At 33.0% G+C, this 43,548-nt stretch carries 22 protein-coding genes; 11 read left to right on the forward strand and 11 right to left on the reverse strand.

The window, feature by feature from the left end; translation table 11 throughout:
• The 3 genes from HN894_05995 to HN894_06005 form a co-directional block, all read left to right on the forward strand.
• A partial coding sequence (locus tag HN894_05995) for a hypothetical protein (GenBank protein MBT7142870.1) occupies positions 1-205 on the forward strand: 205 nt, incomplete at its 5' end.
• 76 nt (positions 206-281) lie between these two features.
• Positions 282-1,595, forward strand: a complete 1,314-nt coding sequence (locus tag HN894_06000; protein ID MBT7142871.1) for an ATP-binding protein — start codon at positions 282-284, stop codon at positions 1,593-1,595.
• A gap of 311 nt (positions 1,596-1,906) precedes the next feature.
• Positions 1,907-2,941 carry a sugar transferase gene (locus tag HN894_06005; protein ID MBT7142872.1) on the forward strand — a complete coding sequence of 345 codons (1,035 nt, stop codon included), beginning with the start codon at positions 1,907-1,909 and terminating at the stop codon, positions 2,939-2,941.
• 58 nt (positions 2,942-2,999) lie between these two features.
• Here the strand turns inward: HN894_06005 and lipB are convergent, their stop codons facing one another.
• Positions 3,000-3,713 carry a lipoyl(octanoyl) transferase LipB gene (lipB, locus tag HN894_06010; protein MBT7142873.1) on the reverse strand — a complete coding sequence of 238 codons (714 nt, stop codon included), beginning with the start codon at positions 3,711-3,713 and terminating at the stop codon, positions 3,000-3,002.
• 166 nt (positions 3,714-3,879) lie between these two features.
• Between lipB and HN894_06015 the strand changes: the two genes are divergently transcribed.
• Together HN894_06015 and HN894_06020 are read left to right on the forward strand one after the other, a co-directional pair.
• On the forward strand, positions 3,880-5,172 hold the full coding sequence (locus tag HN894_06015) for an ATP-binding protein (GenBank protein ID MBT7142874.1): 1,293 nt from the start codon (positions 3,880-3,882) through the stop codon (positions 5,170-5,172).
• Between the two features lie 101 nt (positions 5,173-5,273).
• A complete protein-coding gene (locus HN894_06020) occupies positions 5,274-8,123 on the forward strand; it encodes a tetratricopeptide repeat protein (protein MBT7142875.1) in 2,850 nt (949 codons plus the stop codon).
• Between the two features lie 218 nt (positions 8,124-8,341).
• On the opposite strand, the gene HN894_06025 is transcribed toward HN894_06020, so the two are convergent.
• Positions 8,342-9,706, reverse strand: coding sequence for a histidine--tRNA ligase (locus HN894_06025; protein ID MBT7142876.1), 1,365 nt, complete (start codon positions 9,704-9,706; stop codon positions 8,342-8,344).
• A gap of 81 nt (positions 9,707-9,787) precedes the next feature.
• Positions 9,788-19,279, reverse strand: coding sequence for a T9SS type A sorting domain-containing protein (locus tag HN894_06030; GenBank protein MBT7142877.1), 9,492 nt, complete (start codon positions 19,277-19,279; stop codon positions 9,788-9,790).
• Between the two features lie 539 nt (positions 19,280-19,818).
• Here HN894_06030 and HN894_06035 point away from each other — a divergent pair.
• The 4 genes from HN894_06035 to HN894_06050 all read left to right on the forward strand — a co-directional run bounded on the left by HN894_06035 (position 19,819) and on the right by HN894_06050 (position 25,362).
• On the forward strand, positions 19,819-21,690 hold the full coding sequence (locus HN894_06035) for an ABC-F family ATP-binding cassette domain-containing protein (protein ID MBT7142878.1): 1,872 nt from the start codon (positions 19,819-19,821) through the stop codon (positions 21,688-21,690).
• A gap of 118 nt (positions 21,691-21,808) precedes the next feature.
• Positions 21,809-23,809: an NAD-dependent DNA ligase LigA gene (gene ligA / locus HN894_06040; GenBank protein ID MBT7142879.1), complete on the forward strand. Its 2,001-nt coding sequence runs from the start codon at positions 21,809-21,811 to the stop codon at positions 23,807-23,809.
• A gap of 73 nt (positions 23,810-23,882) precedes the next feature.
• Positions 23,883-24,374 (forward strand): hypothetical protein, encoded by a 492-nt coding sequence (locus HN894_06045; GenBank protein ID MBT7142880.1) that lies wholly within the window; start codon positions 23,883-23,885, stop codon positions 24,372-24,374.
• A gap of 82 nt (positions 24,375-24,456) precedes the next feature.
• A complete protein-coding gene (locus HN894_06050) occupies positions 24,457-25,362 on the forward strand; it encodes a 4-hydroxy-tetrahydrodipicolinate synthase (GenBank protein MBT7142881.1) in 906 nt (301 codons plus the stop codon).
• 286 nt (positions 25,363-25,648) lie between these two features.
• Here HN894_06050 and HN894_06055 read toward each other — a convergent pair whose 3' ends face one another.
• From HN894_06055 to HN894_06080, 6 genes are all read right to left on the reverse strand, one after another.
• The gene (locus HN894_06055) at positions 25,649-31,645 is read right to left on the reverse strand and encodes a T9SS type A sorting domain-containing protein (GenBank protein MBT7142882.1); all 5,997 of its coding nucleotides are present in this window, start codon (positions 31,643-31,645) and stop codon (positions 25,649-25,651) included.
• Positions 31,646-31,979: 334 nt separating this feature from the next.
• Positions 31,980-32,999 (reverse strand): FKBP-type peptidyl-prolyl cis-trans isomerase, encoded by a 1,020-nt coding sequence (locus HN894_06060; GenBank protein ID MBT7142883.1) that lies wholly within the window; start codon positions 32,997-32,999, stop codon positions 31,980-31,982.
• Positions 33,000-33,112: 113 nt separating this feature from the next.
• Positions 33,113-33,610: an FKBP-type peptidyl-prolyl cis-trans isomerase gene (locus tag HN894_06065; protein MBT7142884.1), complete on the reverse strand. Its 498-nt coding sequence runs from the start codon at positions 33,608-33,610 to the stop codon at positions 33,113-33,115.
• A gap of 116 nt (positions 33,611-33,726) precedes the next feature.
• Complete coding sequence (locus HN894_06070; protein MBT7142885.1) at positions 33,727-34,665, reverse strand: hypothetical protein; 939 nt, start codon at positions 34,663-34,665, stop codon at positions 33,727-33,729.
• A 74-nt stretch (positions 34,666-34,739) separates the two neighbouring features.
• The gene (locus tag HN894_06075; GenBank protein ID MBT7142886.1) at positions 34,740-35,537 is read right to left on the reverse strand and encodes a DUF2797 domain-containing protein; all 798 of its coding nucleotides are present in this window, start codon (positions 35,535-35,537) and stop codon (positions 34,740-34,742) included.
• A gap of 427 nt (positions 35,538-35,964) precedes the next feature.
• Positions 35,965-39,402: a T9SS type A sorting domain-containing protein gene (locus HN894_06080; protein ID MBT7142887.1), complete on the reverse strand. Its 3,438-nt coding sequence runs from the start codon at positions 39,400-39,402 to the stop codon at positions 35,965-35,967.
• Between the two features lie 295 nt (positions 39,403-39,697).
• Between HN894_06080 and HN894_06085 the strand changes: the two genes are divergently transcribed.
• On the forward strand, positions 39,698-41,167 hold the full coding sequence (locus tag HN894_06085) for a lamin tail domain-containing protein (protein MBT7142888.1): 1,470 nt from the start codon (positions 39,698-39,700) through the stop codon (positions 41,165-41,167).
• Between the two features lie 220 nt (positions 41,168-41,387).
• Here HN894_06085 and gap read toward each other — a convergent pair whose 3' ends face one another.
• Positions 41,388-42,383, reverse strand: a complete 996-nt coding sequence (gene gap / locus HN894_06090) for a type I glyceraldehyde-3-phosphate dehydrogenase (protein MBT7142889.1) — start codon at positions 42,381-42,383, stop codon at positions 41,388-41,390.
• Between the two features lie 247 nt (positions 42,384-42,630).
• On the opposite strand from gap, the gene HN894_06095 reads away from it, so the two are divergent.
• Positions 42,631-43,248, forward strand: a complete 618-nt coding sequence (locus HN894_06095) for a hypothetical protein (GenBank protein ID MBT7142890.1) — start codon at positions 42,631-42,633, stop codon at positions 43,246-43,248.
• A gap of 194 nt (positions 43,249-43,442) precedes the next feature.
• On the opposite strand, the gene HN894_06100 is transcribed toward HN894_06095, so the two are convergent.
• Positions 43,443-43,548: hypothetical protein (locus HN894_06100; protein MBT7142891.1), on the reverse strand; the 106-nt coding region annotated here is incomplete at its 5' end.

A 43,548-nucleotide genomic window follows, 5' to 3' on the forward strand; every position in this document is an offset into this window, starting at 1 on the left:
AAGATTGAATAACCAGGGTTTAAGCTTTCATTCTACTAAAGATATCATCAATGCTGTCGAAAGAGGAAAACTCCCTAATAAGATTATGATGACTTTCCATCCGCAACGTTGGCACGATTCATTTTTTCCATGGACAAAAGAGTTTGTACTTCAAAATATTAAGAATATTGTTAAACGATTCTTTTTTGTGAAATATATTACATAAAGTTGTTTGAAAAAGTGTGTTGATATACATAATGTTGTTTGAAAAAATGTTTGTATATTTGTGCCAAAAATGAAACATGAAAAGGTTTGAGTTACAAAATTTAATAAACTGGAAGAATTCTTCTACACGTAAGCCATTGATAATAAAGGGTGCAAGACAGGTTGGTAAAACATGGCTTATGAAAGAGTTTGGAAATAAACACTACGCACAAACTGTTTATATCAACTTTGAAAAAAGCAATAGACTAAAACCTCTATTTATTGATGATTTTGATATTCGGAGAGTAATAGTTGCATTAGAAATAGAAACTGGATTAACAATAAAATCAAATAATACCCTGTTAATTTTTGATGAAATTCAAGCTTTACCTGAGGCAATAACTGCACTAAAATATTTTTACGAAGAAGCTCCGCAATACCACATTCTTGCTGCCGGTTCATTGCTTGGCGTTGCCTTGCATACACATGTTTCCTTTCCTGTAGGTAAGGTTGATTTTTTGTACCTCTTTCCTCTTAGTTTTATTGAATTTCTTGATGCACTCAACGAATCTGTCCTGATTAAAATATTACAAGAACAAGATTGGAAACTTATTACAACTTTTAAAAATAAGTATATTGAACGATTACGGCAATACTATTTTGTTGGAGGTATGCCGGAAGCTGTTTTAAGTTTTAGTAATAATAATAATTATTCGGAAGTCAGATATATTCAAAAGCAAATTTTAACAGCTTATGAATACGACTTTTCAAAACATGCTCCAAATGAAATTGTACATCGAATACGTATGTTGTGGAATTCTATACCCGCTCAGTTGGCAAAAGAAAATCGTAAATTTATTTATGGTATAATAAAAAGCGGAGCAAGAGCAAAAGATTATGAATTAGCACTTTCGTGGCTATCCGACTGTGGTTTGATACACAAAATATATCTTGCAAATAAACCTGCAATTCCCATTAAAGCTTATGAAGAAAGGAGTGCTTTCAAACTGTTCTTGGTTGACATCGGGCTTCTTGCAGCTATGGGAAATATTGATAAAAAAACACTTCTTGAAGGTAATACCATTTTTACCGAATTTAAGGGTGCAATAACCGAACAATATGTATTACAACAACTTATTAGTAACGATTTTACAACTTACTATTGGTCAGCAAAACATGCTTCCTCTGAAATTGATTTTTTAATTCAATTTTCTGGCGAGATTTATCCTATTGAAGTAAAAGCCAATGAAAATTTGCAAGCAAAAAGTTTAAAAGTTTACAATAAAAAATTTGGTCCCTCTATTTGTATTCGTACTTCGCTATCAAATTACAGAGTGCAAGATTGGATGATAAATTTGCCTTTGTATGCTGTAAACGAATTGCAACGATTATTAGTTAGTATCTGCCCATAAAGTCATATGTTTTGTTCATAATGAGATTAATTTTTTATTTGTGAAATAAATTGCAAAGAAATGTTCTGTTTCTGTAATTTGGATTAGCTTTTAATACGGCATCTCCCTTTCAGGGCTTATTTGGTTTTGGTTGCTTACACAGGGTTTTGTTGCACTCCACCCTATGCTAATATATATCGGAGCTTTGCCCCTCAAAAACAAAATGCCAGAATCTCAAAATATTTTTTAGCCAATTCCTGAAAGAAACAATTGTTTATTCCATTTAATATATACTTTTGTGCAGTTTATTGTTTTAATAATTTAAAAATTAAATGAGAGAAACAATAATTAAAGAAGTAGGTGAGGAGGTTTTTGATTATTTATCAAAATTCACTAAAGTTGTTGATGGTGAGACTCTTGTGGTTTTTACAAGTTCAGTTTTTAATATAGAGAATCAAGAATTTAATAAATATAAAAACATTGTTAATCTACGAAGGATTAATGATATTATCAGAATTAATAAATTTTTTGAAGCTGTAAATGTTAAAATTCCAAACAATGGAGTTTTTATTGGGCATGTAGAAACTAAAAATCAGAGGCGAGAAAGATATTTTAGAAAATTTCCGGCAGTAATAAATCACTTTTTCTATTTTCTTGATTTTATCATTAAAAGAATTTTCCCAAAATTTTTATTAACAAAAAAAATATATTTTTACATTACCGGTGGAAAAAATCGTGTAATAACTAAAACAGAAACTCTTGGTCGTTTGTTTTCCTGTGGGTTCGAGGTTATCAATGAAAAAGAAATAAACAATCATTTATATTTTGTTGCCAAAAAAGTAAAAGAACCGGTTTTCGACAATAACCCAACCTACGGACCATTAGTTCGATTGAAAAGGGTGGCAAAAGACGGAAAAATAATTAATGTGTATAAGATGAGGACAATGCACCCTTATGCTGAATATTTGCAGGCTTACCTTTTTGATACGAATAATTTAAAACCCGGTGGAAAGTTTAAGGATGATTATCGTGTTTCAACAATTGGTAAAATTATGCGAAAATTTTGGATTGACGAACTTCCAATGTTAATAAATCTACTTAAAGGAAATATGAAATTGGTTGGTGTTCGGCCGCTTAGTAAACATTATTTTAGTTTGTATAGTAAAGAACTACAAGATAGAAGAATAAAATATAAACCCGGATTAGTACCTCCATTTTATGTTGATTTGCCAGAAACTTTAGATGAAATTATGGCTTCGGAGAAAAAGTATTTAGATGCTTATGAGAAAAATCCTTTTTTGACAGATGTAAAATACTTTTTTGCAGCTTTTTATAATATCATGATTAAAAGAGCCCGTAGCAATTAATCATATTTTCTAAAGAATATAAACAAAGAATCCCTCCCAACAAGAGGGATTTTTTGTTTTATACGATTAGATGATCTATACCGAAAACCTGAACAAATTTTTCGATAAGAACTTTTTGCACCTCCTTTATAGGAACTTCTTCGCCTAAATATTCCTTCATTGATGTAACTCCTTTGTCTGTGAAGCCACATGGATTTATATAATTGTAATAATTTAAATCAGTATTCACATTAAATGCCAATCCGTGCATTGTAATATATCTGCTTGAACGAACACCTATTGCACATATTTTTCTTGGCTTGGTAATATTTCCGTGAAAAACCCAAACACCAGTAGCTTCATCAATTCGCTGAGCTTCGATTCCATAGTTTGCCAAAGTAAGAATAACCACTTCTTCTAAAAGAATAATGTATTTTTTTAAACCTATGCCGAAATTCTCTAAATCGAAAATGGGATATATTACAATTTGTCCAAGTCCATGATAGGTAATATCTCCTCCTCTATTTATCTTATAAAAGTTAGCACCAATTTTAGTAAGGTATTCTTCATTAATAAGGAGATTTTGAACTTTCCCACTTTTACCAAGAGTGTAAACATGCGAATGCTCACAAATCAATAAATGATTTTTTGTGGAATCAACTTCTTTATTCTTTGATTTATTTTTGATTTCAATATTTCTATTGAATAATTCTTCCTGAATATCCCATGCTTTTTTAAAATCAATTCTTCCAAGATCTTTATAAAATACTGTCTTTGACACTCTATTTTTTATTAATTCAATTTGCTGCAAAACTCCGATTTTTTTTAAAATAATATCCAGTTTTGTGTATTTTTTTTGGAATGTGTTTGAATAAATTTTGATACTAATTGCGTAACTTCTGAATAATGTATTATCTTTACATTATTTAGAACTTATTAATGTACTGATACAACATTATATGGAACGTAAAATTGAAAAGAATTTGTTAGAATGGAAAGATTCTCCAAATTCATTGCCATTAATTATTCATGGAGCAAGGCAAGTTGGCAAAACTTATTCGATATTGGAATTTGGCAAAAAGTACTTCAAAAATGTGCTGTATTTCAATTTTGAAAGCAACAGCGAACTAACAAAAATATTCGACAAAGACTTGAAACCTGAGCGCATTCTAAACGAACTGTCTGTTTTTAGCGGAAAGTCGATCTTAGAACATGAAAGTCTAATTTTCTTTGATGAGATACAAGCATCGGAAAAAACACTTACATCTTTAAAATATTTTGCAGAACAATCTTCTCAATTTCATATAATTGCCGCAGGAAGTCTTCTTGGCGTGGCGATTAATCACGAAAATTATTCATTTCCTGTCGGGAAAGTTGAGATGCAAACTTTGTATCCAATGGATTTTGAGGAGTTTCTGTGGGCAATACAGGAAAAAAATGCAGTAGAAATAATTAGAGAATCTTATCGCAACAATTCTGAATGCTCTCTTCATCAGCACTTTATTGATCTTTACAAAATATATCTCTGTACGGGTGGATTGCCACAAGTCGTGAAAGAGTATATGGATAAAGGAGATTTTGATTTTGTATCTATAATTCAAAAAAATATAAACGATGCGTATATTGCTGATATGACAAAGTATGTTTCTCCTACCGAAACAATCAGAATAATGGCTGCTTACAATAGCATTCCTGCACAATTGGCAAAAATTAACAAAAAGTTTCAATACAAAATAATTAAATCCGGAGCGAGAGCAAATCAATATGAGCTTTCATTGCACTGGTTGAATGCTTCCGGAATAGTTGTTAAATGCTTGAAAACTACCGCAGGGAAATTCCCGTTGAGTCTGCATGCCGAAAACAACTCGTTTAAAATATATATGAACGACAGTGGTCTTCTGTTGTCGAAATTTGGAGTTTCTGCAAATGCAATAATGTCAGGAAATGAAGGATTTAATAACATAAAAGGAATATTGGCAGAAAATTATGTTGCCAATTCATTAGTAATAAATGGATATGTGCCACATTATTGGGAATCTAAAGGAAAGGCAGAGCTCGACTTTGTTATCCAAACTAAAAATGGAGAAGTAATTCCTATTGAAGTAAAATCTTCTGAGAATGTACGTTCAAAAAGCTTGCAGCAATTTGTACTGCAGTATAAACCTCTCTTTTCGATAAGAATCTCATTAAGGAACTTTGGGTTTGAAAACAATATTAAATCGATTCCACTTTACGCATGTTTCTGTATTTGACAAGTAACTAAGAATTATTTATTAACTCAAAGTCTAAGCAAACATTTGAAAAATGCCATTTATTTCCTAATTTTGAATAAATTAAAATACTGACAAAACAGATGCGATTATTACTGGCTTTTTTGATATTTCCTTGCTTTTTGTTTTCACAGAATAGGGCAGAAAGCCTTATTGATGAATACAACAAAATTCCTGTAGAAGACCGAACATCAAAATCGGCAATAGACTTATTGAATGAAATTTCGAAAGCTTACTTGAAAATTGATAGCAAACAGTCACTTGAGTTTGGAAAAAGTGCCCTTAAATACTCAAACAGCATTAGTTATAAAAAAGGTTGTGCTGCTGCAGAAAAACAAATTGGTTCTGCCTATTATTATCAAGGAAATTATAACAATGCTTTAAAATACTTTCAGCAAGCGATTGAAAAATTTGAAATGCTTGAAAATAAGGATGGTATAAAGCATGCTTCAAACTTGCTGGGGAATTCTTGTTTGAATTTAGGAAAATATAACAAAGCATTAAACTATTATTTGAAGGTTTTAAAACTAAATAAAGAAGAAAACAATCATTCAGGAGTTGCAAAAACTTTAAGCAATATTGGTAATGTATATAATTATTCGGGCAATTTATCAGGAGCATTAGAATATTACAACAATGCACTTGAAATTGCAGAGGAGATAGAGGAAAAACTTTTGATAGCGAATTTACTTAACAATATTGGGGCTATTTACGATTCAGACAAAAATTACAAATTAGCATTAGAAACCCATCAAAAATCATTGAAAATTCAGGAAGAAATTGGTGATAAAAGCAGTACATCAAAATCTTTGCACAATATTGGAAGTGCCTATGAAAGTCTTGGTGATAAGAAAAAAGCTGAAGAATATTATTTAAAATCACTTGAAATTGAGAAATTGCTTAATAATAAATTGGAAATAGCTACTTCATTAATTCGTATAGGTAGTTTTTATACAGAAATTGGAAGCTATAAAAATGCCGAGCAGTTTTTAAACGAAGGCTTGAAGCTTGCTCAAGAAATGGGCAATAAATATTTAGTGAATTCTGCTAGTCTATCATTGTCAAATCTGTATGTTAAAATAGGAAACTACAAATCTGCTTTGGTTTTCAATCAGTTATATCATGCTGTAAAAGACACTATGTTTAACGAAAGGAGTGTAGCTGAGATGGCAGAAATGAATGCAAAATATCAAGTTGAAAAAGAAGAAAAAAAGAACGAGATTCTTACTAAAAATAATGAAATCAATAATTTAATAATTAGCCGAAAAAAAACGGTTCAAAAATATTTATACATATCTCTCGGATTGGTAATAGTTTTACTATTAGTGATTTTCAGCAGATATTATTCAAAACAAAAAGCAAATGTTGCATTAGAAGAAAAAAATGCTCAAATAGAAAAACAAAAAGCTAAACTTTCAGAAACTTTGGAAAAACTTAAGTTAGCTAAAGAGCAGGCAGAGAAAGCAAATAAAACTAAAAGCGAGTTTCTGGCAAACATGAGTCATGAAATTCGGACTCCTTTAAATGCGATTCTTGGGTTTACCGATTTGCTTAATTCTCTTATTACAAGTAAAAAACAAAAATCGTATCTCGAATCGATAAAAGCAGGCGGAAAAAATCTTTTGACTTTAATAAACGACATTTTAGATTTATCTAAAGTTGAAGCAGGGAAAATGGAAATCAATTATTCGCATGTAAATCCCTTAAATATTTTCAAAGAAATTGAGCAAATATTTTCGCTTAAAATATCACAAAAGAAAATTGATTTTATTATTGAATATGTTGGAAATATCCCAAAAGGAATGATGCTTAGCGAGACACGATTGCGTCAGGTTTTATTCAATTTGATTGGCAATGCAATTAAATTTACAAGCGAAGGATTTATTAAAGTGATTGTGAGTACAAAGAATTTCGAAAAAGATAAAAATACATTGACCTTAGTTATTTCTATAGAAGATACAGGGATAGGAATTCCTGTTGAACAACAAGAGCTTATCTTTTTCGCTTTCAAGCAAATGAAAGGACAAAATATGAAGGAGTATGGTGGTACAGGTTTAGGCTTAACCATTTCGAAACGTTTGGTGGAAATGATGGATGGAAATATCATGCTTGAAAGTGAGGTGAATAAAGGCTCAATCTTTACAGTAAATTTGAATAATGTTGAAATCGTTCTTCCTGATGAAATGGAAGAAAGTATTTTAGATGAAAAATTCCAGGCAATTGAATTTGAAAATGCTAAAATTCTTGTCGTTGATGATGTAGAATCGAATAGAAATTTAATTCGTGAAATATTTGAAAATGCAAATATTACGGTTTTTGAAGCAAAAAATGGAAAAGAGGCAGTTGAAATTGCAAAATCTGAAATGCCAGAATTGATTATTATGGATATTAGAATGCCTGTAATGGATGGTTTTCAAGCGAATAAAATTATTAAGTCGGATGAAAAAATTGGGCATATCCCAATAATTGCTTTCACGGCTTCTGTTATGAAAGAAGATATAAAGAATATTTTTGATGGAAAATTCGATGGTTTCCTTATGAAGCCAATTCAAATTGAAACTCTTTTTCAGGAAGTGTCAAAATTTCTGAAACACAAAAAAACTAAAGAATCAAAATCAGTTTTGGTTTCGCAAGATGCAGAAATTCTGGAAAGTGTTAAAAGTTTGAATAAAGACAGCCTTGAAAAAGTAATTTATATATTTGAAAATGAATTGATACCAGTTTGGAAAAATGTTCATAAAAATCACTTTATTCACGAAGTAATTAGTTTTGCTGAAAATATAAAGCGCATTGGCATTGAAAATGAATTTAAAATTGTTGAGAGATATGGAGACGATTTGATTTTTTACGCCAACAGTTTCGATATTGAAAATATGGCTGCCACATTAAATCAGTTTCCCGATTTTGTGGAAAGCATCAAACAAATTGTGTAGCTGCAGGATATCAAAACTGGATAGAGAATTCTATATTGATTTGCTATTTCTCCTTTTTATAATTGGGCAAATATTTGTAAAGGGAACATCTAAAAATGCAAATTTCTTCGTTGTTTCAAAATTTTAAAATCCTCATTTACAATGGTAAACTGCGTTTTTAAAATCTCTTACGTCTTGAAATTTGCTATTTTTAGAAGTCCCCTAAAAAAACCCTGTTTTTATTTTTGCAAAATATTTAATAAATCTTCAAAATTAACTTTATGTTGATCACCGGTTTTCATATTTTTAAGAGAAATTAAATTGTTTGCAATTTCATCTTGTCCAAGCATAGCAATGTACTCAACATTTCGTTTGTTTGCGTAATTTAGTTGCTTCTTTACTTTTATAGAATCCGGATATAATTCTGCTTTTATATTTTCCTTCCTTAATTTTTCTAATAGTTGCAAAGAATTCAACAACACCTCATCCCCAAAATTCACAATCATTAATTTGATGTTCTTTTCTAAATATTTCGGATAAAGTTCCAATTGATTCAGAACATCAAAAATTCTATCTGCACCGAAAGATATTCCCACTCCGGAAACATTTGGCAATCCAAATATCGAAGTCAAATCGTCGTATCTTCCTCCACCACAAATACTTCCAATATTCATGTCTGTCGCTACGATTTCGAATATTGCTCCGGTATAATAGTTCAATCCACGAGCTAAAGTAAGATCCAAAACTACTTCAGAATTCATTGAGAAAGATTGAATTAAAGTCAGAATCTGTTCAACTTCAATTATTCCTTGATTTCCAATTTCAGAATTCTTAAGTATATTTTTTAGTTGAATAATTCTTTCTGAATTTGTACCGGAAAGTTTTAAAATCGGAATAAGTTTTTCGATGGAAGTTTCAGAAATACCTTTCTCGGAAAGTTCGGAAATTACTTTGTCAAGACCAATTTTTTCTATTTTATCAATAGCAATAGTTATGTCGATAATTTTTTCGGATTCACCAATATGCTCGGCAATTCCACTTAATATTTTTCTGTTGTTTAATTTTATGATACAGCCTATTTTTAAATTTGCAAAAATTTCATCGGCAATTTGAATTAGTTCTATTTCATTCAATAAAGAATTGCTCCCGATTACATCAACATCGCATTGAAAAAATTCTCTGTATCTGCCTCTTTGTGGCCGGTCTGCCCTCCATACAGTTTGGATTTGATATCTTTTGAATGGAAAGTTTATATCATTTCTATTTTGGGAAACATATCTTGCAAAGGGTACTGTTAGGTCGTACCTAAGACCTTTTTCAGAAATTTTTAAAGCCAGAGCGTTCAGATTTTTTTCGTCAATATCTTCAGTGTTTACTTGTTTAAGGAAATTTCCTGAGTTCAGTATTTTAAATAAAAGTTTATCGCCTTCAGCTCCATATTTTCCCAGAAGTGTAGTTAAATTTTCCATTGCTGGAGTTTCAATTGGCAAATAGCAATATTTTTCAAATACTCTTTTTATTGTATCAAAGAGATAGTTCCTTTTCAGCATTTCACTTTGAGAAAAGTCCCTTGTTCCTTTCGGAATTTGTGTTTTTTGTGCCATTAAATAATTTAAATATTTAAAAATAAAAAAAACCCGCAAATCATAAAGAATTGCGGGTTAGAATAAAAAAATCAATTACTACTATTTAATAATGTTCATAGCTTTAGTCGCTACGAACGCATCTGTTGAAATTTTATAATAATATGTTCCTGCAGAAAGATTTTTACCATCAATTTTAATTTTGTGGTTTCCTGCTTCGAAATCATTATTAACAACTTCTTCTAATTTATCTCCAATTAGATTGTATATTGAAATTGTAACAAATTTACTTTCAGGTAAATAAAATTCAATTTCTGAATAATCTGAAAATGGGTTTGGAACATTTTGGCTTATAGAGAAATGACTATTTCCTACAAGTGAAACTTTTTCGGCAATGCTAATGCCATTTGTTGAATAAGTTTCTTCTCCTTTTTCCCATGATTCCACAAAAAATACTTCTTCAATATTTGTAGAGCTATTCCACAATTTGAATGTCATATTTTCATTGTCCATTAATCCTTCTATAGATTCGGTTGTTTCGTCGTTTCCCCAAACGGAAACCGCTAAGTTAGTATTTGAAAATACTGTAGATCCAACCAAAACCCCATTAGCGTTGAAAACACCTAATTCATCTCCGCTATTTGGAACAACATTCCATGCAGATTTTGGAAAACCTATTGTCATATTCGTACCAGTGTTTTTAACATTTTTAAAATGAACTGGTACTTGGTTAATTATTGTTGATTTAGACAAATAACCATTAGGAGGATAAGAGAAATTGACGGCACCGCCAAGTGTATTAATCTTAATTTGATATCCTTGACCAGGAACCATATTTCCAATTAGGTTTAGGTTAATTTCTGGCCAATATACTTGACCCATAGAGTTTTTAACCAGTGAAATACGATTTGTTACGTTGTTCATTCCTCCATTATAAGTATCCATAAAGATATAATCTATTGAAGCTTCAGAGAATCGTAGATATCCTAACATACTCCAACCGACTGGTACTGAAAGTACTATATTTTCAGGGATAATTTCTTGACCTACTACGGCGAGAGTTGCAGTATTAGCCATTTTAACTTGATATCCTTCTCCTATAGCAATTGTTCCAATTCCGTCAATAATAAATGGTCCGAATAATCCATATGGTGCAAAAATATTTCCATATCCATCTTTAATTATTATTAAATCGCTCATAATATTTGCAAATACGTTAACAACGCTATCACTTGGAGCAAGAACATCAATATATGTTGATATAATATTCCAATTTTGATTTAATGCGATGTATTGAGTATCAACACTTGATGGGTCGAAACCAATTGATAATAAGCCGCTAATACCATTTTCTTCATATGCATCTATGTTTTGGTAGCTTACATCGTAAGTAGCAACAGCTGGATATGTATATCCATTTGTAACATCCCAAATTCTCCAAGTAAATGTTTCAAGATCGTCAAAACCATCTTTCTCAATAGTTAATCCATCGTCTCCCCATGCACTTAGGGCTGTGTTGCTTCCTTCCCATCGAACATATCCTCCACAAGCTGGAACACCTGATGAATCGTAAAATACTCCTAAATAATCTCCAATTCCTATATCTAATCCAACTGCATTTATTGGAATATGTATAGTATGATTATTACCAGTAAATGGAGCATACCAATGAGGAGCTTCTAATGAGTAAATTGAATATGAAGAGCTAACTTGACATCCATTGTTATCTGTAACAGTAACTGTGTAAGTTCCAGATCCGATATTAGCTAAATCTTCAGTAACATCATTTGTGTTCCACAAGTATATGTAAGGATAGGTACCACAACATACATAATTGTCAATCATTCCTGAAATGCCTGTAATAGAATCAGTTCCATAAAGGGTAGATGATAATTCACATGGTTGGTTCAGCACAATAGATGTAGTTTCAAAACAACCAAGGCTATCTTCAATTATAACACTGTACATACCGGCAGTAATATTTGTCAAATCTTCTAAGTTTGAAGAGAATCCATTATCACCGGTCCAGGTAGCATTGAATGGGAATACTCCACCACTAATAAATAAATTTATAGAACCATTAGCATCACCATAACAAAGAGGTTCGCTTATTTGAGAATTTATCAATATTTCATCATGTCCGTGAATAGTAAGTGAGAATATTAATTGACAAGAATTAATATCTGTAACAGTAACAGTATAATCACCTTGTACTAAATCGCTTCGAGGATTAATTAAAGATCCATCCATCCATTGGTATGTATAAGGTGCTGCTCCTCCGAAAGGATCAATATCAACATAGCCTGTTGCATCACCAGCACATAATACATTAAATACTGATGTTGAATCGAAAGAATATGTCATTGGTGCAGGATCAATCAATGTTATTGGCAATTGAGCTGATGAGGAAACATTACATCCGTTTGCATCAGTAACAGTAACATCATATACGAAATTTCCAGGAATTCCTACAAGGTCTTGAGTTACTGCTCCATTTGTCCATAAATAAGAATATGGGCTAGTTCCGCCACCTACACTAATATCAATTGCTCCATCGCTTGAATTATTACAAGAAATTTGGGTTTCATCTATAACTAATACAGACATTGGATTAGGTTGATCTACTGTAAAGCTACCTGTTGTCGTACAGCCTCTTGCATCACTTGTGATAGTTACGCTATATATTCCTGCACCTACTGTTACATCTTGAGTTGTCATTAAATTCGACCAAGTGTATGAGTATGTCTGAATTGCATCAAATCCTGGGTAGAAACCTCCGGCAACATTTGATAAATCAATTATTCCATCTGTAAATGTAAAACAACTAACATTAAAAATGTTACTGTTAAAAGACATTTGGTCCGGTTCATAAATAGTAATACTATAAACTGAAGCACAGCCATTTGCATCCCACATTGACAATGGATATACACCGGCTGAAATATTGGCATATTGTGCTACATTAGCTGTGTAATTAGTTGTGTCATAATCGAATGAGTACATATATGGCGGAGTTCCACCCATTGCTTCGATTGATACAGTTGAGGATTCACCAAAACATTGGATAATATCTCCTGTTAAGTTTCCTAATGTAATTGGGTCTGGTGGAGGACTGATTTGAGCACTTGCACTGTTTGTACATCCCCAGCTATCTTCTATAGATATTGTATAGGTTCCATAGTTCAAATTGAAAATAGAATCAACAGTACCAGTACCTGATACAAATGTCCCACCTGAAGTTTGTCCTGTTGACCAAGTAATAAGGTATGGACTTTCGCCTCCGTTTAAAATTAATGAAATTTCGCCGGTTGTATTTAATATACATGGAGGATCGAAAGCTGTAAGTATTGGAGTAATTGCATTGGCTGATTGTATAATTCCTTGTGAACTCACTTTTTCGCAACCAAGAGCATCAGTAACAGTAATTAAATATGTTCCTGCACCAATATTTGTTACATTTACATCGGTAGAACCATCAAACCAAAGGTAAGTATATGGCGCAGTACCACCCATACCTTGTGCTATTAAATTACCATTTGTTTCACCGAAGCAGACATAATATTCGAAATTAGTTGTTATTGGAAGTGCAGAATTAAATGATACATTTACTGCAGAAGGTTCTGATAAGGTTGCACTAATTGTAGCAGTACAAAGATTATCATCAGTAACAGTAACAGTGTATGTATCGGCAGTTAATAATATTAAATCCTCAAAACTTGATATGTAGGTTCCATTAGAGGTTTCCCAGTGATATGTGAAAGGGCTTGTTCCACCAGATACACCAAGATTTATTGCTCCTGTACTTTCACCATTACAACTAACATTCGTTGTGTTCTGAATTAGTAAAGCTAATGTATTTGGCTGATCAATCGTATAATTAGCTGTAATAGAACAACCGTATAAGTCAGAAACTACTACACTATAGTTTCCAGCAGGGAGATTTGATATATCTTGATCTGTACTACTGTTATTCCATAGATATGTATATTGGTTCCAACCGCCGAATGGAGTAATATCAATAGCTCCATTACTTTCACCGTAGCATTGAACATCTACTGTAGCTGAGTTTGTGATAATTAAATCGTTTGCAGGTTGAAGTATTGTTGCTGATTCAATATCAGTACAAGCATTGTCGTCAAATACAGTAACTGTATATGTTCCTGCAATCAAAGCATTATTGATAAAGGATGTTTCACCATCTGACCAAGTATATGTATAATCTGAAGGAATACCTGTTCCTGAAATTGTACCACCAATTGGAATAGCTGTGATACTTCCCGTGTTTGCTCCATAACATATATTTGGAATCAAATTTAACTGAACCGATACACTTGTTGCAGGTTCTGTTAAAGTTCCATTAACTGAGGTAACACAATTATTGTTATCCGTTACGGTAACTTCATAGGCATTTGCAATTAAATTATTTATATCCTCTGTTGTTTCTCCATTTGACCATAAATAAGAATATGGAGTTGTTCCACCAATAACTCCTAAATTTATTTCTCCTGTGTTGTCTCCATGACAAAGGATATCAGTAATAGAAACAAAATTTGCTTCTAATAAATTTGGTTCATCAACAATAAATGAACCGGAAACGGTACAACCATATAAATCTGAAACAACAACATCATAAGTATTTGCATTTAATCCTGAAATATTCTGAGTAGTTGATGAATTACTCCATAAATAAGTGTATGCTCCCCAACCACCATCTACTGTGATATTAATAGCACCATTGCTTTCTCCAAAACAATTTGCATTAGTAACAAAGTCGTTCAAAATCATTAAATCACTTGCAGGTTCTTGTATTGTTGCACTTTGAGTAACAGTACAAGCATTATCGTCTGAAACAGTTACAGAGTAAGTATTTGCAGGTAATCCGAGAATTTGGAAATCGGTACTACCATTTGACCATGCATAAGTATAATTTCCTACAACTGTTCCGCCATTAGGTAATGCAGTGATTTGACCTGAATTAGCATTGTAGCAAATATATGGGAAGTAATTTAGTTGAAGTGATATTGATGTTGTAGGTTCGGTTAAAGCCGTTGTGCTGATATCAGTACAACCATGTGAATCGGTTACTGTTACAGAATAATTCCCGGCAGGTACAGAACTTAGGTCTTCAGTTATTTCAAAGTTTGACCAAAAGAAGGTGTAGCCTGGAGAACCTCCAGTTACGCTATGCTCAATTTCGCCTGTGTTTTCTCCATTACAAAGAATATCAGTTACAGAAGTAATGCTTGATACTAATTCTGTAGGTTCATCTACAAAATAAGTTCCAGTTGCAAAACATCCTATTAATCCATCAGAAACTGTTACTAAATAAGTCCCTGTAGTTAGATTTATTAAATCTTCTGCATTAGAACCATTATCCCATACGAAAACATTTGATCCCCAACCACCATTAGTTGAGATATTGATTGATCCAGTATTTTCGCCAAAACAGTTTGCATCAATAACTGTTGAATTACTTATTTCCAATAGAGCCAAAGGTTGATTAATTGTTGCTTGTTGCGTAACACTACAACCATTATCGTCAGAAACAGTTACCTCATATGTTCCAGCAACTAAACCTGAAATTTGGAATGTATTGCTGCCATTAGACCAAATATAGTTATAATCTGTTGGAGTCCCAGCTCCTGGAACAGTACCACCGGATGGAATTGCAGTAATACTTCCGGTATTCGCACCATAACAAATATTTGCCATATAATTTAGTTGTACTGAAATAGCGGCAGCAGGCTCAGTAATAGATGTACTAATAATATCTGAACATCCATGTGAATCAGAGACTGTTACACTGTAGTTTCCAGCAGGGAGAGTATTGATATCTTCTGTTATTTCGCCGTTCGACCATAAATAACTATAGTTTGGAGAACCTCCATTAACTCCCAAATCAATTGAACCTGTATTATTTCCATTACAAAGAATATTTGTTGTTGAATTAAAATTCAATTGTAAATCTGTTGGTTCATCAACGAAATAGCTTCCAACTACAAAACATCCTACTATATCTGTAACAGTAACAGAGTAATTTCCAGTAGGAATATTAATTAGGTCTTCAGTTGTTGCAGCATTACTCCATAAATAGGAATTTAATCCCCAACCACCAAAGCTCGTTATATTTATTGAGCCATTGCTTTCTCCAAAACAGTTTGCATCAGTTACTGATTGGTTATTTATTACTAATAAATCTGTAGGTTGATTAATTGTTGCTTGTTGGGTAACAGTACATCCATTATCATCAGAAACTGTTACTTCATAAGTTCCTGCAGTTAAACCAGAAATTTGGAAAGTATTTCCACCATTAGACCAAATATAGCTATAATCCAATGGGATTCCAGTTCCTGAAATTGTTCCACCTGAAGGAATTGCAGTAATACTTCCAGAGCTTGCACCATAGCAAATATTTGCTACATAGTTCAACTGAACAGATACCTCAGATGCAGGCTCTGTTAGAGTTGTGCTAATTGTTTCACTACAACCATTTGCATCTGAAACAGTTACTTCGTAAGTATCAGCAATCAGATTAGTAATATCTTCTGTTGTTGAGTTATTTGACCATAAATAATTATATGGAAATGTTCCTCCTGCAACGCCAATATAAATATCACCACTGTTATCGCCATTACAAAGAATATCTGTTGAAGAATCTATATTCAAATTCAAAACTGAAGGTTGACCAACAGTATAAGTTGCAATAGCAGTACATCCTATTACACCATCGGTAATAGTTACTGTATAATTGCCTGAAATTAAGTTTATTAAATCTTCAGAAACAGCACCATTACTCCACAAAAATGAATATGAACCCCAACCACCAAAAGGTGTAATGTCAATTGCTCCGTCAGAATTACCAAAACAATCTGCATCATCAATTGTTGAACTACTTATTTGTAATAAATCTGTAGGCTGATTAATTGTTGCTTGCTGAGAAACAGTACATCCATTATCATCAGAAACTGTTACTTCATATGTGCCGGCAGTTAAGCTAGAAATTTGAAATGTATTTCCACCATTAGACCATAAATAATTATAATCGGTAGGTGTACCTGAACCGGAATATGTTCCACCAGTAGGAATTGCAGTAACATTTCCTGTACTTGCCCCAAAACAAATATTTGGAAAATAATTTAATTGAACTGATACTGCACTTGCAGGTTCAGATAAAGTTGCATTTATAGTTGAACTACAACCATGGGCATCTGTAACAGTAACATCATAAGTATTAGCAATTAGATTTGCAATATTTTGTGTCGTTTCAGTATTCGACCATAGATAATCGTAAGGCGTTGTTCCTCCAACAACACTAAGATCAATTGCTCCTGTATTTTCCCCGAAACATAAAATATTCGTTGTGGATGGTATGCCAAGAGTTAAGGCATTTGGCTGATCAACAAAATAACTTGATGTTGCAATGCAATTATTAGCATCTGTTATGGTTACACTGTAGGTTCCGCTTTGCAAATTTTGAATATCTTCTACAATTTGTCCATTGCTCCATAAGTAAGTATAAGATCCCCAACCTCCTTGAGGAGTAATATCTAATGCTCCATTACTTTCACCAAAACAATTTACATCAGTAGTTATTGTTCCATTAATATATAAAGTGTCTAATGGTTGAACAATTGTTGCCGATTGGCTAACTTCGCAACCATTATCGTCAGAAACAGTAACTCCATATGTGCCGGCAGTTAATCCAAGATTTTGGAAAGTATTGTTACCATTTGACCATTGATATGTGTATGCCGTAGTTCCACTACCGGCTACTGTTCCTCCTGAAGCTACAGCTGTTATTTGTCCTGTATTTACTCCATAACAAATATTTGGGAAATAGTTTAATTGTACAGCTGTTGAAGTTGCAGGCTCTGTAATTGTCAAAGAAACTGTATCAGTACAATTTTGAGAATCTGAAATAATTACAGTAAAAGTTCCAGCATTAAGATTACTGTTTGTTGAGCTTGTTACTGCATTGTTCCATAAGTATGAATATGGTGGTGTTCCACTAACTACTGAAGTAGTTATTTCACCTGTTGGAATATTTTTACATAACAAGTCTGTTCCAGACAAAGAGGCAACAGGCATAACAGGTGGATTAATAGTAGCTGAAGCAGTTGCCTGACATCCGTTAAAATCGGTTACAGTAACAGAATAAGTACCTACAGAAAGTCCGCCAACATAAGCAGATATTGGATTTCCCGGAGCATCCCAAAAATATGAATATGCCGGAGTACCACCGCTTGGGATTGCATTTACTGAGCCAACAAAATTTATACAATCTTCATCTGTTTTATTAATTACAGTTGATAGAACATCTGGTTCATTTACAATAAAACTTTCACTTTCCTGGCATCCCGAAGTATTATGAGTTACATTCAAAGTATAGGTTCCGGCTACTAAGCCAGAAATATCTTCAGAAACTCCTCCATTTGACCAAAAATACATAAAGTTTGTTGAGGGACCGAAGTTAATATTTACTGTAGGATTAATTGCACCATCTGAAAGACCATTACATGAAACACCTGTTATAATTGAACTAAAGGTAATCTCAGAATTTTCTTCTATTACAGTAACGCTTTCAGTATGTGTACATGAATTTGCATCAGAAATCGTTACAGTATATGTTCCGGCAGATAAGCCTGGTACAGAATATGTTGTGGGATTTCCAGGGGCATTCCAGCTGTAAGTATATAGTGGAGTACCGCCATTAGCAACTATGGAAACTTCACCATTTGAACCTTGAAAACAAGTAACATCAGTTTTAGAAATCGTTCCTGCAAGCTCAGTTGGTTGAGTTATCTCAAAGGTTGAATCTTTTAAACAACCATTTCCGTCAATAATTTGAACTGAATATTGACCTGCACTTTGATTTGATATAAATTCTACTGTTGAAATAGTTGTGCCACCTGAAGTCCATGTACCACCTTCTTGCCAATCATATGTAAATGGAGTGGTTCCGTTAAGTATTAATTGTAATCCTCCATTGCTTCCTCCAAAGCAGCTAACTTCTGTTTCTGAGACTGTAATATTAAATGTTGCTTGCTGAACCATATCCGAAGTTACCGCATTACACATATTTGCATCAGTAACAAGTACAGTATAGACTTGTCCTCCTACAAGGTTGCTAATGTCTTCTGTTGTCGCTCCATTGTTCCAGAAATAAAAATATGGAGGTGTTCCTCCTGAAACTGTCAAATCAATACTACCTGATGAATTACATGTTTCATCAGTAATATTAAGCTGTAATTGCAAACTAGGTGGTTGCGAAATGCTTACAGTACTCATGGCAGTACTACCTCCTTGGCCTGTAACAGTTACTGAATAAGTTGTGGGATATAGAAATGAAATATCCTCAGTTGCATATGTAAAACCATAACCACTTTGCCAGAAATATGAATATGGACCTGGAAATGCGACTTGATCAACTGTAAGGTTTATTGCACCTTGAGGTTCATAGGCACAGGCCGCATTAGTAATAGCAAAGGTTAATGGTCCGTCAATAATCGTTGTATCCTGAGCCAAAGTAGTTGAGCTATGTAGTAAAAAGCTCAGGAATACACTGAAAATTAAAAAGTAATAGATTTTTTTCATAATTTTAAAATTTAGTTCATTATTAAACAGTATATATTAATTAATATTTATTTAAAAGAATTCAAAACACTACATATCAAAATATAATAAATTACACAGAATAACTAATTTTTCACATTCCATACAACTTCTTCTTACTGCCAATTTTTTTAAAAAAAACAATAGAGAGCAAATGTATAATTTAATGTAGAAATAACAAAAACAATTTTGCTTTTTCATAAACATATTTTTTTTTGAAGTGAATTTGTTTGTAGTACAATAAGATAGATGGAAATATTTATTTTAAGTAAAAATTAACAAAATTATTTATGGAATAAAAATATTAAATATTTTCAGTTTGCATTTTCTATAGATTATTCTGGATGAAGATTTAGAAGAACTTTAGAGGAAAAGACAATATGAAGGCAACTCCTGTTTTTTAAGTCATTAGTTGTCATTGTTATATATGATATTTAAACAACAAAATGAACTAAGAAAAAAAAATGAGCTAAATCAAAATCAAAAATTCCTATTTTTGAACAAAATTAATATAAGTAAAGTTGAACACAGTAATTAGTTATTTGCAGATTGAAAATATTTCTAAATCATATGGCGATTTATTGCTATTCGAAAACGTGTCATTAGGAATAAATAAAGACGATAAAATTGCTCTTATTGCAAAAAATGGAGCAGGAAAAACCTCATTGCTTAATGTTATTGCTGGAATTGAAAGTGCTGATTCTGGCAATATTTCTATTCGCAATAATGTAAATATTGAATATCTTGATCAAGATCCATTGCTTGACGAAAATTGTACAATCATTGAACAAGTTTATAATTCATCAAATGAAATTGCTGCAACAGTTAAGGAATACGAAGAAGCAATAGTTTCAACAAACAAAAAGTTGATACAATCGGCAATGGAAAAGATGGATGCCCTAAATGCCTGGCAATACGAAGTTAAGGTAAAACAAATTCTTAGCCGACTGAAAATTGACAATTTTTATCAACCCATAAAAGAACTTTCTGGAGGACAGCGAAAAAGGCTTGCATTAGCTAAAGTTTTGATAAATGAACCAGATTTTCTAATTCTTGATGAGCCTACAAATCATCTTGATCTTGATATGATTGAATGGTTGGAATCCTATTTAAAAAAGTCTAAAAGTACTTTATTGATGGTTACTCACGACAGGTATTTCTTAGATAGAGTTTGTACAGAAATTGTTGAATTAGACGAAAAGCAAATTTTCTTATATAAAGGGAATTATTCATATTTTCTTGAAAAAAGAGAGCAAAGAGTAAAAAATACAAATGCCAATATAGAAAAAGCCAGAAATCTACTTCGGACAGAATTAGATTGGATGAGACGTTCGCCTCAGGCAAGAACCACAAAATCTAAATCGAGAATTGAAGCATTCTATGATCTTCAGGATGTTGCATCTCAAAAGACGAACGACAAGCAAATAAAAATTGATATTAAAACTTCGAGATTAGGAAAAAAAATAATAGACATATATTATTTGAACAAAAATTTTGGAGACATAGAAATCCTAAAAGATTTCTCATATAAATTTGTAAAAGGCGAAAAAATTGGAATAATTGGAAAAAATGGTTCCGGGAAAACAACTTTTGTGAATTTGATTACAGGAAATGAAAAAGCAAGTTCCGGAAAAATTGACATTGGTGAAACCGTAAAATTTGGTTATTTCAAGCAAGATGGAATTAAATTCAAAGAAAGCCAACGAGTAATTGATATAGTTCGAGAAATAGCAGAGCTTGTAAGTTTCGGTGTAGGAAAAAAAATGTCGGTAACTCAGTTCCTAAATTATTTTCTTTTCCCATCAGAAATGCACTACAATCGAGTATCGAAACTCAGTGGGGGCGAAAAACGGCGATTATACCTTCTCACTGTTTTGATGAAAAATCCTAATTTTTTGATACTCGATGAACCAACCAACGATTTGGATATTTTAACTTTAAATGTCCTTGAAGAATATTTGCAAAACTTTCCGGGCTGCGTACTAATTGTTTCGCACGACAGATATTTTATGGATAAAATAATAGATAGAATGTTTGTTTTCGAAGGCAATGGGGCACTGAAAGATTTTCCCGGAGACTATTCAAACTATCTTGACTATAAAATTGCAAAAGAAAAACGAGAAAAAAAGTCGATACCAAAAACTACAAAAGAAAAAGTTAAGAAGCAAAATCCTAACAAACTGTCCTACAATGAGCAGAGAGAATTAGGAACACTCGAAAAAGAAATTCAAGAACTTGAAACCGAAAAATCGGAGCTGGAAATTGCTCTGAATGCTGGAAATCTTAATGCCAATCAATTGAATGAAAATTCAAAACGATTAAACAAAATAATTGAATTGATTGATAAAAAGGATAATAGGTGGTTAGAGCTTAGTATGATTGAAGAATCATAAATTTTGAGTATAAATTTGAAAGCACTGCAACATTTGTTTTGAAATATGAAAATGCTCGAAACTGAAATTTCAAAATTTATTAGTCGAAAAATATACCTTATATATAAGCACATTTTTTATGAAAAAGGAGAATGTTAAAAGTCGGATTGAAAAGCTAAGAAATCAGCTTGAATTGCACAATCATAAATATTATGTTTTATCAGAACCATCAATTAGCGATTTCGAATACGATGTATTAATGAATGATCTGATTTTTCTTGAAAAATCTAATCCGGAATTTTTAAGTTTAAGCTCTCCAACACAAAGAGTTGGCAACTACATAAATAAAGAATTTGCACAAATTGAGCATAAATATCCAATGCTATCGCTTGGAAATACTTATTCGCAACAAGAACTTTTAGATTTTGACAACAGAATAAAAAAGAATATCGACATAGATTATGAATACGTTTGCGAACTAAAATTTGATGGTGTAGCCATCGGTTTGAATTACGAAAATGGAAATTTAAAACATGCAGTTACACGTGGCGATGGAAATAGAGGAGACGATGTTACAGACAATGTAAAAACAATTCGGAGTATTCCACTAAAATTGCATGGCGAAGATTTTCCCGAAAAATTTGAAATCAGAGGTGAGATTTTTATTTCTCATGAAGGATTTGAAAAATTTAATGCCGAACGGATAAAATTAGGAAAATCTTCGTTTGCAAATCCTAGAAATGCAGCTTCGGGTACTTTGAAAATGCAAAATTCTGCTCTTGTTGCCAAACGACCTCTCGATTGTTTTTTATATCACTTGATGAGTGAAAACCTTCCTGGCGATTCTCATTTCGAGAACCTACGAAAAGCAAAAGAGTGGGGATTTAAAATACCGGAATACAATAAAAAATGTAAAAAAATTGAGGAAGTTTTTGAATTTGTGAATTTCTGGAATTCCGAAAGAAAGAATCTCCCATTCGATATTGATGGAATTGTTATAAAAATTGATTCTCTGCTACAACAGGAAGATTTAGGATTTACTGCAAAATCGCCTCGTTGGGCAATTTCCTACAAATTCAAAGCCGAGCAACAACTCACAAAACTGTTGTCGGTAAGTTTTCAGGTCGGACGAACAGGTTCAATCACACCAGTTGCAAATTTAGAACCCATTCAGCTTGCAGGAACTACTGTCAAAAGGGCTTCTTTGCATAATGCCGACCAGATTGAATTGCTCGATATTCGATTAAACGATTATGTTTTTGTAGAAAAAGGGGGCGAAATTATACCTAAAATTGTTGGTGTTGACCAAACAAAAAGAATCGAACAAAGTAGTCAATTAGAATTTATAAAAATGTGCCCTGAGTGCAATACCGAATTAGTTAGAAAAGAAGACGAGGCAAATCATTTTTGTTTGAACGAAAACGGATGCCCTCCACAAATTAAAGGGAAAATAGAACATTTTGTCAGCAGAAAAGCTATGAATATTGGATTGGCTGAAGCTACCATAGATTTACTATTTAAAAATTCTTTGCTGAAAAATGTTGCTGATTTATATGAGCTAAAATTCGAGCAGCTATTGTTGCTCGATAGATTTGCCGAAAAATCGGCTCAAAAATTAATCGACAGTATTCACGATTCTATAAAGGTTGAATATCATCGTGTTTTATATGCTCTCGGAATTAGATTTGTTGGCGAAACTATTGCAAAAATTCTTGCATCATCAACAAAATCGATTGATGAACTGGCTAATACAAACTTTGAAGAACTAATTGAAATAGAAGAAATTGGGGATAAAATTGCTGAAAGTTTGCAAAAATATTTTGCCGATGAGAAAAATGTTCAACTTATCGAACGACTAAAGAAATTTGGGCTGCAAATGTCTGCAAAAACTAATCGGGCAAACATCACTGATATTTTAAAAGGATTGACATTTGTTATTTCAGGAAAATTTCAAAAACATTCTCGAGACGATTTGAAATTAATGATTAGTGAGAATGGAGGTAAAAATATTAGTTCAATTTCGAAAAATACAAGCTATCTTTTGGCAGGCGAAAAAATTGGACCATCGAAAATGACTAAAGCCGAAAAATTGTCAATAAAAATTATTAACGAGGACGAATTTCTTGAAATGTTAAATTAATTTCTAATTTTCTAAGTAATATTGTAAAGTGAAATATTTCGAAAAAATAAGACAATTTGTTGCCGAAATTTTAATGAAAAAGCAAATTTCTAAACAAGGCAGAAAAAAAAGTACCTCTAATTTCGATCTGTCGAAAAATATTGGTGTAGTTTTTAATTCTACCAAAAATGAGAATCTTATTTCATCCAAAAAATTTATTGATTCTTTGGTTGATATGAATATTGAAGTTACGGGATTAGCTTTATATGAATCAAAAAAAATACCTGATCATTTAGTTCAAGACGAAAAATGTATTTTTTTCAATAATCAAGATTTTAACTTTTTTTATCAAGCAAAGACAAATGAAATAAAATCTTTTATCAAAAAAGATTTCGATATTTTAATTGACCTTTGCATTGAAGATAATTTTTTAATAAATTGTGTAGTCGAATTGTCGGCTTCGAAATTTAAAGTCGGCAAATATGACAAAAAGAAAAATTATGATTTTATGATTAATATTAAAGATGGAGATTTAGATTTTTACATCGAACAAATTATTCTGTATGTATCCAGTTTAAAAGTTTAGTTTATGTAAGTGATTGAAATATCAAAATTCAAGTTCTTAAAAATTAATAATTTCGTGTTATAAATTTTATAAAAAATGTATTATGGACACTGCAAAATTTAAAGGTACTGGCGTTGCACTTGTAACTCCTTTCGATTTCAATAAAAATATTGATTTCGATTCGCTCGGAAAACTTATTGACTATCAGCTATTGAATAATATCGACTATTTTGTGGTGCTTGGCACAACTGGCGAATCTGTTACATTGTCGAAGGAAGAGAAAAAATTGCTTGTGGAATTTGTTATTGAAAAAGTAGATGGTCGAAAGCCAATAGTTGTAGGAATCGGAGGCAATAATACGGACGAAGTACTCAAAAATATTTATGAATTTGATTTTCAGGGAATTGATACAATTTTGTCTGTTGCACCTTATTATAATAAACCTAATCAGAAAGGATTATACGAACATTATTCGAAAATAGCAGAAATATGTCCTGTTCCAATTATTTTATATAATGTTCCGGGTAGGACAGGAGCAAATATGGATTATCGGACATGCCTGAGACTTGCAAGAGATTTTGAAAATATTATTGCTGTTAAGGAAGCTTCCGGAGATATTTTGCAAATAATGAATATTATAAAAGAAAAACCAAGAGATTTTATGGTAATCTCTGGCGATGATGCACTTACCTTGCCTTTAATTGTTATAGGTGTAGAAGGAGTAATTTCGGTAACAGCAAATGCTTTTCCACAGGTTTTTGTTAAAATGATGGAGAACAGTTTAAAGGGCAATTTTTATACGGCCAGAAAATGCCATTACGATATGATAAATATTATTGATACTTTGTTCTCAGAAGGTAGTCCTGCAGGAATAAAGGCTACATTGTCGATTTTGGAAATCTCTCAAAATTATCTTCGATTACCATTAACTCCTGTTTCACGAACTACTTATTTAAAATTGCAAGAACAGGTTGAAAGATTGAAACAACGGCAAGCGGTTGTGTTTTAATTTTAATAAACATAAATACTAAATAGTGTCTCTAAGAAAACAGTTCAAAATTAAAAACATCTCTTTTGCGATATTTCTATTTTTCATTTGTTTAATACAAAAGCATTTACTGCATGAAAGAAAATAGAAATATCATCAAAAATAAATTATTTTATAAAAATTACCTGTTTTCTTAGAAACACTATACATTTGATAGACCTCTGTATATTCACTGATGCAGAAATCTTAAAAACAAAAAAACCCTCAAAGAATTCTTTGAGGGTTTTTTTATTATAGGAAGATGAGTTTATTTAGAAATGCTCATCTGTTTAGTTGCAACAAAATTGTCAGTAACAATTTTATAGAAATAACTACCGGCTGCATGATCATTAGCAAAAAATTCTACTGAATGACTACCTGCACTATAATTATTTGAAACAACATTTTCTAACAATTCTCCAAGAACATTATATACATTAATTTGAACGTATGTGTCTTCAGGAAGATAAAAGTCAATTTTTGTTGATTTTGCAAAAGGATTTGGAATATTCTGATTTAGTGCGTAACTAACATTTTCTGATAAAGCAAGTTTGCCAACAACACTAATTCCATTGCTTTCGAAGTTTTCACTACCTTCAATCCAATAGATTACTTCAATATTTTGCTCATCATTTGAATTATTGCTCCAAAGTTTGATTGTATATTTTTCACCATCCGAAATAGCTTCAGTATTTTCAGTTGTGAAATCGTCTCCCCAAACTGCAATTGCAATATTTTCACCTGTATAAACAGTGCTACCAATAAGCTCATTTGAAGAGTTAAAAACTCCAATTTCATCTCCTAAAACAGGAAGATTAGTCCATGATTCTACAGGAATACCGAGAATCATACTGTTTCCTGTATTCAAAACATTTGAGTATTTTACAGGAGCTGTATTAATAATACCACTTTTCGCTGCATTTGCTGTGTTTGCAGGATATGTAAGTATTGTAGCAGCAGTTGTTTTAATTTGATATCCTTGACCTGGCATAATATCTCCAATTGCATTAAGTCCGTAAAGTGGCCAGTAAACTAAACCAATTCCGTTTTTAACAATTGTGATATCTGAAACTATTGGTGCTAACATAGTTGCTATGTTTGCAGGACTTTGACGTAGATATCCAAGGTAACTCCAACCATTAGGTATTGAAATTGGTGCAAGTTCAGGAACAACAGGTGTACCTGTAACTTCAAGCATTTGATAAGTATTCATTTTTACTTGATAACCTTCTCCAATTGTCAAAGAACCTATTGTATTTAGCAAATATTGTGGCCAATATACCATACCCGAACCGTTTTTAACAATAACTACATCTGAAATTACTGGTGCAAAAACAGCTTCTAAGCTAGGATCGGCAGGATTCATAAATGTTGATATAATACTCCATCCTTGTGCTAATTCTACAAATTGAGATAAAGCTGGAGAAACAGCAGTTAGTGATCCAATTCCACTCATTCCGTTACTAAAGAATAGGTCGGTATTTGGGAAGAATCCTACCAGATAAGTTGCAGTTGCATCAAACTCTTCACCAGTTGAAGTTTTGTATAATTTCCATGTAAATACTTCATTTTGAATGAAACCATCAACAATATTTGCAGTGTCTAAACCGTCATATCCGAATGCTGCAATTGATGTTGTTACACCTGTCCATTCAGCCAAACCTCCACATGCAAGGTCTCCATTATCATTTGTATAGAAAACTCCAATGAAATCTCCAATCTCAATTGGTTGTCCGTCAATAGTAATATCAGCTACCATCATAGGTGGTTGATTTGGTATAAGTATAGTATGATTTGTTCCTGAAATATTTACTGGCCATGGTGCCAATAAATCACCGGTAATACTTAAATTATAAGTTCCGAAGCTATTATAATATCCATATACTTTTGCATAATAGGTTCCTGTTGACAGTTCTGGAATAGTAATTTGAGAATTATTCCCAATTCCACAAGCTACAAAATCGTCGTCGTTGAAAGCAATGTATTGCATAGCTCCACAATTGTCCCAAACTTCGAGTATAGTATTGAAACCTGATCCACAAAGCGATACTACAACATTTACATAATTATCATCTAAAGTAAAACTCCACCATGCAACATCATTAGGACCTGTTGTAACGCCAGTAACAGCAGGGCTATTGATAATTCCATAATAGGTGGCATCTACACATTCCTGAGGAAATACACATGTACCATCATCGGTGTTAGCCAATGGATTATAGTTTAATGACAATGTATCAAGACAACCATAAACAACAGCTACACAAGAACCGTCGTCGGTGTTAGCAAGTGGATCGAAATTGAATGAAGTTGGGTCTGTACAGCCATAAATAAATGGAACACATGAACCATCGTCCATATTCGCAAGTGGATCATAATTTAACATCATGGTATCAGTACAACCATACACAATAGGAATACAAGAACCATCATCGATAGTTGCAAGTGGATCATAATTTATTGAATTAATATCTGTACAACCATAGACTGGTATTGTTTCAGTAATAATAAAATCAAATGCACCTGGTCCCCAGTAGTCATCCCAGAAAAGGTAATATGTTTCTCCTAAAGTAACAGAGAAGTTTAGATCTGAGGCGTAATTATATTCAGTACAGTATGCATCGTCATTGAAATACATATAGGTTCCTCCACAACTTGCATAAACTTCAAGTCTTGTATCTTCTAATTGTCCCGAAATACATGTAGTAATGTTTACATCTCCTGTTAATGTTGGATTATAAACAAACCATTGATTAACTCCTGTTGCTGCATTTGTTCCAGGATAAGCAGGAATTGGATTTGCACAATCGCTACCAGGTAGAATTGAAGCTGTTATTGTATAAGTAACCGCATCAAAACATGTTGTATCATTTGGATCAGAAACGGTACAGGTAACATCATAAGTTCCAGGTGCTACATAGGTATAAGTATATGAATCAACATTGCTTGTTGTTCCTCCATCTCCAAAGTCCCAATCGATTGTATATCCGGCACTGGCATAAAGATTATTTAAAACAAAATCGAATGACAGGTCTCCATTATCACTGTATGTAAAGTCTGCATCAAGCATACAGCCAGCTCCACAAGAAACTGTTACAGATCCACCGGCAGGCTCAACTCCTCCAACTCCATCAGAGAATATGGTAACTCCATTTCCGTCGGTTACTGTATATGCATTTTCATATCCCCAACTTCCTGGGGTATAAGCAAATGATAATAAATCTCCATCAAAAGCAGAAACAATATAAGTCTCAGGACCTGCGCCACTTGCTAATGTAATTCCAGTAAGACTAACACTTCCGTTTACACTGACATCTAATGCTCCGCCATTCCATCCATCGCCATAATCATCAGTTAAGGAAATTGTATAATCGCAAGGTGTTGGGCAAACTGCAGAGAACGAACCACCAGTAGGTACTACTCCTCCAATACCATCAGAAAATGCCAGAATACCATCGGCATCATAAAAATTATAGCTATTTTCATATCCCCAACTACCTTCAGTATAAGTAACAGAAACAGCATCGCCATTATTTACCATCAATGAAACTAATTCCGGGCCAGCGCCTGAAGCTAAAGTAACTCCACTTAAAACAACTGAACCGTTTAAACTTATATCTAAAGTTCCGCCATTCCAGCCATCGCCATAATCATCCAGTAGCTCAATTGTGTACATACATCCACCGAAAGGCATTTGAGTTGTGAACATCCACTGATCGCAAGCACTTGCAGTTCCAAATGCATTGTAAGGTTCTACAGACCAAGTATATGTCATTGAATAATCAAGGAAAACTGGTATATATGAAGTAACATTTCCAACATCAACGCTGGTTCCGTTTAGTGTAAAATAATATCCATCGGCACCTGAGGCAGCATTCCAGCTAAATGTTGGATATCCTGCATCTAGATTAATGTCTGCACTATCCAAAGGTAAAGTATATGTTACACAAGCTGGTGCCTGTACTAAAGCTTCTCCAATTGAAATGTTATCTAAGGACATATCTGAAGTGTAACCATTACCTCTTAAACCTCTGAATCGAAGTTTAACAGTCATATTTGCATAGGTAGAAAGACTAACTCCATATTCAGACCATGCATCACCACCGGCAGTATGTTGCTGACCAATAATGGCAGGAGCTACATCTAATACCCAACCTGAGCCGGCATCAATATCTATATGAAGTTCTCCCATATCTATACCGTACATATGATAGTAAAAAGTAAGATATGGATTAGTTAAAGCTGACAAATTAATTGGAGGACTAATCATATGACCTGCATCACCAAGTACTCCACCAGAAGTTTCAAGGAATACATAAATTCCGCCTGATACTCCATAGTTTGTATGATCGTAAAAAGGTCCTGTGCTACTTGAGTTTTCATTTGCTCCTGTAGCATCTTCAGTTTCCCATTTAGGATTTACAGTGCCTTCAAGTGTCCAGCCATTTGTAAGCATACCTCCATATTGAGCCGCGGATTCTCCTTCAAAATCAGCAAGATATGGGAATGTAGAAATGGTTGGGTCATTCATTGTTGTAAAAGAATAGGTTGAACAACCGGTAGCAGAGCCATTTGTGTTGTATGAAACTATAGACCAATAATATGTAGTTGCATAAGCAAGTCCGGTTGGCATATAGCTTGTAACACTTCCTACATCAATACCATTAGAAACATTAGTAGGTGGATTATCAGTTCCTAAGAAAAGATAATATCCATCAGCACCGGCTGCGCTACTCCATGTAAGGCCTTCGTTAAGGTCCAGACCAACTGCAGCATCAGCAGGGAATGTTAAATTCGCACATGATGGCGGTTGAACATTTTCAGCTACTGAAATATCATCAAGATATAAATAGTTAGTAGCATATTTATTAAAATGGTAGAAACGAATAGTAACAACATTTCCTATGTAAGAAGCAAGACCTTCAATTCGTTCTGTATGCGGAGTAGCTGCTCCTGCTGTTTGAGTCGCAAACAATTCTGTCCAGGTACCTGATCCATCATTAATAAATACCCAGAAGTTATTGTAATTATTATTATACTGATATCCTAAAGCATAAAAGTACTTTAAAGCTGGATTTGTAGCAGTTGTTAAGTCAACAACCACATCAAGATATTGGGACCATGCTTCATGCGATCCACCTGGTTGTCCTTTTACCCAAGCATCAGCCTGACCACTTGGAGTTGTAAATCCGGAGCTTAAATCAGCAAAAGCTTCTAAACCAAATGATCCGGTATTTGCAGCAGTTGCAGAAGTTTGCATAGTTCCATTTGATGCTCCTACCGTAGTTAACCAGTATCCGGGAATGAATCCTAGTTCCCAATCTTCGGTGAAAGGTAAGGTTTGAGTTGGATTGCCCATAGTTGTAAATGACCATATAGTGCATCCTGTAGCATTTCCACTTGTATTATATGGCACTATGCTCCAATAATAGGTTGTGTTATAAGTTAATCCTGAATATGCATAAGTTTGTGCTGTTAGCATATCTGTTCCATTTACAATATTTGTTGGATTTGCAGTTCCGCCACCGTCAGTTCCAAAATATAAATAATATCCATCGCAAAAAGCCAGGTCCCATGTTAAGTTCCCAAATACATTGATACTAATTGCAGCATCTATTGGGAAACTTGGAGTAGTACATGTGGGAGGTCCTGAAGCAGCAGTGCCATCAAACTGCATATTTGGACGTTGCATAAAAGTCCCTGAGCTTAATGTATTTGCACAAATTCCGGCTGCGTCAGCTCGATAATGCAAAGTAGAACTAAATGTTGTTGCTGACTGGTTTACAATGGCATTATTATTATAAGCAGTATTATTAAAACAAGTCTCAATAATCAGATTACTTGTTCCGTCCCAAGATATTGGGTTTGAAAAAGTATGAGTATTCCAACCCGTAACCTCTATATATGCAACATTTAGATATACACTTGTTAATCCTGTTTCCCATGTTGATAAAGCTGAAGTTGAGGTAAATCCGGCTTTAATTTCAAAATTAGTTAGTGGACTACCATCAACAGTTACAACATCAAAGGCGACTGAATTGATTGGACCAGCAACCATTCCGGCAGCACTCAACTCAGAGGCTAAAATCAGAAATTGATGTTTAGCACCATACCAAAAATTACCATATGGAGCAGGATAACCAGTGCTGGTATTATTTATTGTTCCAGTTCCCACAGTAATAGTCGTAGCAAACATTGCCAGACTATAGAAGGTTAAGAAACTAAAAAGAGCCAGTCTTTTTAAAAAATTGTACTTAGCTTTCATAAAATTAAGTTTTTAGTTAGTAAAAAAGATTAATAGTTAATTATATTTATTTTAGGGATTATTCCATAGAATATATGAATAATTTGCTTCTAATATTTAAACACTTTTTCGTCATATTTCAAAAAATTACAGTTAGCTAAAATACAGTTTCATTTTAAATACAGCAAATAATATAATTAAAAAAAAACAATTAATAGGTTTTCGATAGATAATGCTTTGTTTTTCATTATGATATGCATGGTATTTTTTTATAAAAAAAAGAACCATTTTCAACTGAAAATGGTTCTTTTGATAAATATCTTAACAATTATTGAAATTATCCAAAATTTAGATATTATTTTTCAATAGATAATAATTCAACTTCAAAAATAAGTGCCATATTTGGTTCTATTGGTCCTCCCGGTCGAGGATTTTCTCCGTAAGCTATATCAGATGGTAAGTAAATTATCCATTTAGACCCGACTGGCATCAATTGGAATGCTTCGTCCCAGCCTTTGATTACCTGTCCTTGTCCTAATGTAAATGAAAATGGTTGCCCTTTTTCTACTGAGCTATCGAATACAGTCCCATCTGTTAAAGTTCCATGGTAATGTGCGTTTATTTTTTCTCCTACTTTTGGAATAGCTCCTGTACCTTCTTTTACAATCTTGTATTGCAATCCGCTTTCTAAAGAAGTAATTCCGGGTTTTGTTTTATTTTCTGCGAGAAATGCTTCACTTGCTTCTTTGTTTTTAACTAACTTTTGTTGACGCGTTTTCTCTGATGCTTTTTGCAGAATCATATTAGCTGTTTGAGCATCAACTAAAAGTGTTTTTGCATTTAATACATCATCCAATGATTTTAAAATATAGGATATATTAATGTCGTCGTATCCTTGTTTTCTGAAAAAACTCCCAAGATTGATACCCCAACAATAACTTATGGTGTCGAGTTCATTGTTTAAGTTCGTGCTATTACTATGAGTAGTTTTGTCGATTTTTGCACTTCCGGGATTGTTTTTTTCGTCTTGCAGTGCTTTAGTATAAGTTTGCAAATAAGTTTGTGCTTGTTGTTCGTCTAATAATAACTGCTTGGAATTGTAAGAGTCAAGAAAGGAATGGGCAAGAGCTTTCATATTTATACCAATATATCCCTGATTTTTCAGATAGTTGCCAATATTTATTCCCCAACTGTAGTCAATTGAATCGTTTTCAGTTGATAGACTAATGTTTTCAGGAATTGATATGTCTTGCTCAACCGATTTTTCTGTTTTTTTATCAGTCTTAGTATCTGTGTCGGTTTCGTTTGCATTGTTGCATGAACTAAAAGCGAATAATCCGACACTTAGGATTAATCCTAAAAATTTTAATTTCATAATTTTTTTACTTTTTAATTTAACATTTATAACAAAATTTTCGGCGGCAAAGATAGGTATTTAATTTGTGGAAGGAATTTTATTTTTTTTCATGAAAAGTGCCCTCGCAGCAATTATTTATCAATAGATAATAATTCAACCTCAAAAATTAGCACCATATTTGGCTGAATTATTTCACTAGGAGTCTGAACTTCACCATATGCCAATTCCGGAGGAAGGTAGATTATCCATTTCGATCCAACAGGCATCATTTGAAATGCTTCATCCCAACCTTTTATAACCTCAGCTCGTCCTAATGTGAAAGAAAATGGTTGGTTTTTATCTACCGAACTATGGAAAATAGTACCGTCAATCAAGGTTCCATGATAATGTGTTTTTATCTTTTGTCCAATTTTAGGAATTTCTCCTGTTCCCGCTTTAATTATTTTATATTGTAAGCCGCTTTCTAAAACTATAACACCTGGCTTCTTTTTATTTTCAGCCAGAAACTCTTCACTTATCTTTCTGTTTTTTTCTAATAATGTCAGGTTTTTTTTTGGAAATATACTTTTACAAGATTGAAATACAAACAAACATACAAAAAAGAATAATCCTATATGATTTAACTTCATAATTATGATTTAATTAGTGTAACATTAAAAATTTTGATATAAAGATAGAAGTACATTTTTAGAAGGATTTTTCTTCCTGGCTTTTATCCTTTCGCTTTTGGCAAATTGCCAATAAGCTATTTCCGATAAACAAATTTCAAAATATTTCCTTTTCCTTTTTTGCCTTCGTTCGAAATATACATTGTGCCTTTGGGATCGAAACAAATTCCTTCAGGTTTTTTAAAAATGCTTTTATTGAGATGCTCCACAACAATTATTTTTCCGGATAGGTCTGATACGATTAATATTTTCCCAACAGAAGCGAGGATGTATAAATTTTTTGAAATAGGATGTATTGCTATTGCTGATGGTTTAAATTTCAATTTTCCGGTTTCTTTGTCAATTTTCTTTGATAGCTCTTCAGGTGTCGATAATGATTTAGTTTTTTTTAGTTTTACTAAAACCGAATCCGGGTTTAATGAAATTATAGGTTCGTGATCAATTTTATTATCCTGTAAACTATACGAATAAATTGTTCTGTAAAATTCCGATTTCACTTTTGAAATATAGGCTTCGTCTTTACATGCAAACAATAATTCGTTTTTGTCGGTGTTGTATGCAAGTCCTTCTGTATTGTTTTTTTTATCTAATGCAGTATTATAAATATTCAATACGTATTTTTTATCTTCAAAACGAACAATTTCATAAATCGTTCCATCACTTCTCAACAGATAGGCTGTCTGACCAATAATTTCTAAATCTTCAAAATCTCCATCTTTTCCATAATCAATCTCTTCTGTCACAGTTCCTGATTCCAAATCGAAAATATAGATAGCTAATCGTTCGTCTTGTATGCAGGCAAGACTTGTTTTATCATAGATAGAAATTCCAGAGATTTCTTTCAAAGATATCGGAAGAACAAATACCTCATCGGGAGAATTTAATTTATATGCAATTGTTTCGTTTTTGGGACTGATCGTATCCTGATTTTCCAAATCTAAATTAGATTGACCGAATATAGTAGGTATGGCTGAAATAATTAGAATTGAAATAAGAATAGTTTTTATGTATTTCATTTTTAAAAATTTACTTGTGAGAATTTACAAATTATACCGGTTTTAAATATCAGTTTCTTTTTTTGGATAAGGTTTTATGAACTTAACGAAATATAATATCCTCCATACTTTCTCATATTTATAACAAAATCATTATCGAAAATAAGGTATTGCCCTTTTATACCTACAAGTTTAGCTGAGAATGAATTTGTTTTTTCCAGATTTATCGACTTTACTTTTTTCGGATATTGATTGACTGGGAAATTTATTTCAGTAATTTCATCCATAGACGAGAAAAATTCAGTTGCAATTTCGGGGATAAACTCTTTCAATTTTTCTTTTTCTTCTATAAGGTTAACATTATTCAGAAAATCGTTTGTTAACATTTTTCTCCAGTTTGTTTTGTCAGCAATGTGTTTTTTTATTGCAATTTCAATGATTCCGGCAAGATATCTGTTCGGAGTTTTTGCAAATTTTATTGCTTTTGTAGCACCCTGATCAATCCATCGGGTAGGAATTTGAGTTTCGCGAGTAACACCAACTTTCAGATTGCTTGTTAAAGATAAATATACAAAATGGTTTTGAAGGCAATTGTTTTCAGCCCATTCCATATCTCGCGAAATTCCTAAATGTGCTTTGCATAGTTCGGGTTTTAGAATGCACTCGTCAGTTTCAGGCAAACTAATAAAGCATGGATAGCAATATCCTTGCGAAAACGATTTTTTGATTTTCTTATTACATGAAATACAGTTAATTACACCCGCATAATTTAGCTCAATTTCGTTATTTAGAAATTGGTTCATGTGAATCAATTCGTTGCCAATTGGCAAATAATACTCAACACTAGAAGCCAATTTTGTTTTCATTTTCAAGATGTTACCTTCTGCTATCATATTTATATGAATAAATTCTCAAAAGTAACAATTTAATAGTAAATGTTGATTTTTCAAGTTATTATGAAAATTGAAATAGAATATTTGTAGTTAGTGGTTCTAAGAAAACAAGCAATTTTTATAAAACAATTTATTTTTGATGATATTTCTATTTTCTTTCATGCAGTAAATGCTTTTGTATTAGACAAATGAAAAAAATAGAAATATCGCAAAAAGAGATGTTTTTAATTTTGAACTGTTTTCTTAGAGGCACTAGTTACTCAGTTTCAGAAATTCGAAGTCAATGATATTCTTTCTCTGTGAAACTCAGCCGTGATAGCTATCGGGACACAAAGTAACTCAAAGATTAAATAGGAATTATTAAAACCCTGTATGATTTTTACTTAAAACAACTTTATTTCCAAATATTAATCTTGCATGGTAGCTATTATTCAATAATGATTTTTTCAGTAATAGTTGTTCTACCCCGTTTTATTGATACAAAATATAAACCTTTTGGTGCATTTGTGGTATTAAATTCAATATGTCCGGCTTTGACACTAAAGATTATGAATACTTCCTGCCCAATGCTATTAAAGATGTGAATTTCTGCTTCCTCAATAAAGTCACCTTCTACAACAAAATAATCTTTTGCCGGATTAGGATAGAGATTTATATCGCTTTTAGGATATAGTTCTTCATAGGTCAATGGGAAATCAACTGTAAAGTTGAATATTATAGATCCACCAAAATCAGGCTCAAGTTGGTGAACGATACCTCCGCCAATCTGGCGGAAATACATATAACCGCTACCATCGTTGTTTGCCCAGAAGTTGATACCATCATCATCCAGGTCGCTTACAATTAGGGAGTAACAACCTACTCCCAGATTAAATGTATCCTTATAAATAGTATTCGCTGACATTCCTGATCTACTGAAAATTAGGTTTCCGGCATCGTCGAATAATTCATACTTACTTTCCAGTGGTTGGCTATTTGTTTTAAACTGGAAATAAGAGTTTGAAGGAATTACTTTAGGAATACTGAAATCTGTAGAGCTGGAGTTATTATAGCTGTATTCATCGCTTCCACCATTAGGATTACTGATTTCTACATGGAAGTAGTTGTCCGTAGTTGATATTGTACTCCACAAACTTGATGGAGAAGGAAGTGTTACTTCCTCATCTGCCAGGAAGTCAAGGCTACCGTTCCATGTGTAAGTTTCTTTAGAAGTGGCACCGTTTACCCAGTAATCAAAGGTTAAAGAAGTAAGACTTGTAGCACCTGTATTCCGGATTAGCACTTTCGGATTAGCACAAATCGAATTGGTTCTGAAGTATTCAACCTGATTTGTAGGTGCGGTAATGGCAACAACAGAAGCATCCAGAGTGAAATTAGGATTGCCATAGGTCACCATTTGATTATTCACAATATAGTTTGAACTTCCTGTGGCAGTATAAAGTCCATAATCGATAGTTATGCTATCTCCTGGAGTAACATATGGTGTTGCATCAAATTCAGCTGGATCAGAAGGCATCCCCGGACACCATCCTGCACGGTCATAAATCCATGTTCCTCCCTGTGGGTAAATAGGATTCTCTGCACATTCCGTCCACTCTGTCCATACAAATTCATGATTTCCTCCATCAATATCCAAATAATGACTTCTAGGGATGAACTCACCCTCCTGCCCGTGCCCGGTAATAACTGATCGAAGTTTAACATAGCTTGCCACTGGATCGATATACATTTTACGTGGCTCAAAATACTGATCGTCCAGAATACTATGGTAGGATCTTCCTCCACTGGGCGGACGCCAGATTTGCCTGAAATCAATCACATCATGTGGAGGAGTGCCGACTATGAAAAGGAAACTGATATTCATGTCTTCCTGCCATGCTCCATATTGAACCACAATGCGCTTGGAACCTCTCAAAACCGGAGTAAAATCAGTAACATCAAAAGTCCAGGTCTTTCCTTCCATTCCTAAATCAAGATTGATACCATAAGGTGTAACAAAGGACATTAATTCCAATCGTCCAACATATCTGTTGTAATACCTAAGATCAATTATATGAATAGTATCAAATGCTGTTACAGGTATAGAGTCTATGAGAACACCACTTTCAACATCGTAAATATATTCGGGAACTGTTTCCCAGTAGAAATTAGTACTTGCAATATTAATGCTGTCAGACAGACCTGTTCCAAGCCTTGGTATAATCTGGTATTCAGTAATGGTATTTGGTGTTTTAGGAATAGAATCCAGCAGAGTATCATTCACAACTAAAAGGTTATAACTTCCCTGCAGGAATGTAACTATAGGTCTTTCCATTGTTTCTGCGAAGAATCTGTTCAAATCTATACCTCTGTCATATTTCCAGATCGGTTGGTTGTTAAAAGTGCCTGTCATTGCATTTCCTGATGCATCAGCTGAAGTTGTCCCAATTCCTTCATCCAGTTGATAATAGGCTACAAGATTACTGTATTTCGGATGTGTACTATCAATGCTTGAATACATCCAGTTCTGAATTTCTGTTTGGCTAAGTTCTGTATCCCAAATTCTTAACTCATCAAGATTTCCGGTATAAGCATAACTGTAGTTAGAAACTTCAGAACCCAATATCATTGAATCAAGGTTGATTGTTTTTATTTTTCCGGTCCCTGAATGCCAAAGATTGCCGTTTAGATAAGCTTTCATATCTCCTGTCACCGCATTTTTTGTAAAGGCCCAGTGATTCCATTGTCCCTCTACATCAGAAGGATTTATGCTTGTATAAATTCGATCATAACCGGTTCCGTCATTTCCACAATCAAAATAAACATTGCCATTGTTCCATGGATTATGCACATTTAATTGTCTGTTAAAATTGGTATCTCTCGCTGCTATAGAAGATGTTGTATTATTAGTAATCCCTATGTCCCCTTTAGTCCATAGGGACACTGTTATTTCATTATAGATACTACCCATTGCATCTGTTGGAATATCAACATTGCCGGTGGCGGTATTAATGCAGTATCCATTTTGGACATAGAGACCGTTGTTTCCGGAAGTTAAATCACCATTAATTGCCAATGCAGTTGATGGAATAGTATTAGTAAAAGAAAATTCAATAATAACATTGGAAATTCCATCCCAGTTAAAAGGAGTATGGAACTGTAAACGATTGTTTCCAGTCACAAATGAGGTGTTGGCAAAATAACACTCGTTGAATCCAGAAGTGTCAATGCTTGCAGCTGCTAATACTGTAAGACTTGTATGCTTGATACGTACTCTTAAGAAATTTGCAGTGCCTACGCTCAATGCGTTCAGAATAATTCCGTCAAGATCTCCTGCTATTACTCCTGCTGTTGTTAATTCTGCCTGAGTAAATAAATACTTTGATTTTCCTGAATTCTGATCTGTTGGTAACACATGGCTAAGACTCGTTCCTGTATTTCCTACTGGTGATTGAGTTTCTGATACAACTGTTGTTCCTGATGTATTTTGCTGAATATAGCGATAGAAATCATAGGTGGTTTGCGTGGTAAAAGGATAAGTCGTACCTGAATAATTAGTGATAGTATGTGATTTTTGTATTGAAATGGAAGAATCCACACGCGATGAATCTATCACAAATGTATTGCAAGAGTAATCCCACTCTCCGCAACCAATGTTTGTCTGTCCGGTGTATGGCTGGGATACTAAACCATCTGTACAACGAATATTATATAACATCAAAATCTTCTCATATCTAACCCCTGAAATATCTGGAAAATCTATCAAAGTATCACGTGTTGTTGAGGAATGAATAAAGCTTTGTACTTTAATGGTGTCTCCGGGAGTTTGTGCTAACAAACTTAATGATAGAAATACTGCTAATACTGTAACCAAAAATTTTCTCATATTATATATGTAAGTGGCTGTCTTTTTTGACAGTTTGCAAATATAGTTTTCATATATGATTTTTGCAAATGATGATTGGAAACGGAAACAAACTCTGCTGGGGAGCAACTTGTATGGTATAGAATCATCCCTACAAAGTATAACACTGAAACGGATTTCATTTCCCTTTCCTTTTTTGAAGGTATAATTAGTTTCTTTCAAGAAAATGTATTATTTTGCTAACTTTTAAATAAAATATTAAGTAATGAAGTACAATATGCAATTAAACTTTCAATATTTGTCTAAAAAGTTGTTTTTGAGCTTTTTAGTCATCTTATTCGTTTTTTCAAATTTATTTGGGCAAGGAAATTATGACATTGTTATAAATGAATTTTTAGCGAGCAATAGCACTGATGCCACCGATAATTATGGCGAATACGAAGATTGGATTGAAATATATAACTATGGAAACACAACAATAGACATTGGTGGTTTGTATATCACAGACGATTTGACAGATTTGTTGTTGTGGCAAATTCCTGATAATCAGCCCGATTCTACAAGTATTTTACCCGGTGAATTTTTGGTTCTTTGGGCAGATAAAGACACGGAACAAGGAGTTTTACACATTAATCTGAAGCTTAGTACAAATGGCGAAGAGATTGCTATTGTAGAACATACATTAACAAATGACTATATTATCGACTCAAAAGTTTTTGGACTACAAGTAGTCGATGTTTCTTACGGCAGATTTCCTGATGGCTCTACCAACTGGGAAAGTTTTAATACAACTACTTTTGGCTTGTCAAATATTTCGAATTTAGGACCTCCACCGACAATTATTTCCGGAATTTATATAAACGAATTTCTTACAATCAACGACTCCAATATTGTTGATAATTATGGCGAACACGAAGATTGGATAGAGTTTTACAATGCTAGTTCTGATACTGTTGATTTGGGTGGTTTGTTTGTTACCGACAATTTGAGTGTTCTTAATTTATGGCAAATCCCGGATAATCAAAGCGATTCAACAACTATATTGCCCGGAGAATTTCTACTATTTTGGGCAGATAATAATATTGAGCAGGGAGTTTTGCATCTTAATTTTAAGCTTAGCGGAAATGGCGAGCAGATAGGTCTGATACAAATTATCAATAGTGATATTAACTATATCGACACATTAAGTTACGGAATTCAATATTCAGATTCGTCCTATGGAAGAACGCCCGATGGAGGTGCCAGTATGCAATATTTTGAAGAACCTACACCAAATTTCAGCAATATTATTGAAGTTATTCAAAATGTAGATTTACCTGCCGGCTGGAGTATTTTTTCAATTTACATGAATCCGGTTGAAGCTTCATTCGATTCTGTGTTTTCATCTATAGTTCAGAATGTTATTTTGGCGAAAAGTGAGACTGGATTGATTTATTGGCCCCTATATGGTATAAATGGAATTGGAGATTTCTCCCTTGGTCGTGGCTATCAAATTAACATGACAAATCAAGCAACTTTAAGTGTTTCCGGAGATTTGATAATTCCTGAAAACACAGTTGTATCTTTGAACTTTGGATGGAATATCATTGGATATTTGCGAACCAGTCCAATGTCGATAGAAACAATTTTTAATGGAATTACTAACAATGTGATTATCGTCAAAAGTGGAAGTGGTAGCATTTATTGGCCTCAATATAATGTGAATAGCATTGGAGATATGCACCCTGGACAAGGATATCAATTAAAAACACTTAATGCTGAAACTTTGATTTTTCCAGCTAATTGATTTTATAAGAATTATAAAAAAAATGCTGATTATTTGAATAATAATCAGCATTTTTTGTAAATGTCCAATATGAGATTAGCTATATTCCTCTAATATTTAAGGGGAGTTCTAAAAATAGTAAAATTCAAGCGTAAAAAATTTTAATAGCAGAGTTTACTTTTGTAAATGAGCATCTTAAAATTTTGAAGCAACGCAGGAGTTTGCATTTTTAGAAGTACCCTTAAAAAAGTTTCTCAGCCAAATCAACAACTCTGCAAGAATATCCCCATTCGTTATCGTACCAAGAAAGTATTTTTACTGTTTTCCCAACAACCATAGTTGATTGTGCATCAAAAATAGAGGAGTTTGTGTTGTGAATTATATCAACAGAAACAATTGGATCTTCAGTATATTCCAAAATTCCTTTCATTGGTCCTTCAGCAGCTTCTTTTATTGCGGCATTAATTTCTTCTACTGTAGTTTCAACTTTTAGGTTTGCAACCAAATCGACAAGCGAACCGGTAGGTGTTGGAATTCTAATTGCCATCCCGTCTAATTTTCCATTAAGTTCGGGAATAACTTTTCCAACTGCTTTTGCAGCACCTGTAGTTGTAGGAATTTGAGAAACAGCACAAGAACGAGCTCTTCTTAAATCGGAATGTGGCATGTCAAGAATTGCCTGATCGTTAGTATAGGCATGAATTGTAGTCATTAATCCGTTCTCAATTCCGAATTTGTCGTTCAACACTTTTGCAACAGGTGCCAAACAGTTTGTTGTGCAAGATGCGTTCGAAACACATTGGTCTTCTGGACGCAAGCTTTCGTCGTTCACTCCGAGAACAATCATATTATCAATTTTGTCTTTCGAAGGAACTGTTAAGATTACCTTTTTTGCTCCATTTTTCAGGTGATCGCCATATCCGCCTTTTGGACTTTCTTTCTCTCTAAAAATACCGGTCGATTCAACAACTACATCAGGTTTTTCGCCCCATGGAATGTTTATCGGACTTCTTTCAGCACTTACAATTATTTTCTTTCCATTTACAATAATGCCTTCATCATCAAAGGTAACCGTGCCTTCAAATTTACCTTGAGTAGAATCATATTTTAGCAAATGAGCTAAGGTTTTTGTGTTTGTAAGATCATTAATTCCTACTATATCAATGTTTGAACGTTCTAAAGCAATTTTAAAAACATTTCTTCCAATTCTTCCGAATCCATTTATTGCTAATTTAATCGCCATAATTTTTACTTTATTTGTTAAATAATCATTTTTAATCGGCTGCAAAATTATATAATTTTTTAAATTTTTTGGCAAAAACCTCAAAAGAAGGTTGTAAATTTTTACTGTGGAGTTGTTTTTAAAATGAAAACATATTGTTAAGTTTGCAGAAACCTAATAATATAGACTAAAATGTAATAGTATTTCTCATTTCAATTTATTTTGATAATTGACTATTGAAGTATTTTTAATATTAAACATTATGAATTTTATAAAACTATTAGTTTCCTTATTTATATTGATTTCAATTCAACAAAACTCTAATGGTCAAATGATTCTTCCTTCTTACTCTATTAGAATTCATTTAAGTCCAGAATGTTCAGATAGTATTAATGTTGAGTATTATAATGAAGAGTTTTTTATTGTTGATCACAGTAATGGTATTTTATTCAGAAGTAAAAAAACTGACACTATTTTTAAATCTATTAATTACAAATGGTACACTGATTCCTTTCGGCAACCCCCGTATAAAAAAGGTATTGTTTTAAAGAGCGACTCCATTGGTTTAATTGATTATTGGGCAAGCGAAATAGCTTACTTCTCGGATGTAGGAGAGTTTCTTGAGCGTTTTCGTTTCAAAACTAAATTTGGTCTTTTTGCAAGATATGTTGATTCTTGGTCTCTTAATTTTTATCAAAATCAAATTTTAAAATTTCCGCTTTTTCTGCCATTAGGAGTTTATGCCAGATTTCCTCTACGGTCGGGCAAATTTGGTAAGAAAATCTTCAATTATTACTCGAAAAGGAAACTGATGGGACGCTTCAACTATAATGGGGAATTGGAAAATTCTTTTGGTTATTATGAAGATATATATATATAAACAAAAAGGTTTTAGCCTATATTGATAAAGTTTCTTATTATACTGATTATAAAAATAAGAGAGTTTTTGTTGGCCAAGAAGCCTCTCCAATAATTCAGGTTTACGATTTCGATGGAAATTTTATCACAAAATTTGGGGAATCTCCACCTGAAATTAGTACTTGGTAATTGTAAATATATTATTGCTACAACTACTTATAATGGTTTGATAGTATAATTCCAATCTTCTCCATGAAATTCATGTTTATATATGTTAATTTTTTCGAAATCTGATTTAGATATTTTAATCCCTGTTTCATAG

The organism is Bacteroidota bacterium, assembly GCA_018692315.1.
Taxonomy (GTDB): Bacteria; Bacteroidota; Bacteroidia; order Bacteroidales; family JABHKC01; genus JABHKC01.

Bases quoted from the DNA above. Each gene is read 5' to 3' on its own strand.
- HN894_06000 (MBT7142871.1), top strand. From the start codon at position 282: ATGAAAAGGTTTGAGTTACAAAATTTAATAAACTGGAAGAATTCTTCT.
- HN894_06005 (MBT7142872.1), top strand. From the start codon at position 1,907: ATGAGAGAAACAATAATTAAAGAAGTAGGTGAGGAGGTTTTTGATTAT.
- HN894_06015 (MBT7142874.1), top strand. From the start codon at position 3,880: ATGGAACGTAAAATTGAAAAGAATTTGTTAGAATGGAAAGATTCTCCA.
- HN894_06020 (MBT7142875.1), top strand. From the start codon at position 5,274: ATGCGATTATTACTGGCTTTTTTGATATTTCCTTGCTTTTTGTTTTCA.
- HN894_06025 (MBT7142876.1), bottom strand. From the start codon at position 9,706: ATGGCACAAAAAACACAAATTCCGAAAGGAACAAGGGACTTTTCTCAA.
- HN894_06030 (MBT7142877.1), bottom strand. From the start codon at position 19,279: ATGAAAAAAATCTATTACTTTTTAATTTTCAGTGTATTCCTGAGCTTT.
- ligA (MBT7142879.1), top strand. From the start codon at position 21,809: ATGAAAAAGGAGAATGTTAAAAGTCGGATTGAAAAGCTAAGAAATCAG.
- HN894_06045 (MBT7142880.1), top strand. From the start codon at position 23,883: ATGAAAAAGCAAATTTCTAAACAAGGCAGAAAAAAAAGTACCTCTAAT.
- HN894_06050 (MBT7142881.1), top strand. From the start codon at position 24,457: ATGGACACTGCAAAATTTAAAGGTACTGGCGTTGCACTTGTAACTCCT.
- HN894_06055 (MBT7142882.1), bottom strand. From the start codon at position 31,645: ATGAAAGCTAAGTACAATTTTTTAAAAAGACTGGCTCTTTTTAGTTTC.
- HN894_06060 (MBT7142883.1), bottom strand. From the start codon at position 32,999: ATGAAATTAAAATTTTTAGGATTAATCCTAAGTGTCGGATTATTCGCT.
- HN894_06065 (MBT7142884.1), bottom strand. From the start codon at position 33,610: ATGAAGTTAAATCATATAGGATTATTCTTTTTTGTATGTTTGTTTGTA.
- HN894_06070 (MBT7142885.1), bottom strand. From the start codon at position 34,665: ATGAAATACATAAAAACTATTCTTATTTCAATTCTAATTATTTCAGCC.
- HN894_06075 (MBT7142886.1), bottom strand. From the start codon at position 35,537: ATGATAGCAGAAGGTAACATCTTGAAAATGAAAACAAAATTGGCTTCT.
- HN894_06080 (MBT7142887.1), bottom strand. From the start codon at position 39,402: ATGAGAAAATTTTTGGTTACAGTATTAGCAGTATTTCTATCATTAAGT.
- HN894_06095 (MBT7142890.1), top strand. From the start codon at position 42,631: ATGAATTTTATAAAACTATTAGTTTCCTTATTTATATTGATTTCAATT.